Source organism: Acinetobacter sp. V2, assembly GCF_001188385.1.
GTDB classification, from domain to species: Bacteria; Pseudomonadota; Gammaproteobacteria; order Pseudomonadales; family Moraxellaceae; genus Acinetobacter; species Acinetobacter oleivorans.
This window is the reverse complement of sequence record NZ_JZFB01000006.1, coordinates 93,546-141,245: the sequence shown is the minus strand read 5'-3', so window position 1 is coordinate 141,245 and position 47,700 is coordinate 93,546. Positions and strand designations below refer to the sequence as shown.

42 protein-coding genes and 1 pseudogene are annotated in these 47,700 nt (G+C 37.4%); 27 read left to right on the top strand and 16 right to left on the bottom strand.

The genetic code is table 11. The features are described 5' to 3' along the window. A partial coding sequence (locus tag UC75_RS16500; protein ID WP_049838205.1) for an ABSDF2314 family large adhesin occupies positions 1–2,362 on the top strand: 2,362 nt, incomplete at its 5' end. 130 nt (positions 2,363–2,492) lie between these two features. Here the strand turns inward: UC75_RS16500 and UC75_RS16495 are convergent. From UC75_RS16495 to UC75_RS16480, 4 genes are read right to left on the bottom strand one after another with little or no spacing between them, the layout of a single operon-like run. After that, a complete protein-coding gene (locus tag UC75_RS16495; RefSeq protein ID WP_049838204.1) occupies positions 2,493–3,530 on the bottom strand; it encodes a peptidase MA family protein in 1,038 nt (345 codons plus the stop codon). Then, on the bottom strand, positions 3,530–5,071 hold the full coding sequence (locus tag UC75_RS16490) for a glycosyltransferase (RefSeq protein ID WP_049838203.1): 1,542 nt from the start codon (positions 5,069–5,071) through the stop codon (positions 3,530–3,532). Before UC75_RS16490 ends, UC75_RS16495 begins: the two co-directional genes overlap by 1 nt. A 48-nt stretch (positions 5,072–5,119) precedes the next feature. Further along, the gene (locus UC75_RS16485) at positions 5,120–5,869 is read right to left on the bottom strand and encodes a CatB-related O-acetyltransferase (protein ID WP_049838202.1); all 750 of its coding nucleotides are present in this window, start codon (positions 5,867–5,869) and stop codon (positions 5,120–5,122) included. Between the two features lie 44 nt (positions 5,870–5,913). Next, positions 5,914–7,572: a poly alpha-glucosyltransferase gene (locus UC75_RS16480; protein WP_049838201.1), complete on the bottom strand. Its 1,659-nt coding sequence runs from the start codon at positions 7,570–7,572 to the stop codon at positions 5,914–5,916. Positions 7,573–8,304: 732 nt separating this feature from the next. On the opposite strand from UC75_RS16480, the pseudogene UC75_RS19080 reads away from it, so the two are divergent. Both UC75_RS19080 and UC75_RS16470 read left to right on the top strand, forming a co-directional pair. Continuing rightward, positions 8,305–8,929, top strand: a pseudogene (locus UC75_RS19080) (hypothetical protein). Positions 8,930–9,553: 624 nt separating this feature from the next. Continuing rightward, complete coding sequence (locus UC75_RS16470) at positions 9,554–9,961, top strand: hypothetical protein (RefSeq protein ID WP_049838199.1); 408 nt, start codon at positions 9,554–9,556, stop codon at positions 9,959–9,961. A gap of 76 nt (positions 9,962–10,037) precedes the next feature. Here the strand turns inward: UC75_RS16470 and UC75_RS16465 are convergent, their stop codons facing one another. After that, positions 10,038–10,427: a hypothetical protein gene (locus UC75_RS16465; RefSeq protein WP_049838198.1), complete on the bottom strand. Its 390-nt coding sequence runs from the start codon at positions 10,425–10,427 to the stop codon at positions 10,038–10,040. A 598-nt stretch (positions 10,428–11,025) separates the two neighbouring features. Next, on the bottom strand, positions 11,026–11,613 hold the full coding sequence (locus tag UC75_RS16460) for a recombinase family protein (RefSeq protein ID WP_049838197.1): 588 nt from the start codon (positions 11,611–11,613) through the stop codon (positions 11,026–11,028). An 833-nt stretch (positions 11,614–12,446) separates the two neighbouring features. Between UC75_RS16460 and UC75_RS16455 the strand changes: the two genes are divergently transcribed. Then, entirely contained in the window at positions 12,447–13,031 is a 585-nt protein-coding gene (locus UC75_RS16455) for a recombinase family protein (protein WP_049838208.1), read from the top strand. Positions 13,032–13,277: 246 nt separating this feature from the next. Continuing rightward, positions 13,278–13,571 (top strand): hypothetical protein, encoded by a 294-nt coding sequence (locus UC75_RS16450; protein ID WP_031947468.1) that lies wholly within the window; start codon positions 13,278–13,280, stop codon positions 13,569–13,571. Between the two features lie 174 nt (positions 13,572–13,745). Here the strand turns inward: UC75_RS16450 and UC75_RS16445 are convergent, their stop codons facing one another. The 3 genes from UC75_RS16445 to UC75_RS16440 form a co-directional block, all read right to left on the bottom strand. Next, the gene (locus UC75_RS16445) at positions 13,746–15,029 is read right to left on the bottom strand and encodes a ribonucleotide-diphosphate reductase subunit beta (protein ID WP_005302967.1); all 1,284 of its coding nucleotides are present in this window, start codon (positions 15,027–15,029) and stop codon (positions 13,746–13,748) included. A 138-nt stretch (positions 15,030–15,167) separates the two neighbouring features. Then, on the bottom strand, positions 15,168–15,302 hold the full coding sequence (locus UC75_RS19075) for a preprotein translocase subunit YajC (protein WP_081399196.1): 135 nt from the start codon (positions 15,300–15,302) through the stop codon (positions 15,168–15,170). A gap of 54 nt (positions 15,303–15,356) precedes the next feature. Further along, complete coding sequence (locus tag UC75_RS16440) at positions 15,357–18,188, bottom strand: ribonucleoside-diphosphate reductase subunit alpha (protein WP_004794340.1); 2,832 nt, start codon at positions 18,186–18,188, stop codon at positions 15,357–15,359. Positions 18,189–18,541: 353 nt separating this feature from the next. On the opposite strand from UC75_RS16440, the gene UC75_RS16435 reads away from it, so the two are divergent. The 3 genes from UC75_RS16435 to bfmS are packed head-to-tail and all read left to right on the top strand — an operon-like array spanning position 18,542 to position 21,119. After that, a complete protein-coding gene (locus tag UC75_RS16435) occupies positions 18,542–18,724 on the top strand; it encodes a hypothetical protein (RefSeq protein WP_034679197.1) in 183 nt (60 codons plus the stop codon). Beyond that, complete coding sequence (gene bfmR, locus UC75_RS16430) at positions 18,721–19,437, top strand: response regulator transcription factor BfmR (RefSeq protein ID WP_003653488.1); 717 nt, start codon at positions 18,721–18,723, stop codon at positions 19,435–19,437. The genes UC75_RS16435 and bfmR overlap by 4 nt, the downstream gene beginning before the upstream one ends. 32 nt (positions 19,438–19,469) lie before the next feature. Then, on the top strand, positions 19,470–21,119 hold the full coding sequence (gene bfmS / locus UC75_RS16425; RefSeq protein WP_049838196.1) for a sensor histidine kinase BfmS: 1,650 nt from the start codon (positions 19,470–19,472) through the stop codon (positions 21,117–21,119). Between the two features lie 22 nt (positions 21,120–21,141). Here bfmS and UC75_RS16420 read toward each other — a convergent pair whose 3' ends face one another. After that, positions 21,142–21,495, bottom strand: coding sequence for a hypothetical protein (locus UC75_RS16420; RefSeq protein WP_002120022.1), 354 nt, complete (start codon positions 21,493–21,495; stop codon positions 21,142–21,144). Between the two features lie 91 nt (positions 21,496–21,586). Beyond that, a complete protein-coding gene (locus tag UC75_RS16415; RefSeq protein ID WP_049838195.1) occupies positions 21,587–23,005 on the bottom strand; it encodes a diguanylate cyclase in 1,419 nt (472 codons plus the stop codon). Positions 23,006–23,429: 424 nt separating this feature from the next. Here UC75_RS16415 and ndhC point away from each other — a divergent pair, with 424 nt between their 5' ends. The 15 genes from ndhC (at position 23,430) to UC75_RS16340 (ending at position 39,622) form a co-directional block, all read left to right on the top strand. Beyond that, a complete protein-coding gene (gene ndhC, locus UC75_RS16410; RefSeq protein ID WP_003653481.1) occupies positions 23,430–23,981 on the top strand; it encodes an NADH-quinone oxidoreductase subunit A in 552 nt (183 codons plus the stop codon). A 6-nt stretch (positions 23,982–23,987) separates the two neighbouring features. Then, complete coding sequence (locus tag UC75_RS16405; RefSeq protein ID WP_002050353.1) at positions 23,988–24,665, top strand: NuoB/complex I 20 kDa subunit family protein; 678 nt, start codon at positions 23,988–23,990, stop codon at positions 24,663–24,665. 84 nt (positions 24,666–24,749) lie between these two features. After that, complete coding sequence (gene nuoC / locus UC75_RS16400) at positions 24,750–26,537, top strand: NADH-quinone oxidoreductase subunit C/D (protein ID WP_004794331.1); 1,788 nt, start codon at positions 24,750–24,752, stop codon at positions 26,535–26,537. Between the two features lie 13 nt (positions 26,538–26,550). Next, a complete protein-coding gene (nuoE, locus tag UC75_RS16395; RefSeq protein WP_005302974.1) occupies positions 26,551–27,060 on the top strand; it encodes an NADH-quinone oxidoreductase subunit NuoE in 510 nt (169 codons plus the stop codon). Then, positions 27,057–28,388, top strand: a complete 1,332-nt coding sequence (gene nuoF / locus UC75_RS16390) for an NADH-quinone oxidoreductase subunit NuoF (protein ID WP_049838194.1) — start codon at positions 27,057–27,059, stop codon at positions 28,386–28,388. Before nuoE ends, nuoF begins: the two co-directional genes overlap by 4 nt. 11 nt (positions 28,389–28,399) lie before the next feature. Continuing rightward, on the top strand, positions 28,400–31,084 hold the full coding sequence (nuoG, locus tag UC75_RS16385; RefSeq protein ID WP_049838193.1) for an NADH-quinone oxidoreductase subunit NuoG: 2,685 nt from the start codon (positions 28,400–28,402) through the stop codon (positions 31,082–31,084). 3 nt (positions 31,085–31,087) lie between these two features. Next, positions 31,088–32,104 carry an NADH-quinone oxidoreductase subunit NuoH gene (nuoH, locus tag UC75_RS16380; protein WP_004703499.1) on the top strand — a complete coding sequence of 339 codons (1,017 nt, stop codon included), beginning with the start codon at positions 31,088–31,090 and terminating at the stop codon, positions 32,102–32,104. Between the two features lie 18 nt (positions 32,105–32,122). Next, a complete protein-coding gene (nuoI, locus tag UC75_RS16375) occupies positions 32,123–32,665 on the top strand; it encodes an NADH-quinone oxidoreductase subunit NuoI (protein WP_013198843.1) in 543 nt (180 codons plus the stop codon). After that, positions 32,665–33,183, top strand: coding sequence for an NADH-quinone oxidoreductase subunit J (gene nuoJ / locus UC75_RS16370; RefSeq protein ID WP_014205902.1), 519 nt, complete (start codon positions 32,665–32,667; stop codon positions 33,181–33,183). Before nuoI ends, nuoJ begins: the two co-directional genes overlap by 1 nt. Further along, the gene (nuoK, locus tag UC75_RS16365; RefSeq protein ID WP_003653467.1) at positions 33,183–33,491 is read left to right on the top strand and encodes an NADH-quinone oxidoreductase subunit NuoK; all 309 of its coding nucleotides are present in this window, start codon (positions 33,183–33,185) and stop codon (positions 33,489–33,491) included. The genes nuoJ and nuoK overlap by 1 nt, the downstream gene beginning before the upstream one ends. Beyond that, the gene (gene nuoL, locus UC75_RS16360; RefSeq protein ID WP_004794316.1) at positions 33,488–35,377 is read left to right on the top strand and encodes an NADH-quinone oxidoreductase subunit L; all 1,890 of its coding nucleotides are present in this window, start codon (positions 33,488–33,490) and stop codon (positions 35,375–35,377) included. The genes nuoK and nuoL overlap by 4 nt, the downstream gene beginning before the upstream one ends. Position 35,378: 1 nt before the next feature. Further along, on the top strand, positions 35,379–36,977 hold the full coding sequence (gene nuoM, locus UC75_RS16355; RefSeq protein ID WP_004794314.1) for an NADH-quinone oxidoreductase subunit M: 1,599 nt from the start codon (positions 35,379–35,381) through the stop codon (positions 36,975–36,977). A 2-nt stretch (positions 36,978–36,979) separates the two neighbouring features. Beyond that, positions 36,980–38,476, top strand: a complete 1,497-nt coding sequence (gene nuoN / locus UC75_RS16350; RefSeq protein WP_049838192.1) for an NADH-quinone oxidoreductase subunit NuoN — start codon at positions 36,980–36,982, stop codon at positions 38,474–38,476. A 100-nt stretch (positions 38,477–38,576) separates the two neighbouring features. After that, positions 38,577–39,212 (top strand): uracil phosphoribosyltransferase, encoded by a 636-nt coding sequence (gene upp / locus UC75_RS16345; RefSeq protein ID WP_004794310.1) that lies wholly within the window; start codon positions 38,577–38,579, stop codon positions 39,210–39,212. A gap of 116 nt (positions 39,213–39,328) precedes the next feature. Beyond that, a complete protein-coding gene (locus UC75_RS16340; RefSeq protein WP_004794308.1) occupies positions 39,329–39,622 on the top strand; it encodes a cold shock domain-containing protein in 294 nt (97 codons plus the stop codon). 198 nt (positions 39,623–39,820) lie between these two features. Here the strand turns inward: UC75_RS16340 and gigC are convergent, their stop codons facing one another. Continuing rightward, positions 39,821–40,705 (bottom strand): LysR family transcriptional regulator GigC, encoded by an 885-nt coding sequence (gene gigC, locus UC75_RS16335; RefSeq protein ID WP_004794306.1) that lies wholly within the window; start codon positions 40,703–40,705, stop codon positions 39,821–39,823. 86 nt (positions 40,706–40,791) lie between these two features. Here gigC and UC75_RS16330 point away from each other — a divergent pair, with 86 nt between their 5' ends. Next, positions 40,792–41,553: a ferredoxin--NADP reductase gene (locus UC75_RS16330; RefSeq protein WP_005302981.1), complete on the top strand. Its 762-nt coding sequence runs from the start codon at positions 40,792–40,794 to the stop codon at positions 41,551–41,553. A gap of 48 nt (positions 41,554–41,601) precedes the next feature. Here the strand turns inward: UC75_RS16330 and UC75_RS16325 are convergent, their stop codons facing one another. Further along, positions 41,602–42,021, bottom strand: coding sequence for a hypothetical protein (locus tag UC75_RS16325; protein ID WP_171056780.1), 420 nt, complete (start codon positions 42,019–42,021; stop codon positions 41,602–41,604). Between the two features lie 290 nt (positions 42,022–42,311). On the opposite strand from UC75_RS16325, the gene UC75_RS16320 reads away from it, so the two are divergent. The 3 genes from UC75_RS16320 to UC75_RS19070 all read left to right on the top strand — a co-directional run bounded on the left by UC75_RS16320 (position 42,312) and on the right by UC75_RS19070 (position 44,742). Further along, positions 42,312–42,545, top strand: coding sequence for a hypothetical protein (locus UC75_RS16320; protein WP_049838191.1), 234 nt, complete (start codon positions 42,312–42,314; stop codon positions 42,543–42,545). Between the two features lie 221 nt (positions 42,546–42,766). Further along, positions 42,767–44,443, top strand: a complete 1,677-nt coding sequence (locus UC75_RS16315) for a mechanosensitive ion channel (RefSeq protein WP_049838190.1) — start codon at positions 42,767–42,769, stop codon at positions 44,441–44,443. Positions 44,444–44,571: 128 nt separating this feature from the next. Next, positions 44,572–44,742: a hypothetical protein gene (locus tag UC75_RS19070; protein WP_004794296.1), complete on the top strand. Its 171-nt coding sequence runs from the start codon at positions 44,572–44,574 to the stop codon at positions 44,740–44,742. Position 44,743: 1 nt separating this feature from the next. Here UC75_RS19070 and UC75_RS16310 read toward each other — a convergent pair whose 3' ends face one another. The 3 genes from UC75_RS16310 to UC75_RS22110 form a co-directional block, all read right to left on the bottom strand. Continuing rightward, positions 44,744–45,943 (bottom strand): NAD(P)/FAD-dependent oxidoreductase, encoded by a 1,200-nt coding sequence (locus tag UC75_RS16310; protein ID WP_049838189.1) that lies wholly within the window; start codon positions 45,941–45,943, stop codon positions 44,744–44,746. A gap of 116 nt (positions 45,944–46,059) precedes the next feature. Continuing rightward, positions 46,060–46,941 carry a 1-aminocyclopropane-1-carboxylate deaminase/D-cysteine desulfhydrase gene (locus tag UC75_RS16305; protein WP_049838188.1) on the bottom strand — a complete coding sequence of 294 codons (882 nt, stop codon included), beginning with the start codon at positions 46,939–46,941 and terminating at the stop codon, positions 46,060–46,062. A gap of 64 nt (positions 46,942–47,005) precedes the next feature. Then, the coding region (locus UC75_RS22110; RefSeq protein WP_228137445.1) for an HlyD family secretion protein at positions 47,006–47,700 on the bottom strand (695 nt) is incomplete at its 5' end.

Genomic DNA, 47,700 nt, shown 5'->3' with positions numbered 1-47,700 from the left:
CCCAGGCTTGAATGATGGCGATGTTGTAACAGCAACAGCAACTGATCCTGCAGGTAACGAATCGGCACCGGCAACGGAAGTTGTAGATACTGTACCTCCAGTAATTGCTATTGATGAATTGGATGATGTTGATCCGATTACAGGTACGGCAGAACCAGGCTCAACAGTAACTGTAACTTTCCCAGATGGTAGTACTATTACTACTACTACAGAAGGTGATGGTACTTGGTCTGTAGCTAATCCTGGCACATTAGTAACTGGTGATGTTGTAACAGCAACAGCGACAGATGCAGCAGGTAATACTTCATTACCAGTCACATCTATAGTTCCAGTTTTCATTGATGCTATTGACGATATTGCTACGGTATTAAGTGAGGTTAATCCTGTAGTAACTCATCCTGATATTCCGGGTGGTGCATTAGTAACCTTCCCATCATTGTCATTCATCGGTCCAATTATTGATCTTAAAGGTCAAACACCAATTACAGTTACCGTACCTGAAGGTGGAATTGCATCGTTTGATGTGTCTTTTGGTGGAGTGTTAATAGGTGGTGGTATTGGTTCTTATGACCTTAATATTCTTCGTTATAACGAGAATACTGGTGGATACGAACAGTACAGCAAAATAGACAATGCTGGATCTATGCTTGGAATTGGTTTAGGCGTCATGGGTGGTGGAGCATCTATCAGTAATCTACCTGAAGGACAATATGCGCTTGTATTAACTCCAGGTGAGGGTGTTCAAGTAACTGGTATTGGTATCGCTTCAATTTCTGTTACCAATGAGGTACTGAGTGATTATGGTGATGTCGTTGCGAAAGGTAATGTGATTACAGCAAATAATCCTGAAAATCCAACGGACGTTGCTGATGTGATTCATGCTGGTGAAACAGCAACGGTTATCAGTGTTGCTAATGAAGATGGTGTGACAACTGCTCTACCACAAGACAGTGAAGCATTTACTCGTATTCAAGGTGAATATGGTGAGTTGTTTATTGATAAGAATGGTAATTATGAATATATCCGTGATTTCACCATTCCAAATAGTCTAGGTAAAGTAGATAGTTTCACTTACACCATTCAGGACAGTGACGGGCATCAAGATACAGCGACTTTAAATGTTCGCATTGATACAAATGATCTTGATATCACATGGCCAGAAGATCCAACTCAAGATGGTGTAGTAGAGTTGACGGCAACTGATAATACAGCAGCAGCTGCGATTACGTTAGTTCCATCAACCAATACAACTGTTGATACGGGTAGTATGGCTGCAAGTAGTACGAAACCGTTATTTGGTAATGCTACTTCAGTTGCTGGTAGTGATACGAGCGATGTGATTAATGTTGCTGCAAATACTGCCGCATCGCTTAATTTCTCTGTAACTACACAAGGTGGTATCCTCGATAGCTCTGCTAATGGTGATACTTTCAGTTATCAAGTGCAAAAACTTGTGAATGGTGTTTGGACAACTCAACCTGGAGCATCAGCTTCTGTTGTACATTCATCACCAATCTTAGGTGATGCTGGCGGTACTGTGTTGATCAGTGGCTCTTATCAGGTTTCTGCATCAGACACTGCTAGTCAATGGCGTGTCGTGTTTGGTAGCACAGAATCTAATATTCCTCTGATTGCTGGAACGAATACAACTACTGTAAACACTACTGTAAATGCTACTTTCACACATTATGACCAATTCGTTGGTAATGGTGCGACGGTAACTGCTACGGGTAACTTGTTAACAGATGATTCTGGTAATGGTGTAGATGTAACGGGTGGAGCAAGTACAAAAGTATTTGTAGAAACTTCACCTGGTACATATGTACAAGCGAATGGTCAAACAATCGCGGTTGAGGATGGTACATTCGTTGTTTCGGCAAATGGAACATATACGTTCACAGCAAATAGTTCTGCTACTTCTGGTGATGTCGCTACATTGAACTATAAACTGGTTGCTGCAACAGGTGATGAAAGTACACCTGCAACATTGACCGTGAATATTGGTAGTGAGACCATCAGTACTGCTAGCCATGACATTATTACCACTGGGGCTGGTGCAGATACAGTTGTCTATAACTTACTGAATGCTGCTGATGCAACAGGTGGCAATGGTAAGGATGAATGGACTGACTTTAATTTGGCGCAAGGTGATAAAGTTGATATTAGTTCATTGTTAAATGGTGCTAATGCAAGCAATATCTCTAATTATGTGTCTGTTACTTCTGACGGTGCAGGTAATACTTTGATTAGTATTGATCGAGATGGTACTGGAAATACCTATAACTCAACTGATCTCATTGTATTGAAAAATACAGATACGACACTAGATGAGTTATTGAATAATAATCAGTTGTTATTTTAATTGATTGTTGTTGATAGAAATCTGTAAATAGAAGAGAAGGCATAAGTGCCTTCTCTTTTTTTTATTTAAAAATAGTTTTTAAAAGCATTAGTCGCAGTAAATGGCTTATTTAATATTTTTGAAAGTAAAATTAACTAGATTTTTTATTTTTAATAACTTTTTTTAAGAGACTTTGAAATTTATTTTTCTCTATATTGCTTTCGTTGGTTTTTTCTAGAGTTATCAATAAAGTATCTAAAATTTTTTGGTTGAAATGAGCTGAATTTTGATCAATTTCTTTCCAATGATATAAATTCCAATTATTTAAAATAGAAATTTGTTGATCTTGTCTTCCAAGATTTTCAAGAAACTTTTTCATAAAGATAGTTCCTTTTAAATATTGATCTTGAAAAACAGGTTGTCCATCAGTGTATCTCTGTTGTATGAGAGAAGGTGGCAAAAATAATTTGCCATCAGATGTATCTACAAGTGTAGTAAGACGATTCCATAATTGAGATGTCCTATAAGTTCTTTGCAAGATATATTTGTCAAAATCTTCTTCATTTTTCGGCAAATTTCTTTGTCCATATGTACCAAACTTATCTTTTCTGATAATCCCTTCTGACCAAGCTGCCAAGCTTTCTGTCAGCCAAGGTTGCTTAAACATCGTATAACCATAGGTGTAAAGATGAAATAATTCATGTGCTATTAATGAAGAGTCAGTAGTTAGATTTGGAATACTATTGCTAATAAGAATAATTAGAGCACAAGCATTTTTTTTTAATGGATTATTGGAATGTCGATGGGGTTTATCATAAGCTAGTCCAAGTCCATCAAGCTTCTGTATTTGTATATCAATATATTGGACATTATTTTTATAGCGTGGACTATTCAAAGGATCTTGGTAACCCAAAACGGACCAAGATTTTCGTATGCTATTGGCTTGAATGGCAATATTTTCTACATAGTCTGGAACATGATTTAGATTTTTATCCTGCTGAAATATTAAAGCATTATCACCAGAAGTAGTGTAAAAGATACGAAGATTATTCATGCCATAATAGACTTGATCAAGTTGTTTAACAACTGGAGGGCTACTTGAATAACAATCAGTTTTTGCATGAATATAAGTAGATACACAAAATGTAGAGAATAATAAAACCAAAGTTTTTTTATGCATAAAAAACATTACTGAATAGCCTTGAAAAGCTCTTGCCATTTTAAGGCAAATTGTTTTTGATCTGTGAGTCGACTACATGCATATGCATTTTCACTAAGTTTAAGCCGTTTGTGTTCATCTTTTAATAAAGAAACTACTTTCTGTGCAAATAATTCTTCATCTTGAAAAGTAACTAAATAGCCATTTTCATCATGATTAATCATGTCTGATGGTCCGTAATCGATGTCATAACTCACGACAGGGCAGCCATGGCATAGGGCTTCTAAAACTGCCATACCGAAACCTTCAGATCGGCTAGAAAAAAGGAATAAGCTTGCCTTATTATATAAAGCATCAGTATCCTCATTATAGCCCATTAATTTAATATGGTTATTTAACTGATGTTCATCAATTTGACTTTGTAAGAAGTTATGCTCACTTCCAAAACCATAAATGTTTAAATAAGCATTGGGGATTACTTCTACAACTTTTTTGAAAATCCTAATTAAGCTATCTAAATTTTTCGCTTTATCATATCTAGCAATAGTTAAGCAAAACATTGGGTCTCTGTTTGAAAAATTAACATGGTCAATAGTTTTTTCATATATATGTGGAATAACAAATAATTTCTCTTCCATTCCAAAGCGCTGTTGAATATGTTGTTTTTGGCGTTCAGTTAAGATTACTAGTGCGTCTAATTCATTACTATATTTAAAATAGCTACGATAATGACGATTAATTGTAGAATTTTGAATATCATGACCATTTAGATGGGTAGCATGAATTGTCCCAATAAATCGCATGTTTTCTTGTTTTATCTCTCTAAGTGGTTCATAGAAATGAATTGCACGGTCAATAAGAATATACATCAGATCATTTTTATAAAGTTGAGAGATTTTTAGGAACCAATACTGAATGAGCTGAGACTCAGTATCAAAAACCTCATTAATAACACCTTGTTTGTTAAATAAAAAAATATTTGAAACAATGTTTTTATTCTTTTCGTTGAGTTGATAGTTTTTTATAATAACTGGATAACCTTCTGTATGATAATAAGTTTCAGTTATTATCATTTGATTCTCTGGGTTGATGACTTGAATACAACTAAGATAACCATAAGAGTCATAAATAATTCGTCCTGTTTTTACACCTTTTTTGAAAGTATTCACATAACTTAAGGTAGGAGAGTCATTTTGCCGTATTTCGTACAAATAGTTTTTATTATTTTTATCATGAAAACGTTGATTGTATGTGAAAGGAATTATAGTTTTTAAAATGTTACTGTTAAACATTTCTACCATAGGGCTATGAATTTTTTTATTAGCCATTTTTAGATGAGTTCCTTGAAAATCACCATATAAATTGAGATAGCCAATAGAAGGAGGAGCTAAGTTTGTAGCTATAAGGCTCCAATAATTTTCTGCAAGTGAGCGATCATATTCAGTAGTAATAATTGTGGGGCTAATACCTAATTGTTCATTTAGTATTTTTGCGCGCTTTAAAAGAGCAAAAACCAATCCATTTTTCTTTTGGTCAATTTTTGGAAATAGAAAAAAATATTGAGTTTTCATAATAAATAACCATTTTATAATTTATACAACATAAAAGATTTGTTTGCTTTAAGATGGTTTCAGTAAATCATTTTTTGTAAAAATTGGTGGGTGATATTCATTTAATTTTTCCATATAAATTCTTTTTTCTAAATTATTTATGAAATCAGATGGGGCTGTAAAATTTAGACCTTTTAAATCATTTTTATGAAATCTCCACCATTTTAAGTACATTAATTCTTTAATGACTGTATCTTCGAATCTTTTACGAATTAATTTGGCAGGATTACCACCCACAATAGTATATGGTTCTACATTCTTTGTAATAACACTATTAGAAGCAATTATTGCTCCATCACCAATTGTAATATTATTTTTTAAAACAACATCAGCTCCAATCCAAACATCATTTCCGATAGTAACATTACGCCGACTTCTATAATTATGGGTGACTAATGCTGGATCAGTATCATGATAGTCCTCACTATAAAAGTGAGGTGAAGTAGAAATCCACTCGGGGAAGTGGTGAGCACCCATAATTTTGATATTACTTGCTAGACTACAATAGCGGCCAATAGATACCCCATAGTTAAGATTAGAAGATGAGTATGAGAAGGCACCAATTGTACAAAGGCTTAGAACAGAATTATAAAAATTATTATGTCCTTCAAGTTTTAAATCATTATTTAGTGTAATAAGCTTATGTGGATTTTTTTTAAGGAAAAACATATTTATATTAAGTCGACTAAGACTCTTTTCAATTTTAAAAAACTCAACATTTGTAGTTTCATTTGATAAAGTAAATATTTCATTATTCATAAAAATACCTTTAATTACATTATTAAATAATTTTAGATTTGAAACTAATCTTTGAAGTGTAAATAATAAGCAATGTAACCTGATAAATTATGTTCTTGATCATCAATTCGAGCACGAAAACGATCATGTCTTACATAAAAAGAATTTAATATAGACTTGGGGTTTTTCATATACATGGCAACTTCTGGATAGAAGAAACCTGTGCGTTGAAATTCAGCACGTAACTGAATAAGAGATTTTAATTCTTCGAATTTAGAAGATTTAAATAGATTTTCATGACCTTGTATATTTAGACGATTTACCATTTTATAAGCAGACATCATCATCTCAAGGAAAGTAGCATATACTGTTTTACGATTTTTAATGAAGTCCATATGATTTAAATAGTTATTTATACCAAACTGATAGTATTTAACTTCTGGACATACTACTGTTAATTCATTTGTACAATAACTTAACCAATGATCATGATATTTTTCATATGAATTAGATATGAAGTTATCAAACATTAACTTAACAGTATTTAAAAGAACTTTATTATTATTTAACTGATAAAGCCTTAAGAGTGCTAGTGCAGCTTCACCATCATAATAAACAATTCTAAATTTTTCTTTAATAGACAAGGATGGGTATTCCAAAATATGAGTGGTTTTTCCTGTTTTATCAATCATTTGCAGAATTCCATTTGCTATTTTTTCTGCATATTCTAGATATTTTTTATTTTTAGTAATTTCCTGATATTTTGTTAACATTAAAATAATAGCTGCATTCGCACCAAGCTTGATCTCATAATTATTGTCATTTCCATCAATCATATGAGCTGTATCTTCATCTATTAATTTATAAAAATTTTTGATGCTATACTCAATAGCTAAGTGAATTTTAGACCAATATTGATTGTTTTCTTCAATCTCAAAAGTTTCTAAAAGTGAATAAATTGAAGTGCAATGCCGTATTGTATTGTAACTTTTAATTTCATTGTTAAATGCAGGGAAATAGCCGTAGATAAATTTCCCATCTTCTAAAATTTGACTGGTTAGGAAACTAGCATTTTTATTAATTATTTCTTTAATATGAGATTTATCATTTTTATCAATGAACCTAACCCCATTTTCACAACCTCCACTTTGAAGTTTAATGAATTTACCATTTTCGTAAAATACGCTTTCAGTTTCAAAAAGCCATACATCTTTAATTTTAATAATTTCTAATTCTTTTTGAATAGAAGAGTATTTTTTCTTGATTGCATTGTTTAAATTATTCTGGTCAATAAAATTTTTTTGATCATATGAAATTCCTCGTATGATTGCATTCCCATAAATCTCTTGTTCTAAAAAACATATATTGAAATCTTTATCAAAACTAATACCTTTTCTAAAATGATTATTATGCTTTTGATTAGATATATCATGGGTAACATCGGTCCAACTTTTCTTTTCTACCTGAGTTACAACATCAAGTTTTATATAGCCTAGATAACGTTTATCTCTAAGAAAAATTTTTTCTAAAAAGTTATTTATTTTTTTTTGCAGTTTTTGTATGTCAGAACTAGCAATTGAAAAAACTTTACACCGTTGATCTAGGCAACCATATGAGATAAAGACTATTTTTTTTTCAGAGTCAGTCTGATCATATAGTGATATCCATTCACTGATCTGATTTTTTAAATTACTTAAATCTAAATATTTTAATTGATGTAGCATATTGCGACCTAATTAAGTTAATCTTAGCTGGAAAACAATTAAATTGTTTTAATTCCTTTCTTAAAAAAATAATAGAGTGATATTTAATTCTGCTTGTTATTGTATTGGTTTTTTTGTGGTACTAGAAGTGATTTTAAGGCTTTAGTTATGTTTAAAATTATTCGAAATTTAATTCATATGTTTTAATTTTATTATAGTTTAAAACATAATTTAATGTACCCTATTCTATTTTTTTTGATAAAATAAATGAATTATATGTTTTATATAATTTTAATATTTCTATTTTTGTTGTGTTAATTAATCTTGATTGTTAATTTAATTGTCTAAAATTTATTTGAATTAAAAAGGTTAATTATGAAAAAAATAATTTCTTTATTGATGTTTTTAGCTGCTAATCATAGCTTTGCTGAAACAGTTAGTATTGATTTAACAAATGAAAATTTTATCGGAGATGATGCATATAAAGTTGTTACTTCGACTCAAGCACAATGTACACAATTGGACAATTCTGGAATCGGAAGAACAGTTTGGGTTGAAGTAAATTTAAATGGTTACTCATATAAAGAATGCATACGATATTATTCTGCCGGATTACTCGAAAATCAAACCAATAATAGAGCGATTGCGTATTTTTCTGGTGATGTAGCAATTGTAGGAGGGAAAGCACCTGCATCATATACTGACAAAAAACCACAGGACAAAGTTAATGAAGCAGTCGCTAAGTCCACAGAGTTGTATAATTTCCCATATATTTTTGTCGCTCGTCCAGGGATTTATGGATCGTCTGGTGTACATAATGGTGCTAGAAAGCCATTAGAATCTTTATTAATATCTGAAGCATTAAATAAAATTAAGCAAAGACATCAAATCCTTAATTATGTGTTAGTTGGGCATAGTGGTGGTGGTCATATTGTATCTGCCTTATTATCAAAAAGGACAGATATATTATGTGCTATCCCAAGTTCAGCCCCTTCATCACCAAAAATATTGGCAGAAGCATTGGGGAAAACACCTGATCCAAGACTATTTGAAACTGTAGATGCAATAACAGCACTTACACCGAAGCACCCAGCAAATAGAGTATTTGTTGTGGGGGATTTAAATGACAGTATTGTGCCTTGGGTTTCTCAAAAAGTACTTCATGACAAGTTGATTCAATTATCTTGGGCGTCAAATATCATAAATTTACAAGCGGCTGACAGGGATCATCATAATTTGGCTGAGAAAGCTACCAAGATCGCGGGGATGTGTGCAAGGGGATTGCCAACCTTGAATATTCTTGACCAAGCAGGAAATTTATAAACGTACTTTTTATTTGCATAGAACAATAAAAAGGTACTATGGCTATCATTCATAGGAATCACTTTTATGCGGATATTAAAAGATTAGCTTGCTTTGAATCTATAAAATGATCTATTTAATTGTTTATTGCTTAAATATAAGTTTTATAAACGAAATGAAAATTGAGATGAAAAGGAATATAGTTGAGAAAACTATAAATTCTGGACAATAAATTTTGAAAGCATTCTATCTTTAAATTTTTTATAATGTTTCAAATCTAAGTATTTAAAACATGATTTTAAAACAATTTTTTAGATAGAAGTGATCTTAGTGTATGTAAAATAAAGATAATTTTTAAATAAGAAATTTTATTTTTGAAATTAATTGATTTGTAATTGATACAAATGGGGTCTTATGTGAATATAATTTTGAGGATTTTTATTATGCAACTATCCTCGTATTTCAGGTTTGAGTGATATTCACTAAGTCCACAGCCTTTTAGGGTGTGGACTCTTCTTAATTAATAAAGAACTTAAATTTATATTGATTTTTTTTATTCTAATTTAAGAGTGTAAAATTAAATTTCACTTAAAGGTATTGGAGTATATCTATTGTTAATAATCCTACCTCTCTAAATTTTAATTTAAGATGGGATTTATAAAAATGGATGTTTATATATTTAACATGAGGATTAAAATTAATGAAGAATTTAATTCTAACTCAAATCGTATTTTCATTAACACTGATCTTTTCTGGTTGTGTGAATCAACCATATGGACATCAATCGGTTTATTCACCACCTTCTATTAATACAATTGCGAATCATAAATTGTACTTAATAGCAGAAAAATCAGCCCATCCTAGCTTTGGTACAGGTGAGGTTACAGCAGATAAAGCTACTCAATATGCAAATAATCATAAGAAGACAGTGATTTGTGATAAACATCATTACTATGCTGCGAGTAATACGATTAGTGAGTTGAAGCAGACAAAGATTACTTTAGTAAGTGGCGAAGAAGTTAATGTCCCTAAATCGTGTTGGGTCGAAGATGCGAACCCACAAAACTCAATTTATGTTTCCAAATCATCTGTGAGCCACGTTTTTTGATAATTAAGTACATAGTCGAGATTAAGCTCGAATAGCTTAATCTCGACTATAATTTATTTAAAAAATTTTTAAAATATTAGTTATTTAAATCAAAAGAATTGATTGAAACGATAGCCTGAAAATAATTTTTATATAATTCTATATTTAGATCTAGAAAACTATTTTTTTCAATTTCTATTAAATATATTTTATTATTATTTACTTCTTTTCGATTTGAAATGTATTCTATAGCAGAACCTATTTCATTAATTTTATAATTACTTGATTGGTTTAAATTTAATGAAACTAAAAAAGAGAGAAAACCTATTTCTTTCATTTTTTCTGCATAGAAAGTAGCATAAGTTTTAGTGCTTTTTATTGATCCTGTATCAAACATAATTATGCCTGGAAAGGGCCCAAGTCCTTTGGGAATATAAATCTCACCTGTTGCTGAGCCTAGTGAGGAATTCCAAAAAAGATCATTCATATTAATTGTTTATCAAAATTAAAAATAAATAAATTTTCATAATAATAGCTTGAAAGCATTAAACTATTTGATTCAAAACTCAAAATTATGAATTTTAAAAGATTAAACTCTTAAGCTAACATTTGAAATTTTTTAACACTATCAAGATTAACTTAAAAGTTTGATTAAGTTATTTCATAGAAAACAACTTTACTTTGTAAATATAATATAATCAATAGTAAATATATATAAATTATATATTTGCGTAAATTAATTTCATAAATAATTGAAAATAAAGTTTATTTTATGTTATATAACTAATTAATCCTGATTTTATAGAGACGAGTAAAAAGAAAGAAAGTAATTTAAAATTGTAAGGAAAAAGTAAATTAATATAGAGTCATTATAAATTGTCATTAATAAAAAATAAATTTAAAATATAATAATATTTTAAATATGTTTGTATATCAATACCTTGTTGAATTTTTAAAATTCAATATTTCCTATAATTTATATTGTGTAGAGGATTAACTTTTACTAGTGAAATATATTCCATTACGATTCCCTTTTATATCATTCCATATGCATTTAATGGGTTTTGAATTAAAATTTAAAATAATTACAACGTGTTACTTTTTGAAGCATTGTTTAAAATTCTTTGAATTACAGTTCTTGTAACTGAAAACTCTTTAGCGAGTGAATATACACTATAGCCTTTTTTGAACAACTCAATCACTCTATTTTTTTGTTCATTATTCAATATTTCAGGCCTACCTACTTTTCTTGTAGGTTTGTGATCTTTGAATTTTTTATTGTCAGATTTGAACAATTTTTCAAATTCAGCAGATAATTTTAGAAAATGAAGGAAGAAAATTTTCAAGTCACCATTAATTTCATTTTTAGAATAATCCAAGCATATTAGTCGGATTTTTTTTTGATCAATTTTATCAACTATACCTAAAATTTCTTCAAAACTATTACCCAAGCAATCCATGCTTTTTATCACTAAAATATCACCTTCTTCTAATGAATAACTTATTAAGTTAAGAAATTTATCTCTATAAATAATAGATTTATCAACAGATACTTCTTCTACTACTAATCTATTCTTTTGAATTTTATAACCATACTCACTAAAAAAAGAGATATATCTAGAAAATTCAAATTGCAAATTAGGCTCTATTCTAACATAGGCATATGTACGCATATTAAAAACACCAAAATTAAACAAAAACAAAACAAATCTTAGCATCTTATTTTTTTAAAAAAAACATGAACTAAATCACAAAAGTGTACTATACACTGTTTAAAACATATTAATTAAATGCATAGATTGAGCTTCACTGTACATCACATTTTTGATCATTATTATTATATTAGTTAATAATTTTATTGGTCTTTTCTGGGTGTTTTTTTTCATCTTTAATTACCTTGTTGCTTAAGTCTTTCTAAATTTAATATTAATCTAATATTAAAATCTAGTTTTATTTTTTTAATGAAATAATTTGAATATACATAACAAAACAAAATATCATGTGGGTAATTGGGAGATTTTTGATATTTTCTATATCTTTTTGATATGAAAGTATTTTTTGTATATATCTGTTTGGTTTTTAACTGTGTGTTTAAATTTATTAAAAATAAAAAACATGGTTTTAAAACACTTTTGTAAAATAATTTATGAAAATTATAAATTTATATTTTTTGTTAATGTTTAAAATATATATAGTTTTAATATTTGACTATATTTATAATTTTCTTATGCTGCTTTGTAAATTTTAAATATAAAAATTAAAGTAATTTTCAGATAATTATTTAATATTTATATAATATTTTAAAATATTATATTTTTGGTTGTTGTGATCATTGGAATTTTAAAATAGTAGAAATATGGAAATAATTACACTACTATAAAAGTATGAAATTAATAAACTAATCATATAACAATCAATAAGTGAAGATCTAAAAGTATATTTTTTTATTTTAATTTACTTTATTAGACATACTTCACATCACTCTAAGGGATTGAGGGGGATGGCTATGCGTATTTATGCATATATACGAATAAATTCAAATATTGATGATTTGCAAAAAGAAAAAGAATCTTTTATTTCTTTACTAGCAAGCTTTAATCATAAAGTTCATCCAAATAGAGTTATTCTTGAATTGGTATCAGTAGATAAAACTATTGCTATACGGAATATTTTTTTTAATCTAATTAATTATTCCTTGGAGGAGGGGGACTTTCTAATTGTTAAAGGTATTGATTGTTTAGGAAGTAGTTTTAAAGAAATATTATCTACAATTATTTTAATTGAAAAAAAGAAAATTAAATTAATTATATTGGATTATATAAATAGTGAGTTGAAAGAAGATATTAAAAATAATTTTATCCATTTCATCGAAATTGGTATTGGTTTTGAAAAACTTTTCATATGTGATCAAACTGCACAAAAAAACTATAGATTATCTAAAAAGGTAGGTAGACCTGAAAAATTAACGGATGATCAAAAACAGGATGTTATTAATAAATTTAAAAAAGGATTTAGTGTATATTCTTTAGCTAAGGATCTTGCAGTTTCAAGGACTGTAATACAAAGAATAATTGAAAGATCCAATGATTAATTATACAGTTAATATTGAAGTTAAATGATGGATTAAAATGATTTAGTTTTTGTTGCGAATTAAATTGTGTTTTAATTTTTAATTTAATGCTTATTAAATTAAAAATTAATTTTAAAATTAAATTCATATTGATATTTTTATTTTTTTATTCATATTGTTGTATGTGCTATATAAAATAATTTTAATTTATTAAAGGTTGTATTGTATAGCTACTTGGTTGATTTTTATGATCTGGTAAAATTAAATATGGATATGAATATTGATTTAGAGAAATGGAGGTGCTCTATATGTAATGGCTTTATTGTTGTTGATCATTCAAAAATTCAGAAAGAAGATTATGTGCAGTTTGTATATAGAAGAATAACTAATAATGATTCTTTTTATTTCATTTATAGAGTTGGCATGGTGGTAGACCGAAAAGAAAAATTATTAACTATTAAGTATAAGAGTAGGTTATATAAGGTGTTGGATAGTGGTACTTATCCTGTAAATGCTCCAGCTCTTATTGTCTATAATATGTTTTGGATTTGTGGTTGTTAGTGTCTAAATATTAAAAATACTTATTTTGTTAGTTGAAATTAGTATAAACTTTAAATCTCTATATTGTTGATTTCGTTATTTAATTTATCTGTTGTTTTTCTAATTTAATGAAATATATCTTAAATAAAAAACCGCTACAGATAGCGGTTTTTTTTATTTAGTAGATGCTTAAACTTACCAGCTTAACGCACCACCAGTTTGGTAGTCAGTTACGCGAGTTTCAAAGAAGTTCTTCTCTTTACGTAAGTCCATCATCTCAGACATCCATGCAAATGGGTTCGTTACACCAGCAAATTGCTCTGGTAAACCTAACTGAGATAAACGGCGGTTACAGATGAATTTCAAATATTCTTCCATCATGCTTGCGTTCATACCCAATACACCACGTGGCATTGTGTCACGCGCATATTCGATTTCAAGCATTGTGCCTTCAACAATCATTTGAACCACTTCTTGTTGGAACTCAGCGCTCCAAAGGTGAGGGTTCTCAATCTTGATTTGGTTAATCATGTCGATACCAAAGTTCAAGTGCATAGACTCATCACGCAAGATGTATTGGAATTGCTCAGCAACACCATTCATCTTGTTACGGCGACCCATACTCAAAATTTGAGTAAAGCCACAGTAGAAGAAGATCCCTTCAAGAACACAGTAGAATGCAATCAGGTTACGAAGTAAACGCTGATCGTTTTCAGGCGTGCCTGTGTGGAAATTAGGATCAGTTAAAGATTGAGTATATTTCAATCCCCACGCTGCTTTACGCGCAACAGATGGAACTTCACGGTACATGTTGAAGACTTCGCCTTCATCCATACCTAAAGATTCGATACAGTATTGGTAAGCGTGAGTGTGAATTGCTTCTTCAAATGCTTGACGCAAAATGTACTGACGGCATTCAGGGTTAGTAATGTGGCGGTAAATTGCCAATACTAAGTTGTTTGCAACCAAAGAGTCCGCAGTCGAGAAGAAACCTAAAGAACGCATAACAATCGTACGCTCGTCTTCAGTTAAGCCATTTTCAGACTTCCAAAGCGCGATGTCTAGGTTCATGTTTACTTCTTGCGGCATCCAGTGGTTTGCACACCCGTCAAGATACTTCTGCCAAGCCCACTCATATTTAAATGGAACAAGCTGGTTCAAGTCCGCACGACAGTTAATCATTGCTTTGTCATCAACTTGAACACGTTGTGCGCCCATTTCTAGCTCTTCAAGGCCAGGGGCAACATCTAAGTGTTCTAAGGCTGCAGAGGCTCTAGCCACCGTATCGGAGGCAACTGTTGGTCGCACGGAATGGGTTCCAGCGGATTGTGGAGCTGCCACGCTCTGCGATGATGACTGCGCAGCAGATACATTCTGCGAATCAGACGTTTTTTCCGGTTGGATGGGCGCAGACTTGTGTTCAGGTGCAGCCGGTTTTTGCGAATCATCTTCAAAATCGTCCCAACTAAGGATAGACATTTTTGTTCTCTCTTCGTTGTGTATATCTATATTTGACATCTCTTAAACGAAGATGTCCCTACTATACGCTTTTAATGTGTAAACAAAATTAAGTTTTATTGATGCATGACCAAATTTTGGGCCTCTGGTCTCTGCTCACTACAACTTATTTTGCTTACGCTGTTGCTTACGTATTGTGAAAAATGCGTAAATCAGCGGTATATAAAAGAAAAGAAAGGCAAAGATTAAAACTCCAACACCAAGCATATAGTTATGGCTGAGATGAAAAAGCATAATCTTTACCTCTTAAAATTGCTCTTTAGTGAAAAAGAGCAATTTTATTGAATGTTATTGGCAAGCTTCACAATCTGGGTTGTCGATTGAACAAGCCATTGGAACTGGAGCTGCTTGGGTAAAACCATCTTCTTCAACAGCTTCTGGTTTTTTCGCTTCTACAACAGGAGCAGCAACTGCCGCCGCTTCAACAGTCGCAGGTTTAACTGCGTTTAAAGCACCTGTGTTGATTGTAGATTTTTCAGCAGAAGTTGCGCCTAAAGCTCGGAGGTAATAAGTCGTCTTAAGACCACGTAACCATGCCATCTTGTAAGTGATGTCAAGTTTCTTACCATTAGCACCAGAGATGTAAAGGTTAAGAGACTGAGCTTGATCAATCCACTTTTGACGACGTGATGCAGCATCAACGATCCAACGTGTATCTACTTCAAATGCAGTAGCAAAGATTGCTTTTAATTCTTCAGGAATACGAGCAATTTTTTGTACTGAACCTTCAAAGTGTTTCAAGTCATTAACCATCACTGTGTCCCACAGACCACGATCTTTTAATGCACGAACGAGGTAAGGGTTAATTACAGTGAACTCACCAGACAAGTTAGATTTCACATATAAGTTCTGGAATGTTGGCTCAATAGACTGAGAAACGCCACAAATGTTAGAGATGGTTGCAGTAGGTGCAATCGCCATCACATTTGAGTTACGCATACCGTCTTTTTGAACTTTGGCACGTAAAGTGTCCCAGTCTAAACGTTGAGTACGGTCAACTTCGAACATGCGTTCTGGACGAGATTTTGCAACAATTTCTAAAGAGTCGATTGGAAGGATACCTTGATCCCACAATGAACCTTTGAATGTTGAGTAAGAACCACGTTCAACAGCCAAGTTGCTTGAAGTTTCAATCGCGTAGTAGCTAATTACTTCCATTGATTCATCAGCAAAATCAATAGCAGCATCTGAGCCGTAAGCGATGTTCATTTCATATAGAGCATCTTGGAAGCCCATGATACCCATACCCACTGGGCGGTGTTTCAAGTTCGAGTTTTTCGCTTGTGGTACAGCGTAGTAGTTAATGTCGATAACGTTATCGAGCATGCGTACTGCTGTTTTAATTGTGCGAGCTAACTTCTCACGGTCTAACACACCACCTTGAACGTGTTGTACAAGGTTGATTGAGCCCAAGTTACATACTGCAATTTCGTCTTGATTTGTATTCAAGGTAATTTCAGTACATAAGTTAGATGAGTGAACTACACCAACATGTTGTTGTGGTGAACGTAAGTTACATACATCTTTGAACGTAATCCACGGGTGACCAGTTTCAAATAACATAGAAAGCATTTTGCGCCATAAGTCTTTAGCACGTACTTTCTTGTGTAGCATGTTGGTTTCTTTCGCTACAGACTCATAGTAAGCATAACGCTCAGCAAATTCAGCACCAGTTAAGTCGTGCAAGTCTGGAGTTTCAGAAGGGGTAAATAGTGTCCATTCACCATCTTCAAATACACGTTGCATAAACAAGTCTGGAACCCAGTTTGCAGTGTTCATGTCGTGTGTACGGCGACGGTCATCACCAGTGTTTTTACGAAGTTCTAAAAACTCTTCGATGTCTAAGTGCCAAGTTTCTAAGTATGCACACACGGCACCTTTACGCTTACCACCTTGGTTTACTGCAACAGCTGTATCGTTCGCAACTTTTAGGAATGGAACTACACCCTGAGACTTACCGTTTGTACCCTTAATGTAAGAGTTCAATGCACGTACAGGTGTCCAGTCATTCCCTAAACCACCAGCCCATTTAGAAAGCATAGCGTTGTCACGCATTGCGCCATAAATGTCATAAAGGTCATCGCCAATTGTTGTTAAGTAACAACTAGAAAGCTGTGGACGTAATGTACCTGAGTTAAACAGAGTAGGCGTAGACGCCATGTAGTCGAAGCTAGACAATAAGTTATAGAACTCGATTGCACGTTCTTCTTTATCTTGCTCATTTAACGCAAGACCCATCGACACACGCATGAAGAATAATTGTGGTAATTCGAAGCGAACGCCGTTTGAGTGAATGAAGTAACGGTCAAATAAAGTCTGTAAACCTAAGTAGGTAAACTGATTAGAGCGTTCTGGCTGAATTGCTGCTGCCAGTTTCTCTAAATCGAAATCAAGCAAATCTGGTGAAAGCAAGTCAAGCTCTACACCTTTTTTCAAAAAGGCTTCGAGTGCATTGTTTTCAGGCGTATCTGTAGGTAAGCCTAAGAATGCTAAACCTGTGCTCACTAATTCACTAGAAAGCAAACGTGCAGTTACGTAAGTATAGTTTGGTTCTTGTTCAATACGAGTACGTGTTGCCATCATCATTGTAGTGGCAATGTCACTTTCTTTTACGCCGTTATATAAGTTCTTAACGGTTTCATCAACAATAGCCTGAACGTCAATACCTTCCAAACCTTCAGCTGCTTTCGCTACAGTTGCTTGCAATGCACTTAAATCAAGTGGCTGAAGCTGACCGTTAGCATCGGTAACTTGTAACGTAGGGTGGTGGTTTGAGTTCGTTTGCTGACGAGCAGTAGTACGTTGTTCGCGGTAAATCACGTAAGCGCGGGCAACTTTCTGTTCTCCGGTACGCATTAAAGCAAGTTCAACCTGATCTTGAATTTCTTCAATATGGATCGTACCGCCTGATGGTAAACGACGAGTGAAAGTATTTAATACCATTTCCGTCAGTTGGGTAATACGGTCGTGAATACGGCTTGAATCCGAACTCTGTTGACCTTCCACAGCAAGAAAAGCTTTACCAATCGCAACAGAAATTTTCTCTGCATCAAATGCAGCAACATCTCCAGTGCGTTTGATCACCTGAATTTGACCGGGAGTCGAAGTAATTACGCTCATGCCAGCATAGCTCCATTGTCACTTTTGTTATGTTTATAGACCGTTTGAACCGAGCAAAAAGTATGCCACGATGTTTGAGGGATAAACACAAGACTTAGTAGTTAAAGTTTATTTTGAACACAAGATACGGGATTTTTCATAGCAGATCAATCTTGACTTTTTAGTAATTTTTTATCTGTATGATTTGATGGGAGATAGCATAGCAAAGCTATTAAAAAACGCTTATAGATAAGTTTGTGGATAACTCAAAAAACAAGCACTTAAATACAATTAATGTAGGAGAAGAAATAATTTGTTTAATATTCATACATTGGAAATATGAATAGAATATGAAATTTCATAACAATAACTAAATGTTAAAAACACGAGAAAATTCAAAGGTTAATAAAATGCAACAAAACACGGTTGTCATGTATCAGTTTGGTGAACGCCTACTTGTTTACAATGTAAACGTGTGTATATTGCAAATGATAAACGAATGTATCTGCAAGATTTTTAAGATGCATGTAATGAGATTTATAGGGGCAATGATATGAGCCAAGAAGAAAAGTTACCAAAGATTCTGATCGTTGAAGATGACGAGCGTTTAGCACGATTAACTCAAGAGTATTTAATCCGCAACGGCTTGGAAGTTGGTGTAGAAACTGATGGTAACCGTGCAATTCGTCGTATTATTAGTGAACAACCAGACCTAGTGGTCTTGGATGTCATGTTGCCGGGTGCCGATGGCTTAACTGTTTGCCGTGAAGTTCGTCCACATTATCATCAACCGATTTTGATGTTAACTGCACGTACAGAAGATATGGATCAGGTACTTGGTCTAGAAATGGGTGCAGACGACTATGTTGCTAAACCAGTTCAACCACGTGTGCTATTAGCGCGTATTCGTGCACTATTACGTCGCACAGATAAAACTGTAGAAGACGAAGTTGCACAACGCATCGAATTTGATGACCTCGTAATTGATAATGGCGGCCGCTCTGTAACACTGCATGGTGAGCTTGTTGATTTCACTAGCGCAGAATATGACCTATTATGGTTGCTTGCATCAAATGCTGGCCGTATCTTATCGCGTGAAGATATCTTCGAACGTTTACGCGGTATTGAATACGATGGTCAGGACCGTTCAATCGATGTCCGTATCTCACGTATTCGTCCAAAAATTGGTGATGATCCTGAAAATCCAAAACGTATTAAAACAGTGCGTAGTAAAGGTTACTTGTTCGTTAAAGAAACCAATGGGTTATAAGATCTGAATAAACTTCCTATAAGGTTGGTCGAGTGTTTAAACACAGCATATTCCTGCGAATCTATGCGGGACTGGTAATTCTTGTTGTTTTGGTTGCCGTTTTTGGTTATTTGCTTGTACAAATTATCAATTATCAACGTGCTCAAGAATACCGTGAATCTTTAACTGATGGTATTTCTTATGTCATTAGTGAGGGAGTCGCTCGACAACCGGGGAAGCAACAGAAAATAGACTGGGTTTCAGATGCATCAGATTTATTGGAACTTCCAATTTATTACACTGATGCGAGCAAGGTCGAATTATCTCGTACTGAGAAAAAACGGATCGAAGCTCAAAAGTCTGTTGTCCGTTACGATGCCAGTAATAGTATTGCATATATCATTATTGGTTTACGTGACGATCCTCAGCACTTTTTATCGATAAAAGTAGACAAAATTAGTGAGCGCCAAATGAAGGCTCTCCCTATTTTTGTACTTGATTATCTAATGTTTTATCCGGGGCAAGAACAAGAATATCTTGCTAAGATTCAAAAACATTTTTCATATCCAATTAATATCTACAATATTCAAGATATTAATCTAGACTCTGAGCAAATTGGTCGTTTGCGTCAAGATCAAAGTGTCATGTTGTACAAAGATAGTGCAACAATGCGTGGCACAACCATTTCAATCGTATCTCCAATACCAAATCATCCTACACAAGTTCTGGTTCTTGGACCGGTTCCAATGTTTAACTGGATGCCTTTACAGCTTTCTGCCGGAATTACCTTATTTAGCCTATTCTTACTGAGTTTAGGTGTTTATGGTCTCATCTTGCCGTTAGAACGTAAAATTCGCCAAGTACGTTATGCATTAAACCGCATGAAGTCAGGTGATTTGTCATTGCGTGTTCCTATTGAAGGAAGTGACGAAATGGCAAACTTGGCATCAAGTTATAACAATATGTCTGATCATATTCAGCGTTTGATTGAGGCTCAGCGTGAGTTGATGAGAGCTGTATCTCATGAACTTAGAACGCCGGTTGCCCGTATCCGTTTTGGTACAGAGATGTTGGCAGAGGAAGACGATTACAACCATCGTATGCATCAGGTCGATATGATTGATAAAGATATTGAGGCGCTTAATACCTTAATTGATGAAATCATGACTTATGCAAAGCTAGAGCAGGGTACACCTTCATTAGATTTTGCTGAAATTGCGCTATTTGATGTGTTGGATCAGGTTGCGGTAGAAACTGAAGCTTTAAAAACGCAAAAAGAAATTGAGCTTGTTGCTCCTCCTGTTTATTTGAAAGTCGATGCGGAGCGCCGTTATTTACATCGAGTGGTTCAAAATTTGGTGGGTAATGCTGTTCGTTATTGTGATAACAAAGTTCGTATTACCGGTGGTGTTCACAGCGATGGCATGGCCTTTGTTTGTGTTGAAGATGATGGTGCCGGAATTCCTGAGCAAGATCGTCAAAGAGTATTTGAAGCCTTTGCGCGTTTAGATGACAGTCGTACGCGTGCGTCAGGTGGTTATGGTTTAGGGTTGTCAATTGTAAGTCGTATTGCTTACTGGTTCGGTGGTGAAATTAAAGTAGATGAAAGCCCTACCTTAGGTGGAGCTCGCTTTATCATGACATGGCCTGCAAAACGCTTTAAACAACCTCCTTTGAAAACCAATAAAAAAGCACCTTCATAAAGGTGCTTTTTTATTGCATTACTTATAATTGAGTTGCATCTGGTTCCAAAATGGGTTTTCCGCTTCTTAAGCTGGTTAACGCATCGGAATTAAAGTCGATCAGTAATGAATTGTTTTTTGCATCAATCTGGTATTTTTGAATGAGAGGTTGATCTCCATTAAGCGTTTCTATTTTATATTCATCTGCAATATGCAAAATACCTTCTAGGTTTGTTGTTGTTGATGCAAAATCCTGTCTAAATATTTCATAGACATCTCGCAAGTCAAAAATTGCATTGTTCGCATCTGGATGTTTGTGAATATAGCTTTCTATATGTCGCACAAGTAACTGAGCAAACAAGTAGTAGTTTGGTTTGTGCGTATATTCTAGAGTCATGCATTTTTCTCCTTATTATCTGTTATTAGCATACATGGCAAAACACAGGTTATTGTATAAAATTCATTACACTAGATGATTAAATGAAAACCTATAAAGATATAAAGACCCGATTACGCCCCTGGCGTTTTGCTTGATATAAAGCGTCATCTGCTTCTTTAAATAAATTTTCAATCGCTCTATGTGATGAAGGGGAATATAAACTTATACCAATACTGACTTGTATGAAAATTGGTAATTTCCCATAAATATAAATCGGTTGCTGACTAATTTTAATTCGTATTTGCTCTGCAAGGTCAAAGGCACTCTCTTTTGTAGTATCGGCAATGAAAATTGCAAATTCTTCACCACCAAATCGCCCTAATAAATCATGAGGATGCAAAATATTTTGAATAGTGGTGACGCAGGTTTGTAGGGCGCGGTCTCCTATTTGATGGCCATAGTTGTCGTTAACTTGTTTGAAATGATCTACATCCAGCATAAAAAAGGCTGAGGTTTTATTTTCCTTGTGCACTTTTTCTTGAAGTAGTCTGACTGACTGTAAAAATTGGCGTCGAGTAAGACTTGAGGTTAACTCATCATGCGCAATCGCGTGTTGAAGCTTTTGAATTAATTCTGAGTGTAAAACGCTAATACTGGAAACCGTAAGAGGGGCAATCGTCATCATGATTAACCCAATACGGATTGAAATCGTATTGCTGAAATAGTCATTCGGATAGAGTAAAAGATAATGTCCAGAGACATGATAAATAATGTAGGCACTAGTAAGACTTGTAATGAGTGCAACAACAATAGGTTTGTAGCGAATTGCACACCAAATCAGTGCAGCAATTGGGTAGAGGAGTGAGCCGGGACCAGAGTCATAATAACTGGCTGCAATAGAAACGAGGACAGCTCCGAAAGGTAAAAGGTCGGTTACTTGTAAGCCGCGATTTCTTGAAAAATAATGTTTTACCTGACTATATTGAGGTAGGTTTAATATGATCGGTAAAAGAAGCAAAGCATTTTGCAATTCTGAAGTGAACCAGTAACCAAATTCATCCCACAAGCCACCCAGCATAAATTTAGTATTAAACATGGGCACGAAAGTTGCTGCAAACAATGCGCCTGCTACGCTTCCTACTCCGCATAAAGCAAATAAAAAAAGGTAAGAATAACCTCGGTAGGCTGCTTTAATATGCTGATTAAAAAACATATAGAGTGCAAACGTAGTAACAACATAAAGAAAATTTGACGTTGTTAAAACGAGTGTAAGAGCAAATGGAGTACCCTGAAGCAGATCGGCAATGACATAGCCGCTATAAGCACCTAAAAATGAGCTTAATCGACGTGTGCTTGGAAAGCGAATGAGTAAACCAAGCAAAACAGAGTTAGCAGGCCAGAAGAATGCGAGAAAGCTTAAAGGACGAGATGCGATGCCAATAAAACAACATACTGCAATAATGAAGCTAAACAGGAGAAAAATTTTTAAAGAGGAGAAAAATGAAAATTCACGAAGTGAGTATGGCATCAGCTGCCCTTAATGATAAATACTCTTATCCAAGAGTAATAAAATATTATGCATGACTAAACATTCATCATAATTCAGAGGAGAAGCTGAATACAATAAAAAACAAACTAATATTATAAAAAAGTAAGTTATTAAAACTTAATAGTCGATGAACTGTGTAAATATTCTAAAATTAAAAAATGAAAAAAATCATCATAAACAAAAAAACTATTAAATAAACCGATTATGTGCGGTGAAACCCCCCTTACAACCCATAGAAGAATAGTTTTGTTTAGAAAATCATCCGAAAGACTAAGACGCTTCAACTAGCATGCGAAATTAGAAATCAGGTACAATTGGCGGGATTAATTTTGTGTTTGGTGTATTTGAAGGCCAATACATACATTCTTTGTTAAATAATAGGCCTGCCAGGAGTTATCCCCGCATGAGTGCCATTACTCCATACGACTGGGCGATTATCGCCTTCGTGATCGGCGTTACATTTCTTTGCGTCTTTATGCTCACAGTTCCCTTACTCCTCGGGGGGAAATCGTGGGGGCGTGCTAAGCAAGAGCAGTTTGAATCGGGTGTCGTGAGTGCTGGTGGCGCTCGCATTCGCCTGTCTGCAAAGTTCTATTTAGTTGCAATTTTCTTTGTTGTCTTCGACTTAGAGGCACTTTACCTCTATGCATGGTCTACTTCTGTGCGTGAAGTAGGGTGGTTGGGATATACCACTGTCGTGATCTTTGTCGTTGATTTATTGATTGCGCTTGTTTATGCCTTCTCTGTAGGTGCTTTAAGTTGGTCACCAGCAGATCGCCGTAAATCAGCAGGTGAGGCGATTAAAATCGGTTCACCAACAATGAACATTGCTGAAATTACACGCTTTAACTCTATTGAAGAGCTCGTAACTGACCCTACAGGCCAGATTCCAGCTCAATCATCAGGTCGTGTTAAGTCAAAAACTACACCTGCATTGTCATCTGAAAAGGAGTAAGTCGGGATGAAATATACTCTGACCCGCGCGAATCCGGATGCTGATCAATACCCATTGCAAGAACGTCAAATCGTGACAGATCCACTAGAAGAGGAAGTGAATAAAAATGTATTCATGACTCGTTTAGAGGATGTCTTGCATACAGCAGTAAACTGGGGGCGTAAAAACTCCTTGTGGCCATTTAACTTTGGTACCTCTTGTTGTTACGTTGAATATGCAACGACCTTAACAGGTGTGCATGACTTGTCACGTTTCGGCGCAGAGGTTATCCGTGCTTCACCTCGTCAAGCTGACTTGATGATTGTTGCAGGAACCTGTTTCGTAAAAATGGCACCAGTTATTCAGCGTCTATATGAACAGATGTTAGAGCCTAAATGGGTCATCTCGATGGGTGCTTGTGCAAACTCTGGAGGTATGTACGACATCTATTCAGTAGTTCAAGGTGTAGACAAAATTATTCCTGTTGACGTGTACGTCCCAGGTTGTCCGCCTCGTCCTGAAGCATTAATTCAAGCTTTAATGCTTTTACAAGACCAGATTCAATTAGAGCGACGCCCGCTTTCTGCCGTGATCGGTGATGATCTTCAGCCAGTGTATAAGCCAAAGATGATGCCAGAACGTGACCGTAAGAATGCGCAGCGTATTGCCGTTAAAAACTTACGCTCTATGGATGAGATTAAATAATTTTTTGACGGTGTTTTGACATATCTAACCGATATGTTCATCGAGAAAATTGACAGAATTTGTATTAAATAGGAAGCCAAGCCAATGGCTGAAACTGACATTGCTATGCCAGAGTCAACACCAGTTGATTCACGCCCAGCATTTGCAATCGTAGAAGAACTCAAAACCAAATTTGGTGAGAACTTTTACGTGCAGGCGACTTTTGAAGAGTTTCCAACAGTCTGGGTTGAGCGCGCACGCGTGCAAGAAGTCCTTATGTTCCTACGTAAAGTGGAACGTCCATATGTAATGCTGTTTGACTTGTCTGCGATGGATGAGCGTTTACGTGTTCATCGTGATGGTTTGCCAGCATCTGACTTCACTGTGTTCTATCATTTATTATCGCTTGAGCGTAATAGTGACATTCGTATCAAGGTTGCCTTGAACGAAAATGATCTTAACCTTCCGACAGCGACTAATATCTGGCCAAATGCCAACTGGTATGAACGTGAAGCTTACGATATGTTCGGTATCAATTTCGAAGGGCATCCAATGCTCCGTCGTATCTTGTTGCCAACGTACTGGGAAGGTCACCCGCTTCGTAAAGAATATTCAGCACGTGCGACAGAATATACGCCGTACATGCAAGACAAAGCGAAACAAGACTTTGAACAAGAGCACTTACGTTTTGTGCCAGAAGACTGGGGTCTTAAGCGTGGTAACGCTGACGAAGACTTTATGTTCTTGAACTTGGGTCCTAACCATCCATCTGCACATGGTGCGTTCCGTGTTGTATTGCAGTTAGATGGCGAAGAAGTGAAGGACTGTGTTCCTGATATCGGTTATCACCACCGTGGTGTGGAAAAGATGGCTGAACGTCAAACATGGCATTCTTTCATTCCTTATACTGACCGTGTCGACTACTTAGGTGGTTGTGCTCAAAACATGCCGTATGTAATGGCTGTAGAGCAAATGGCAGGTATTAAAGTTCCTGAACGTGCGCAAGTGATTCGTGTCATGTTGAACGAATTGTTCCGTATTAATAACCACTTGTTGTTCTGTGGTACGGCAATTCAGGATGCCGGTGGTATGACACCAGTATTCTATATGTTCGCAGACCGTCAAAAAGTTTACGACATTGTTGAAGCAATCACGGGTTACCGTATGCATCCAGCATGGTTCCGTATTGGTGGTACAGCACACGATCTTCCAAACAACTGGCAAAAACTTGTTAAAGAATTGCTAGAGTGGATGCCTAAGCGCTTAAACGAATACTACACAGCGGCATTGAAAAACTCTGTGTTTATTGGTCGTACGCGTAACGTTGCACAATACGATGCTAAATCTGCACTCGCATGGGGTGTAACTGGTACTGGTTTACGTGCGACAGGTATTGATTTTGACGTTCGTAAATATCGTCCATACAGTGGCTATGAAAACTTCGATTTTGATGTGCCAGTTGAGTATGAAGGCGATGCATATGCACGTGTACTCGTTCACTTCCGTGAAATTACTGAGTCGTTAAAAATTATTCAACAGTGTTTGGATAACATGCCTTCTGGTCCATATAAAGCGGATCATCCATTGGCTGTTCCACCACCGAAAGATAAGACATTACAAGATATTGAAACCTTGATTACGCACTTCTTGAGCGTTTCATGGGGTCCTGTCATGCCAGCGGGCGAGTCATCATTTATGACTGAAGTGGTTAAAGGCGCAAGTACTTACTACTTGACTTCAGATAAAGCGACGATGAGTTATCGTACTCGTATTCGTACACCGACGTTTACTCACTTACAGCAAATGCCTTCAGTGATTAACGGAAGTTTGGTATCTGACTTAATCATTTATCTGGCGACCATTGACGTGGTTATGGCTGACGTGGATCGCTAAGAGGTAACACATAATGATGATTTTGACTGATAAAAAGCCACGTGTGAATGTTGAAGGAATTTTGACTGCGGAAGAAATTCACGATATCGAACATCACATTGGTCACTATCCATACCCTCGAGCAGCCTCTTTGGATGCATTGAAGTGTGTACAGCGCCGTAATGGTTGGGTAGATGACGCTCAAATGAATGCCATCGCACAGTTATTGTCGATGAGTGTTGCTGATTTGGAAGGTGTTGCAACATTTTACAACCGTATCTATCGCCATCCGGTAGGTCGTCACGTAATTTTGCTTTGTGACTCAATTGCTTGCTTCTTGATGGGTGCAGAAACACTTGCTGAAGCATTCCAGCGCGAACTAGGAATTCAGTATGGTCAGACGACACCAGATGGTCGTTTTACGCTGCTTCCAATTTGCTGCCTCGGCAACTGCGACAAAGGCCCAACTTTAATGATTGATGAAGATACTCACGGTTTAGTTGAAGTGACATCGGTCAAACAGTTATTGGAGAAGTATGTATGAATACTGAACCAAAACCAATTTATGGCGACGGTAATCCAGAAACTCATCCACTAACTTGGCGTTTAAGCAAACGTGACGAAGTTCGTGGTGCTGATGATTACGAAGCACTTGAAGGTTATGCCGGCTTTAAAAAAGCGTTAGGCATGAAACCTGCTGAAGTGTTAGACGTGATTAAAGCTGCAACCGTAAAAGGTCGTGGTGGTGCGGGTTTCCCAGCGGGTATTAAATGGTCATTAATGGCACCAAATGATGGTGGTCCACGTTATTTGATCTGTAATGCCGATGAAATGGAACCGGGTACCTTTAAAGACCGTTTGTTGATGGAAAAACTTCCACATCAATTGATCGAAGGGATGTTAATTGCGGGTTATACCTTAGAGGCGACTCATGGTTATATCTTTATCCGTGGTGAATACATCGAGGCTGCTCAATATCTAAATGAAGCGTTAGAACAGATTCGTGCTAAAGGTTATTTAGGCGAAAATATTTTAGGTTCTGGCTGGAATTTTGAGTTGCATGTACATACGGGTGCAGGGCGTTATATCTGTGGTGAAGAAACTGCATTGATTAACTCGCTTGAAGGTCGTCGTGCTAACCCTCGTACTAAGCCACCGTTCCCGCAAGTTGCAGGAGCATGGGGCCGTCCAACAATTGTGAACAACGTTGAAACTTATAACAACTTGCCAGCAATTATGCTTCGTGGTCCAGAGTGGTATATCGGTTTATCAGCAGGTAAATCAAAAGACCCAGGCACTAAAATTTATGGTGCGTCAGGTAAAGTGAAATTCCCAGGTCTTTGGGAATTACCATTTGGTACAACTGCACGTGAAGTGATTGAAGATCATGCTGGTGGTATGCGAGAAGGCTTAAAGCTTAAAGCATGGTTACCGGGCGGTGCTTCAACTGACTTTTTACCAGCAGATACCATTGATTTACCAATGGATGCAGACACGATTATGAAAGCAGGTTCTCGTTTGGGAACATGTTTATTGATGGTTGTAGATGAAACCCAATGCATGGTATCGCTCACTCGTAACTTAGAAGAGTTCTTTGCGCGTGAATCATGTGGTTTCTGTACACCATGTCGTGATGGTTTGCCATGGGCTGTTAAAGCGCTTAAAGCACTTGAAGCAGGCGAAGGTAAGAAAGAAGATATCGACCATTTACAAGAATTGACTCGTAAATTATGGATCGGTAAAACTTTCTGTGCCCACGCACCAGGTGCGATGGAGCCGCTTATGGGCGCACTCAAACATTTCCGTGGTGAGTTTGAAGCGAAAGTGACGACTCGTCCTGTCGTGCAAACCAGCAACGTAGAACAAGCTTAAGGAATTCGACTATGGCTACAATTCATGTCGATGGAAAATCGTATGAAGTCAACGGCTCGGAAAACTTGCTACAAGCATGTTTGAGTCTGGGCATCGACATCCCATATTTTTGTTGGCATCCATCCTTAGGTTCGGTTGGTTCTTGCCGTCAATGTGCTGTTACGCAATATGCGAATCCAGAAGATACGCGTGGTCGTTTGGTCATGTCTTGCATGACACCAGCATCTGACAATACCTATATCTCAATTGAAGACAAAGAAGCAACGGATTTCCGTGCCTCTATTGTTGAATTTTTGATGACGAATCACCCGCACGACTGTCCAGTCTGTGAAGAGGGTGGTCACTGTCATTTACAAGATATGACTGTAATGACGGGTCATGACCGTCGTCGTTACCGCTTCACAAAACGTACGCATTACAACCAAGAACTCGGCTCATTCATTGCGCATGAAATGAACCGTTGTATTGCTTGTTACCGTTGTGTTCGTTACTACAAAGACTATGCGGGCGGTACAGACTTTGGTGTGTATGCCAATGCATCTCGTGTTTACTTTGGTCGCCCAGAATCAGGTACTTTAGAATCTGAATTCTCGGGTAACTTGACTGAAGTATGTCCAACAGGTGTATTCACTGATAAGACTCATTCAGAGCGTTATAACCGTAAATGGGACATGCAGTATGCACCAAGCGTGTGTCAAGGCTGTTCTTCTGGTTGTAACATTTCTCCGGGTGAACGTTATGGTGAAATCCGTCGCGTAGAAAACCGTTTTAATGGTTCGGTTAACCAGTACTTCCTTTGTGATAAAGGTCGTTTTGGCACAGGTTATGTAAACCGTGCAGACCGTCCACGTCAGCCTCAGTTCCGTAACGGTGAAACTGTTGCAACTGTTTCTGTTGATCAAGCTTTAGATCAAACGATTGCAAAACTTCAAGGCAAAAAAGTCTTGGGTATTGGTTCTCCTCGCGCAAGCTTGGAATCGAACTACGCATTACGTGAGCTTGTAGGTCAGGCAAATTACTCAACTGGTGTTGCACAAAAAGAGCAAAAACTTGTTGAACTTGCAGCATCTATCATGCAAACCGAGGGTATTTACAACCCGAACATGCGTGAAATTGAAAGCTACGATGCTGTTCTGATTTTAGGTGAAGACCTGACTCAAACTGCTCCACGTATGGCATTGTCTGTTCGCCAAGCTGCGAAAAACAAAGCTCGTGAAATGGCTGCGAAAACACGTACTCCAGATTGGTTGGCTGAACCTGTACAACGTATTGGTCAAGAAGCAAAATCTCCGATCTATATCTTGGCTGCAACTCAAACTCGTCTTGCCGACGTTGCAACTGGTGAAGTTGTTGCTTCTCCAAATGATATTGCACGTTTAGGCTTTGCTGTAGCAGCAGCAGTGAAAGGTGATGTATTAATTGGTCTGGATGACGATGCAAAAGCATTCGCTCAAACCATTGCTGACACTTTAAAAATAGCAAACAAACCATTAATCATTGCGGGCACAAGTTTGCAAGATGCTTCTATTATGGAAGCTGCGGCTGAGTTGACTCAGAATTTAGGTTCTAAAGCTGGTTTAAGTCTTGTGGTTCCTGAAGTGAACTCTATGGGCTTGGCATTGTTTGGTGGCTTAAGCCTTGAACAAGCATTTGCTCAAGACTACGACACACTTGTTATTGTTGAAAATGACTTGTTCCGTCGTTTACCTGCTGCTCAAGTAAAAGCTGCACTAGATAAAGCTGAAACAGTAATCGTGCTTGATCACAGTGAAACTGAAACTGTGAAACAGGCTGATATTGTTCTTTCAGCAGCAAGCTTTGCAGAAGGTGACGGTACTGTTGTAAGCCAAGAAGGTCGTGCACAACGCTTCTATCAAGTTTACGATCCAAGTTACTACAAGCCTGAATATGCAATTAAAGAATCATGGCGCTGGTTACATGCGATTGAAACTGGCATTAAAGGTAAGGCTGTAGATTGGACATTGCTTGATGATGTGATCGAAAGCATCGTGAAAAATGTACCAGTACTTGAAGCAATTCAAGATGTGGCACCTGATGCTGGTTACCGTGTACATGGTTTGAAAATTGCACGTGAACCACGTCGTTATTCAGGCCGTACAGCAATGCGTGCGCCGTTATCAGTTCATGAACCGAAACAGCCTACCGATCCAGATTCAGCATTAACATTCTCAATGGAAGGTTATGTTGGTCCGCAAAAAGCATCATCATTAGTACCGTTTGCATGGGCTCCGGGCTGGAACTCTCCACAATCTTGGAACAAATACCAAGATGAAGTAGGTGGTCACTTAAAAGGTGGTGATTCAGGTGTTCGTTTATTCGATCGCTTGGCAAAACGCCCTGCACGTAGCTATGTAGCTCCAGTAGCGGTAGTTGCAAACCCTGAAAGTTTCCGCTTAGTACCAATGCATCATATTTTTGGTTCTGGTGAATTCACTATTAAAACACCTGCAATGGAAACTCGTATTCCAGAAGCTATGTTTGCAGTGGGCGAACAAGATGCAACTCGTTTGAACCTTCAAGAAGGTCAACGCATTACTGTAAAAGCAGGCGAAACCAGTGTGAGCTTGCCTGTACAAGTAATTGAATATTTACCTACAGGTTATATTGGTTACCCAGTTGGTTTAGCACCAATGGTTTCACTAGCTGAGCCTGTTTCAGTGGCTTTAGGAGTGTAATTCATGAATCAAGAAATTATACGTCAAACGCCACTTTGGGCTGAGAACTGGCCAATCGCCTACGCTGTAGTTCAAGCAGTTGTGATTTTGCTTGTTGTTGTTTTAGTTGCAGCGTTGATGTCTTTTATTGAACGTCGTTTACTTGCTTGGTGGCAAGACCGTTATGGTCCGAACCGTGTTGGTCCTGGTGGTATGTTCCAGATCGTTGCCGACATGCTTAAGATCATGTTCAAAGAAGACTGGACACCAAAATTTGCTGACAAACTTACATTCCGGTTAGCACCAGCTGTTGCAATGGCAACAGCGGTTCTTTCATTCATGGTAATCCCGGTGAGTCCTTCACTGGGTGTTGCCGACATGAGTATCGGTTTGTTGTTCTTCATGGCAATGGCTGGTATTGCAGTCTATGCAGTATTGTTTGGTGGTTGGGCTTCAAATAACAAATACTCATTGCTTGGTGGTTTACGTTCAGCTGCTCAAACCATTTCTTATGAAGTGTTCTTGGGTATCTCATTGATGGGTGTGGTTGCAATTGCAGGCTCATTTAACCTTCGTGAAATTGTTGAAGCACAACGCGATGTTTGGTTCGTTATTCCACAATTCTTAGGTTTCTTGATTTTTGTGGTTGCTGGTGTTGCGGTAACTCACCGTCATCCATTTGACCAACCAGAAGCAGAACAAGAATTGGCTGAAGGTTACCATGTTGAATATGGTGGTATGAAATGGGGTATGTTCTTCGTTGCTGAATATGTCAACGTGGTACTTATTTCTGCATTGATCGTAACTTTATTCTTCGGTGGTTGGTTAGCACCATTCAATTTAGAAATTCCATTTGTTCCGCCAGTATTCTGGTTTGTGATTAAAACAGCATTCTTTGTAATGATGTTTGTTTTGGCTCGTGGTTCTTTAATGCGTCCACGTTATGACCAAGTCATGAACTTTGGTTGGAAAATTTGTTTGCCATTGGCGTTGGTCAACTTGTTAGTGACTGGTGCTGTGATTCTGATGAATCAGGCCTAGGACAGCAGGGAGTACAAAATGTATAAATTTCTAGCTGGATTCGGATCGATTGTACGTTCGTTGTTTATGGTATTTACCCATGTAACGCGTAAACGTGACACGATTTTATATCCAGAAGTACCGGCTGAACAGATTGTGCCGCCACGCTTTCGTGGTCGTATTGTGTTAACGCGTGACCCAGATGGGGAAGAGCGTTGTGTGGCATGTAACTTATGTGCGGTTGCGTGTCCAGTTGGTTGTATCTCACTACAAAAAGCAGAAACAGAAGATGGACGTTGGTATCCGGAATTTTTCCGTATCAACTTTTCACGTTGTATTTTCTGCGGTATGTGTGAAGAAGCTTGTCCAACAACTGCAATTCAGCTCACACCAGACTTCGAGTTAGGCGAATACGTACGTCAAGACCTTGTTTATGAGAAAGAAAACTTACTCATTTCAGGTCCGGGAAAATACCCAGACTACAACTTCTACCGTGTAACGGGTATGGCGATTAACGGTAAAGAGAAAGGTCAAGCACAAAAAGAAAGTGCACCAATCGATGTACGGAGTCTATTACCATGATGTGGCCGTTTTATTTGATGGCACTCGTGGCCATCGTTTCTACGGTTCGTGTAGTGACTAACACGAACCCTGTACACGCTTTGCTTAGTCTAATTGTTTCATTGCTTGCTGTTGCTGGTATTTTCATGATCGTGGGGGCGCCTTTTGCAGGTGCTCTTGAAATCATCGTCTATGCCGGAGCAATTATGGTTCTGTTCGTATTCGTTGTGATGATGCTTAACTTAGGGCAACACACCGTTGAACAAGAACGTAAATGGCTTTCTTCAGATGCTTGGGCATATCCAGCACTCATGAGTTTCTTGCTCGGCTTGCTTTTAGTTTGGATGCTTGGTGGTGAATACACCACTATTTCAGCACCGCTTGGGGCACAAGTGATTGGACCAAAAGTCGTTGGTCAAGCACTCTTTACTCACTATTTATTATTGGTTGAAGTTGCCGCGATGTTATTGCTAGCAGCCCTTGTTGCAGCATACCACTTAGGTAAACGTGAACCAGGTGCAGAAGAGGAAAAAGAATAATGGGCCAGATTCCTTTAGAACATGGTTTGATTGTTGCAACCATCCTTTTTGCACTCGGTTTTTACGGTGTAATGGTGCGACGCAACCTATTATTTATGTTAATGAGCCTTGAGGTCATGATGAATGCTGCTGCATTGGCATTTGTTCTTGCGGGTAGCGTATGGGCACAACCAGATGGACAAGTGATGTTCATTCTGATTTTGACCCTTGCAGCAGCAGAGGCATGTATCGGTCTTGCGATTGTCCTTCAGTTCTATCATCGCTTCCATCATTTGGATGTGGATGCTGCTAGTGAGATGCGCGGATGAGTTATTTATATCTAACAGTATTATTTCCGCTAATCGGTTTTATTTTATTGGCGGCGGGACGAGACAAACTCTCTGAAAATGTTGCAGCAATTATTGGTGTAGGTTCTGTAGGTTTATCTGCATTATTTGCATTGATTGCTGGAATGGCATTTACCACAAGTGGTCAGCAAGTTTTTGTTCAAAATCTGTGGACATGGTTCAATGTTGGTGGTTTTGCACCAGGCATTAGCTTACATTTAGATGGCTTATCTTTACTCATGATGGGCATGGTGACAGGTGTTGGTTTCTTAATCCATATCTTTGCATCATGGTACATGCGCGGTGAAGAAGGTTATGCGCGTTTCTTCTCTTATTTCAACCTGTTTGTTGCCAGCATGCTTGTGCTTGTATTGGGTGACAACTTAGCGTTGTTATTCTTAGGTTGGGAAGGCGTAGGTCTTTGCTCTTATTTGCTTATCGGTTTCTATTATGCAAACCCTGCAAATGGTTGGGCTGCGATCAAAGCATTTACAGTTACCCGCGTAGGTGACGTATTCTTACTTATCGCTTTATTCTTGCTTTACCAACAATTTGGTACGCTGAATACTCAGTACATCGTTGAACACGCAGCAGAAGTAATGACGAAGAGCTCGTCACTTACAATCTGGACTGCATTAATGTTGTTCTTGGGTGCTGCTGGTAAATCTGCTCAAATTCCATTGCAAACATGGTTAGCAGATGCAATGGCAGGTCCAACACCTGTTTCTGCATTAATCCATGCTGCAACAATGGTAACGGCTGGTGTGTACTTATGTTGCCGTCTATTTAGCGTATTTGAACTTGCTCCTGAAGTGATGCAATTCATTTCGGTAACTGGCGCGGTAACTTTGTTAGTTGCAGGTTTTGCTGCACTCGTTCAAACAGACATCAAACGTATCTTGGCTTACTCAACAATGAGTCAGTTGGGTTATATGTTTATGGCTGTAGGTGCGGAAGCGTATCAAGCTGGCTTATTCCACATGTTGGCTCACGCATTCTTTAAGGCATTATTATTCTTGTCTTCTGGTGCGGTGATTCTGGCTTACCACCACGAGCAAAACATTTTCAAAATGGGTGGCTTGTTCAAACGTAACAAATTCCTATTTGCTTGTTTCGCAATTGGTGGCGGTGCATTAGCAGCGATTCCATTCTTGACCATTGGCTTCTTCTCTAAAGATGCGATTCTTGGTGAAGTTTGGGTACAAGGTCAATCAGTTGCTCTATATCACACCTTATATTGGGTGGGTGTAGCAGGTGCATTCCTGACTTCAATCTATACATTCCGTTTAATCTGGGTTGTATTCTTTGGTCAAGAAAACACGCCTTACCATGAAATTAAAGGTGCAACTTACTGGGCTCCATTGGGCATTTTAGCTGTACTGTCTACTTTTGTTGGTGCCGTATTAAAAGCACCTGTAGCTGGTATTCTTAATACTGCAAAAATTCCTGAATTCCATGTGGCTGAACAATTTGTTGAAGGCATGCATGGGGCAGAGCATTTAGCAGTAGGAATTGCGCTAGTTGGTCTAGTTGTTGGTATAGCATTATTTACATTTGCTTATGGTGCAGTGAAATCATTCGCTCAAACAAGTTTGGGTTCAGGTTTGGCACATATTTGCCGTACCGCTTTTGGTTTTGATGCATTATATGACATCGTTTTTGTTAAACCTTATTTATTCTTCGCCAAAATCTTTGGCCGTGACCCGATTGACAGTTTGTGGTTAGTTCTTCCTGCACTTGTTAAAGGCGGAAACAGTTTTACAAGCTCACGTCAAACCGGTTCATTGCGTGAATACGCATCAAGTATGTCACTCGGTGTAGTGGTGTTATTGATGATCTTGATCGTTATTCAGGTAGTGGGGAAATAAAATGGAAAACAATTTAATTTTACCCGCGCTGATCCTTGTTCCGTTCATTGCTGGTTTTATTTGCTGGTTAGTCGATAAGCTCGACAAAACCTTGCCACGCTGGATTGCCTTGATTGGTATGCTCATTACTTTGGGCTTAGGTCTTGCACTTTGGCAAAATGGAACTTATAGCTATGAGATGGGTTCAAAGATCCCAACTTGGTCTGCTGAGTTCTATTTACCGTGGATTCAATCACTCGGTATCGGCATTCACTTAGCTGTGGATGGCTTATCTTTACTCATGGTGCTATTAACAGCGTTACTTGGTGTACTTGCTGTTGGTTGTTCATGGGGCGAAATTCAAAAGAACGTTGGTTTCTTCCACTTAAACCTTTTATGGAGTTTAGGTGGCGTTATCGGTGTATTCTTAGCGATTGACCTGTTCCTGTTCTTCTTCTTCTGGGAGATGATGCTTGTACCAATCTACTTCCTGATTGCGTTATGGGGTCATAAAGGTTCAAACGGTCGTTCACGTGTTTACGCAGCTACTAAGTTCTTCCTTTACACGCAAATCGCTGGTTTAGTGATGTTAATCGGTATTCTTGGTCTTGTAGTTTATGGCTACATGATGACCGGAATGATCGGTTTTGATTACAACTATTTATTAGCTGTAGCTAATCACTTACCGCCTGGCTTAGCGTACGGTTTCATGATCTGTTTCTTCATCGGTTTTGCGGTGAAGTTACCAGTGTTCCCATTACACGGTTGGTTACCAGATGCGCATGCTCAAGCACCTACAGCAGGTTCTGTAGACTTAGCTGGTATCTTGATTAAAACAGCTGCGTATGGTTTGCTTCGTTTTGTTATTCCATTCTTCCCGACAGCTTCTGCTCAGTTTGCAGACATTGCGATTATTTTCGGTTTGATTGGTATTTTCTACGGCGCATGGTGTGCTTATCAGCAAACTGACATGAAACGTTTACTTGCGTATACGTCGATTTCACACATGGGCTTTATTTTACTTGCGATCTACGCAGGTAACATTTTGACCTTCCAAGGTCTAATGATCATGATGTTGGCACATGGTTTGTCATCAGCTGCATTGTTCATTATGTCTGGTCAAATCTACGAACGTTTACATACACGTGACTTGCGTTTAATGGGTGGTCTTCGTGGCCAGCTTCAGTACTTGCCATTTTTCTTGATGTTCTTCGTTGCTGCTCTTGTTGGTGTGCCAGGTTTAGGTAACTTTATTGGTGAATTCCTGATTTTGATGGGTTCATTTAATAAATATCCTGTATTCACGATTCTTGCTTCTATCAGCCTTGTATTCGCAGGCTTATACGGCTTGATTTTGATTCACCGCGCTTTGTTTGGTGAACCAAATCCTGAACAAAAGCAACACTACACTAGTCCACTAAAAGACTTATCTGCTCGTGAAGTTGGTATTTTGATGATTTGTGCGATTGGTCTCGTTTGGCTTGGTATCTACCCACAAACATTCTTGGATGTATCTCATTCAAGCATGCAGTGGTTCGTCAATAGTTATGTGCCAGTTCAAGAAGTCGTTGACACTGTTCAGCAAACAGCTACTCAACTTGACCATGTGGAGATCCAATAATCATGAACTTCACAGTATCATTCGCTACGCTTATGCCTTTAGCTCCGGTGATGATTGTTGCTTTGACAACAGTTGTCGTCATGCTGTTAATTTCAATTAAGCGTAATCATAATTTAATCGCAACAGCTTCTGTTGTTGGTTTAAACCTCGCTGCACTTTATATTTTATTTGCGGTATTTGGCGGTAAGTTTGTACCGGCAAATGTGATGGGCATGTTTATGGTTGATCCATTTACCATGTTCTATCAATTTATGATTTTGATTGCGGCTTTGGCTTGTTGTACTTTGTCTCACGCTTACATCGAAACCTATAAAGATAACCGCGAAGAACTCTATCTTTTGTTACTTGCTTCAGTAGCAGGTGCAATGTTGATGGTTGCAAGTTCTCACTATGCATCGTTCTTTATTAGCCTTGAGCTAATGTCGATCCCTGTATACGGCTTACTTGCTTATACTTATCAACGTAGTAGTTCACTTGAAGCTGGTATTAAATATCTTGTACTTTCAGCGACAGCTTCTGCAATGTTGTTGATGGGTATGGCATATATCTATGCATATACTGGTTCACTTTCATTCTATGATTCTGTACAGGCTTTATTTGGCGCAATTAAACAGCCAATGGTGTTATTAGGTTTAGCACTCATTATCTTTGCTGTTGCGTTTAAATTATCGCTTGCGCCGTTCCATAAATGGACACCAGATGTATATGCAGGTGCACCAGCGCCAATGGCAACTTTCTTGGCGACTGCTGCTAAAGTTGCAACCATTGGTTTGTTCGTGCGCTATATGCTTGCTTCAGGCGCAATTATGGTGGACTCGTTAGTTACTATTTTGACAATCATTGCAGTATTGTCGATTTTAGTTGGTAACTTACTCGCTGTTCGTCAAGTTAACTTAAAACGTATTCTCGGTTATTCATCTATTGCTCATTTTGGTTATTTGTTAATTGCTTTAATTAGCATGACTTATGCGAGCTTGGGTAGCGTAACTGTATATGTGGTGTCTTACGTATTAACAACTATCGGTGCTTTTGGTGCTGTAGCGTTAATGTCTAGCCCATATAACAACGTAGATGAAGCACAAAGTCTTGCAGACTACCGTGGTTTGTTCTGGCGTCGTCCAGTACTTACAGCAACTTTAACAGTCATGATGTTATCTTTGGCTGGTATTCCATTAACAGCAGGCTTCATTGGTAAGTTCTTGGTTGTAATGGCTGCTGTAACAACTCAACACTGGTTCTTGGCTGCAATGATTATTGTGGGTAGTGGTATTGGTTTGTACTATTACTTACGTGTGATGGTTGTAATGTATATGACACCACCAGAAACTCCTCGTATTGATGCAGATGCTCATTGGGGTCAAAAAGTAGGTGGTTTAATGGTATTAGCTGCTGCTGCATTAGTTATTATTTTGGGTGTATATCCAGATCCAATGATTAATTTAGCATTAAAAGCAGAAATTTTATCTCCATTACATTTCATGCTTTCACAACAACACTAATTCTAGTGTACAAAAAAGCCTCCAAATCTGGAGGCTTTTTTTTATTGAGCATTAAAAAAAGATTATAATAAATACGTTTTTATATTTTTAGGTAACATCTGTGGCCATTCAAGAAATTCGTCACCCACTTATTCGTCATAAATTAGGTTTGTTGCGTCGTTCTGACATCAGTACTAAGAATTTCCGTGAGCTTGCTCAGGAAGTGACTATGTTGTTGACGTATGAAGCAACAAAAGATTTACCAGTGGTGGATTGTGAAATTGCTGGATGGGCTGGAACTGTTACTACACAGCGTATTGCTGGTAAAAAAATAACGATTGTACCGATTTTACGTGCAGGAATTGGTATGCTGGATGGTGTACTTAATCTGATTCCAAGTGCAAAAGTAAGTGTTTTAGGTCTTGAACGTAATGAAGAAACACTAGAAGTTCGCACTTATTATAAAAAACTAGTTCCAGATGTCGCTAATCGTCTTGCAATGATTATCGACCCAATGTTGGCAACAGGTAATTCATTAGTTGCTGCCATTGACGTATTAAAGGCGAGTGGCTGTAAAGATATACGTGTTATGGTATTAGTTGCTGCTCCAGAAGGTGTTGCTAAAGTTGAAGCAGCTCATCCAGATGTACAGATTTATACAGCATCTATTGATAATGGCTTAAATGAACAAGGTTATATTGTTCCTGGTCTAGGTGATGCGGGCGATAAAATTTTTGGTAGTGTCCAAAAAGACTAATTTTTGAAATAACGATAAAAGAGACTTAATCAAACCGTAAAGTTTTGAGGGCGGATTGAAAGTCTCTTTTTAATTTTCTGCTGTAATAACAGTATTGAAAAAGTAAGGTAAAGATCATGAAGCAAGAATTTTATACCGGAAAGGTTAAACAATATGATCCTGATAAGGGATTTGGCTTTATTTCGACTACTGAAGGAGATATTTTCTTTCATATTTCTGATTTCCCTGCATCCGAAGGTGAGCCAAAAAGAAATGAAAAAGTGAGATTTCTTGCGGCAGATAATCAGGGGAAATTTAAGGCTATCAAGATCGAGCGTATCGATCCTAATCCAGCTAAAACAAAAAAGAATAAAATCGCTGATCATAATAAAGCGATTACGTCAGAGTTGTTATCACATTTTCGACGTTAATAGAGACTCTCAATCTTCAAGGCTAGCTTGTTGTCGAGTTTAGCCGTGACGGACAGAGATGATTATTGATAACGTTTCGAACAAGTAAGTAATGCAAAATTAAGGGAGGTGGTAGCTTCCCTTAATTGTCTTAACTAATAAATAATAAAATGGTGAGCCATGTGAGAATGACTCAAAATGGCACTAGAAGATCAGGTCTTAAACTTGATCTTCACAAAATTGCAAGAATGCCTTGAGGCCAGGACCTTGGTATTTCTGACGATGTACCAACATGTAAAGTGGGCGAGTAAGTTGCCAGAAAGGTGTTTCTAAAATCACTAATTGTCCTTTTTCAATTAAAGGCTCAATAGCGAGTTTAGAGATACAAGACATTCCTAAACCACCAGCAACAATTTTCAAGATTGCTTCATTGTGACCTAGGGTTAGGCGAATATTGGCATCTGGCAGATCTTGCAAAATAGCATTATCAAACACTTCACGAGTTCCCGAACCTTCCTCACGTAAAATCCATTCAACTTGATAAAAATCATTTGCTGTTAAAGGTCGATTTAAACGTGCTAGAGGGTGATTAGGGGAGCAGCATACTGCAAGCTCATCATCTCGCCAGTGAATACATTGAAGTTGAGGCAGGTGACATGAGCCTTCAATTAATGCCAAATCAAGCTGAAACTGATTGACTGCTTCAATCATTTGGCGTGTGTTGCCTACCTGTAATTGTAGGTGGGCTTTGGGATGATACTGTAAAAAGTTCGCCATTAAATCTGGCATGAGATAATCACTGATCGTTAGAGTTGCCCCAATACGTAAATCAATGCTTTGTAACTCACCTTTTGCAGCTTGCTCAAAAGCTTCACAGCGACCTAATATTTCTAGCGCTTGAGGCAATAAAAACCGACCAAGATCATTGAGTTGTAGTCGTTTACCTAAACGATCAAATAGAGGGGCACCAAGACCATCCTCTAAATCGGCTAAAGCCATACTTGCTGCACTTTGCGTCAGTCTGACCGCATCACTGGCTTTGGTGACAGTTCCTTCTTGAGCGACTGCTACAAAAACAGCCAACTGGCGTAATGTCATGCGCATGTTTAAAAAGCCTTAACGTTTAAAAGTATTCATTATTTCGGCTGTCATGCTAACATGAGCGCACTATTTCATGCCACGTTGAAATCATGTCAATTGAAAAATTTAGCGTAGAAAAAGTTTTATCTGTACACCGCTGGACGCCAACTCTTTTTAGTTTCACCATGACTCGCCCTGCACATTTTAAATTTACGGCTGGGCAATTTGCGCGTATTGGATTGAAAGTTGGAGAAGAACTTGTTGTTCGTGCCTATTCGGTGGTGTCGTCTCCATTTGATGAAACGCTAGAATTTTTCTCGATTGTAGTACCTGACGGTGCATTTACTTCAAATCTTCAACATTTGAAGGTAGGTGATGAGCTTTACTTAGAAAAAATACCTTATGGTTATCTTACTTTAGCTCGCTATCAACAGCCTTTACCGCATGATTTATGGTTATTGGCAACGGGTACGGGTTTGGCGCCGTTTTTGTCGATGCTACAAGACTTCGATACATGGTCTAAATATCAAAAGATTAATTTGGTCTACAGTGTCCGTACCGCAGCTGAATTAGCTTATGTCGATCGTATTCAAGAAATTGCTGAAACTTTTGGTGAAGGACACATCGGTTTTAAATTTATTTCAATTATCACTCGTGATCCATCAGCACAGTTACATGATCGTTTGCCAGTTTTAATTGAGAATGGTGAATTAGAAAAAGTTGCTGGTATAGAACTGAGCCCTGCAACAAGCCATGTCATGCTTTGTGGAAATCCAGAAATGGTGGATGACACGAAAGATGCTTTAAAGCGCCGTGGTTTGACGATGAATCGTCGAGGTGAGGGAAATATTGCAGTAGAAAATTACTGGTAACAAACGACAATTAAAAGAACTTTAAAATTATTTTTATGGATATGTTTATTAATGGACAAACATATCCATAAATTCACGAATTTCGGAAATTGCACTGTCTACATCGCTTGAAAGCCAAGTCGGTTCAAAAAGGCCAGCATAATGTTCCAAACGATCTTGAGGAACAACTAAGCGAACAGGGCAGTCTTCTTCAAGTAAACGCCAAGGTAAAATTGGAACTTCATTGTCCAGAAAAATATTGATATTACGAATATCAACAATCATGGCGTTAATGCAGTCAGGAAATGGCATCACTGAAAACTCTTCAGTACGGCGACGAAAGTACTCCAGATCACCCCATTTGAGTTCATAACTTGGTTTATTAAATTCAATAATACCAATCAGATGTTCATCTCTCGTCTGGTGTATATAACATTGATGTGTGACGTCAGTGTCGAGATCAAGAGTTACGTTTTGCTGACGATACATCATAAAATAGAGCAGCTTTAAAACAAGGGGGCTTATTATAGCCTATTTTATAAAAAGTAAGCGCTAAAACATATTGTATTACAAATGGGGAATAGACGAAGTTTGTGAATAACGAGAAATTATTTTTAAACGTCTAAATTAATGTGTGCAAATTTTATACTATTTTTATTAATTTAAAAGTAGAGTTTTGCAACTACAGACACCTTCGAATAATGCTTTTTCACACAATGCAACAAAGCAAATTGCTATGATGAATATAAAGTTAATGATAATAGAAGAGGGGAAAGAAGATGCATGACTTTTCAAAACCACCTCATGTGACGAGTCCTGAAGAAACTGCGAAAAAAAGAAGATTGCCAGTTTACATTTTAATTATTGTTGGGCTTTTTCTTATTGCGCTTATTGTCTATATGGTTGCTGACCACAACCAGACTCCTAAACAAGAAGGAGCATTTCAAAATGAGACCACACCACATGTAATTAAGGGTAGTTCTGATTTGAATTTAAAGACCTACACAGGGTAATAAGAGAATCAGTTTAACTTGATATCAAGCCTTTAGGTGTAAACCTGAAGGCTTTTTTGCAACCTTTTGCATCAATTTGTTGTATTTGTGCAGAAGTGTGTTGATTAGAAAATATTCAAAACATAATGTGAGATAGACCGCATTCATCGTCATTTTTTACAACGAATGGTGTTTCCTAGAGATAACACTGAAAAGAACATAACAATTGAGGACATAACAATATGAATGAATTTTTTGATGGGCCTCGCGGCGCTCAATTTGATGCGATGTATTACTGGGATCAGTTTCATCCTATCCTAGCTGCAGTAGTGATCTTATTGGTTGGTTGGATAATTGCTTTATTAGTAGCAGCAGGTGTGAAAAAGCTGCTACAAAAAGTAAATACCAATGCCAAACTATCTTCAGCTACTGGCAGAGCGCCAAATATTGAAGGTCTGATCTCCAAGGTTGTATTCTGGTTTATTCTGATTTTAGCTGTTGTCGCGGCTCTAAATGTGCTCAACATTAGTGGAGTGAGTGGCCCATTCAGCAACATGGTAAATCAGGTACTGGTCTACATTCCAAATATTATTGCTGCTGTGGTGGTGGGTTTTATTGGTTGGATCGTTGCTCGACTGGTGCGGGCAGGCATTACCAATGTTTTATCCAGAACCCAACTCGATGATAAGTTAAGCAGTGAAGTGGGTGTAGGTGGAATTAGCCAGAATATTGGTGAAATTCTTTACTGGCTTGTATTGTTACTTTTCCTTCCAATTGTTTTGTCAATATTAGGACTTACAGGCTTACTCATTCCAGTTCAAAATATGGTAAATGATGCCGTAGCTTTCTTACCAAATATCTTTATTGCTGGCGTTATCGTTTTTGTTGGTTATATCTTGGCAAAAATTGTACGCGGTATTGTTGAAGGTCTAGTAAATAGCTTAGGTGTTCAGGCTCAAGCTGAAAAAATTGGTCTTTTCAAAAGCTCTAATGTAGGCAAATTCTTAGGTTCATTTGTTTTTGCCATCATCATCATTACTACATTAATTGTAGCGTTCGAAGCGTTAGGTATTGAGACAATTTCTCAACCTGCGACAGCAATGCTAAATGAAATCTTGCAAGCAATTCCAAACATTATTGCGGCTGGTTTAATTTTACTGGTTGCTTATATTGTTTCTCGTTTTGTTGGCCGCTTAGTAGCTGAACTCATTGCAGGTACAGGTGTTGATGAAATTCCTGCAAAATTAGATGTACAACGCTTTTTAGGTCAAACTAAAGTTTCTAATGCAGTTGGCTGGCTAATTGTATTCTTTACTATGCTGTTTGCAGTATCTGAAGCAGCGGACCGTCTTGGTTTCGATCAAATCAGTGGTCTAATTGCAATGTTTATCCATTTCGGTGCAAACATTCTATTGGGTGCTGTAATTTTAGTAATTGGTTTCTGGCTAGCGAATATTGTAGCGAATGTAGTTCAACGTGGTGAATATAATAGTTCGCGTTGGTTAGCTAGTTTAGTTCGTGTTTTAATTATTGGTCTGGTACTTGCGCTTGGTTTAAGAGCGATGGGTATTGCAGATTCAATTGTTAATCTTGCATTTGGTTTGACTCTAGGCGCGGTTGCCGTGGCTTTCGCTCTTGCATTCGGTTTAGGTGGTCGTCAACCAGCAGAACGACTTTTAACTGATTTACTTGATAAAGCGAAAAAAGAAGCGAATCAACCAAATCCTCTTTATCAACCACCTTCTAGTACGAGTAGTTCAGCTCCAGCTACAACTACGTCAACAACTCCATCTACACCAACAACGCCACCATCAACAGCTCCATCTGATGCAAAACCAGCAGATTCTGTACAGGTGAATCCAGCACAACCGCCAGTGAATAAACCGTTTGGTTCTACAGGCGAAAATGATGAAATTTAAGGGAATTAAATTAAATTTCAGATAAACAGTACAAAAAATCTTTGATTTTTGTGATAAGTTCGACCACTCTATATTGAGTGGTCGTTCTTTTTTGGCCGTTATAAAAACAAATAAGTGAGGAAAATACGATGAAGAAACCAGGTCGTTTTTTAGCACCGATTGTCATTGCCGGAATTACGGTAGGGTTTTTAGCAAGTGCTTATAAATTTGTATTTAGTAAGTCGGAAAGCTCAAAACAGACTACTTCTCAGCCACAAGATTCATCGAACGCATCAAGTAGTTCGAAAAACTCAAATTAGCTTATACATATTGGGCAGCAGCATAGGCAGAAGACCAAGCCCATTGGAAGTTATAACCTCCTAAATGGCCGGTCACATCGAGCACTTCTCCCACAAAAAACAGTCCTTTCTGCTTTTTGCTTTCCATGGTCTTAGAAGATACTTCAGTTGTATCAATTCCACCTAAGGTCACTTCGGCAGTACGATATCCTTCTGTTCCAGACGGTTTAACTGCAAAGCCATGTAGCTGCTCGGCAATATGATCTAGCTGTGCATCACTGATATTGCCAATCGCTGTTTCGCTCTGTTCTGACCATATGAGTTGTTGTAACTCTTGGATAATACTTTTGGCAGTAAACTCATTAAGAAGGGTGCGTAATAAAACTTTTGGCTGTGCTTTCTTTTTATCTTTTAAATAGGTCTCTAAATCTTGGCTAGGGAAGAAGTCAATTTTAAAACTTTCTCCTGAGTTCCAATAGTTTGAAAGTTGCAAAGAACTTGGCCCACTCAAGCCACGGTGGGTAAATAATAACGCTTCAGTAAAGCTGTTTTTTGAGTTGCTTAACGTCACATCCAAAGCATTACCACTTAAGCGTGTGGTCACTTCTTTAATGTGATCTGAAAAAGTAAATGGAACTAAACCTGCACGAGTTGGAAAAACTTGATGGCCAAATTTTTGTGCTAGTTCATAGCCAAAACCAGAACCACCCAAAGTCGGAATGGATAAGCCGCCTGTAGCAATAACTAAAGAATCACAAGTGTAATGTCCTTGATTGGTGTTTAGTGAAAACCCACCTTGTTCTAAGGGTGTAATTTGGCCAACTTCGCAATGGGTTTGAATATCCACATTTTTGGTTTTATTACACTCACTAACCAACATCTCTAAAATTTCTTTAGCGCCGTTTAGCGTAAATAATTGTCCGTGTTTACGTTCTTCATAGGCAATTTTGTAGTCACATACCAAACCGATAAAGTCCCAGTTGCTATAGCGTGACAGGGCAGAAATAACGAAGTGCGGATTATGAGAAATATAGTTATCAGGTTCGACATACAGATTGGTAAAGTTACACTTACCACCACCTGACATTAAAATCTTTTTACCAATTTTATTGGCTTTTTCTAAAATTAAAACCGAGCGTCCGCGTTTAGCAGCATGTGCAGCCAACATGAGTCCAGAAGCACCTGCACCTAAGACAATGACATCAACATGGCTGTTAGACATAAGAGGTTCTCGATTAATCTTGAAAATTAAAAAGGGGCATATACTATCATGCCGAGCCTTAGTCGTGCTAAGACATTTACTGCTCTGGTGAATAAGGCTCCCTAAATATTTATGAGTCAGTAGCTTGGTTTATTTCTTATATCTGCTTGTAAGCCACCAGAATGAATTGCCAGAATGCGAGTTCCTTCAGGGAAGTAGTTGTTTTTGATAAGGTCAAACAGACCGAACATCATTTTTCCCGTATAGATCGGTTCAAGGGGTACAGCGTATTGTTCTTCGAAATTTTCTATAAATGCCAGTAAATCAGATGAAGTTTTCGCATAACCACCGCAGCAATAAGCATCTGTCAGCGACCAATTCTGTTTTTTAGTCCACTGCATAATATCTTGTTGTAGAAAGTCGCCTTTTAATGCTGAAAATCCTAGAACCTTTTGAGGGGGTGCGCTTCTTTCAATGAGCCCTGAAATCGTGCCTCCAGTTCCAACCGCACAGCAAATTACATCATAGTTTTGTAAATCGCTTTGACTGAGAATTTCCTGACATCCTTGTACTGCTAGCTCATTAGAACCACCTTCAGGAATAATGAAAGTTTCAGGAAATTGATTGTGTAATTGTTGAAGGTAGTTTGCGTCATCCCTCAAGCGATATTCAGTGCGTGAGACAAAATGTAGATGCATTCCTAAACTTTGAGCTTTTGCCAAGGTTGGGTTAAGAGGCTGGATGGCTAATTCTTCACCACGAATAATGCCTACACTTTTAAAGCCAAAAAGATGAGCTGCATACGCAGTTGCAGCAATATGGTTTGAATAAGCCCCACCAAAAGTTAAAACACGTGATAACTCTTGTTGTTTTGCGGCAAGCAAATTGTATTTTAATTTGAAAAATTTATTACCTGAGATTTGGGGATGAATTAAATCTAGCCTCTTAATGTCGAGATGCAGGGGATGGGGTAGTTGAATATGTTGATAAGGAACTGATTGAGCAATGTGATCAAACATTAGAAATTGAGAAAATAATGATTGATCACATTGTAACTTTTTCAAGAGAACTTTAAAAAGCTGTTTACGAATTTGTATCGACAGAAGTAACCACTGACATGCCAGGACGTAAATGCTCCATTCCTTCTTGATTTGGATCAATAGTAATGCGTACGGCAATTCGTTGAACAACTTTGGTAAAGTTACCTGTCGCATTGTCAGGTTTTAATACACTGAACTCGGAACCCGCAGCAGGTGAGATCTGCTCAACATGCCCTGTAAATTTTTTGTGTTTCATCGCATCGACTGTAAACCATGCCTTCTGACCAATTCGCATATTGGCAATTTGGGTTTCTTTGAAATTGGCAATTACCCAAGTTTGCTGTGGAATGAGGTAGAGTAACTGAGAACCTGCTGCTACATATTGCCCAACACGAGGGTTAACTTCACCAAGTTGGCCATCCATCGGAGCAACAATAACGCTATAGTCTTTGGTGGTTTGTGCTTGGTCTAACTGTGCTTTAGCACTTGAAACTTGTGCTTCTAAACCCGCTTCTGCAACTTGTGCTGTTTTTAGTGCTTCATTTGCAACTAAAACATTGGCTTCTGCTTGCTTCAGTGCTGCAAGGTTATTTTCAGCATCTGCTGCGGCTTTATCTTGCTCAGATTTAGAAGCTGCGCCACTATTTCCTAACTGTTGATAGCGTCTAAGCTGGGCTAAAGAAAGTTCGTATTGAGCTTTGGCTTGATCCACTTTAGCTTGTGCCGCCACAATGTCAG

What these genes read in the sequence shown, in the direction of transcription:
- UC75_RS16495 (WP_049838204.1), bottom strand. Translation starts at nt 3,530, where the DNA reads ATGTTTTTTATGCATAAAAAAACTTTGGTTTTATTATTCTCTACATTT.
- UC75_RS16490 (WP_049838203.1), bottom strand. Translation starts at nt 5,071, where the DNA reads ATGAAAACTCAATATTTTTTTCTATTTCCAAAAATTGACCAAAAGAAA.
- UC75_RS16485 (WP_049838202.1), bottom strand. Translation starts at nt 5,869, where the DNA reads ATGAATAATGAAATATTTACTTTATCAAATGAAACTACAAATGTTGAG.
- UC75_RS16480 (WP_049838201.1), bottom strand. Translation starts at nt 7,572, where the DNA reads ATGCTACATCAATTAAAATATTTAGATTTAAGTAATTTAAAAAATCAG.
- UC75_RS16470 (WP_049838199.1), top strand. Translation starts at nt 9,554, where the DNA reads ATGAAGAATTTAATTCTAACTCAAATCGTATTTTCATTAACACTGATC.
- UC75_RS16465 (WP_049838198.1), bottom strand. Translation starts at nt 10,427, where the DNA reads ATGAATGATCTTTTTTGGAATTCCTCACTAGGCTCAGCAACAGGTGAG.
- UC75_RS16460 (WP_049838197.1), bottom strand. Translation starts at nt 11,613, where the DNA reads ATGCGTACATATGCCTATGTTAGAATAGAGCCTAATTTGCAATTTGAA.
- UC75_RS16455 (WP_049838208.1), top strand. Translation starts at nt 12,447, where the DNA reads ATGCGTATTTATGCATATATACGAATAAATTCAAATATTGATGATTTG.
- UC75_RS16450 (WP_031947468.1), top strand. Translation starts at nt 13,278, where the DNA reads ATGGATATGAATATTGATTTAGAGAAATGGAGGTGCTCTATATGTAAT.
- UC75_RS16445 (WP_005302967.1), bottom strand. Translation starts at nt 15,029, where the DNA reads ATGTCTATCCTTAGTTGGGACGATTTTGAAGATGATTCGCAAAAACCG.
- UC75_RS19075 (WP_081399196.1), bottom strand. Translation starts at nt 15,302, where the DNA reads ATGCTTTTTCATCTCAGCCATAACTATATGCTTGGTGTTGGAGTTTTA.
- UC75_RS16440 (WP_004794340.1), bottom strand. Translation starts at nt 18,188, where the DNA reads ATGAGCGTAATTACTTCGACTCCCGGTCAAATTCAGGTGATCAAACGC.
- UC75_RS16435 (WP_034679197.1), top strand. Translation starts at nt 18,542, where the DNA reads ATGTTAAAAACACGAGAAAATTCAAAGGTTAATAAAATGCAACAAAAC.
- bfmR (WP_003653488.1), top strand. Translation starts at nt 18,721, where the DNA reads ATGAGCCAAGAAGAAAAGTTACCAAAGATTCTGATCGTTGAAGATGAC.
- UC75_RS16420 (WP_002120022.1), bottom strand. Translation starts at nt 21,495, where the DNA reads ATGACTCTAGAATATACGCACAAACCAAACTACTACTTGTTTGCTCAG.
- UC75_RS16415 (WP_049838195.1), bottom strand. Translation starts at nt 23,005, where the DNA reads ATGCCATACTCACTTCGTGAATTTTCATTTTTCTCCTCTTTAAAAATT.
- ndhC (WP_003653481.1), top strand. Translation starts at nt 23,430, where the DNA reads ATGAGTGCCATTACTCCATACGACTGGGCGATTATCGCCTTCGTGATC.
- UC75_RS16405 (WP_002050353.1), top strand. Translation starts at nt 23,988, where the DNA reads ATGAAATATACTCTGACCCGCGCGAATCCGGATGCTGATCAATACCCA.
- nuoC (WP_004794331.1), top strand. Translation starts at nt 24,750, where the DNA reads ATGGCTGAAACTGACATTGCTATGCCAGAGTCAACACCAGTTGATTCA.
- nuoE (WP_005302974.1), top strand. Translation starts at nt 26,551, where the DNA reads ATGATGATTTTGACTGATAAAAAGCCACGTGTGAATGTTGAAGGAATT.
- nuoF (WP_049838194.1), top strand. Translation starts at nt 27,057, where the DNA reads ATGAATACTGAACCAAAACCAATTTATGGCGACGGTAATCCAGAAACT.
- nuoG (WP_049838193.1), top strand. Translation starts at nt 28,400, where the DNA reads ATGGCTACAATTCATGTCGATGGAAAATCGTATGAAGTCAACGGCTCG.
- nuoH (WP_004703499.1), top strand. Translation starts at nt 31,088, where the DNA reads ATGAATCAAGAAATTATACGTCAAACGCCACTTTGGGCTGAGAACTGG.
- nuoI (WP_013198843.1), top strand. Translation starts at nt 32,123, where the DNA reads ATGTATAAATTTCTAGCTGGATTCGGATCGATTGTACGTTCGTTGTTT.
- nuoJ (WP_014205902.1), top strand. Translation starts at nt 32,665, where the DNA reads ATGTGGCCGTTTTATTTGATGGCACTCGTGGCCATCGTTTCTACGGTT.
- nuoK (WP_003653467.1), top strand. Translation starts at nt 33,183, where the DNA reads ATGGGCCAGATTCCTTTAGAACATGGTTTGATTGTTGCAACCATCCTT.
- nuoL (WP_004794316.1), top strand. Translation starts at nt 33,488, where the DNA reads ATGAGTTATTTATATCTAACAGTATTATTTCCGCTAATCGGTTTTATT.
- nuoM (WP_004794314.1), top strand. Translation starts at nt 35,379, where the DNA reads ATGGAAAACAATTTAATTTTACCCGCGCTGATCCTTGTTCCGTTCATT.
- nuoN (WP_049838192.1), top strand. Translation starts at nt 36,980, where the DNA reads ATGAACTTCACAGTATCATTCGCTACGCTTATGCCTTTAGCTCCGGTG.
- UC75_RS16340 (WP_004794308.1), top strand. Translation starts at nt 39,329, where the DNA reads ATGAAGCAAGAATTTTATACCGGAAAGGTTAAACAATATGATCCTGAT.
- gigC (WP_004794306.1), bottom strand. Translation starts at nt 40,705, where the DNA reads ATGCGCATGACATTACGCCAGTTGGCTGTTTTTGTAGCAGTCGCTCAA.
- UC75_RS16330 (WP_005302981.1), top strand. Translation starts at nt 40,792, where the DNA reads ATGTCAATTGAAAAATTTAGCGTAGAAAAAGTTTTATCTGTACACCGC.
- UC75_RS16325 (WP_171056780.1), bottom strand. Translation starts at nt 42,021, where the DNA reads ATGTATCGTCAGCAAAACGTAACTCTTGATCTCGACACTGACGTCACA.
- UC75_RS16320 (WP_049838191.1), top strand. Translation starts at nt 42,312, where the DNA reads ATGCATGACTTTTCAAAACCACCTCATGTGACGAGTCCTGAAGAAACT.
- UC75_RS16315 (WP_049838190.1), top strand. Translation starts at nt 42,767, where the DNA reads ATGAATGAATTTTTTGATGGGCCTCGCGGCGCTCAATTTGATGCGATG.
- UC75_RS19070 (WP_004794296.1), top strand. Translation starts at nt 44,572, where the DNA reads ATGAAGAAACCAGGTCGTTTTTTAGCACCGATTGTCATTGCCGGAATT.
- UC75_RS16310 (WP_049838189.1), bottom strand. Translation starts at nt 45,943, where the DNA reads ATGTCTAACAGCCATGTTGATGTCATTGTCTTAGGTGCAGGTGCTTCT.
- UC75_RS16305 (WP_049838188.1), bottom strand. Translation starts at nt 46,941, where the DNA reads ATGTTTGATCACATTGCTCAATCAGTTCCTTATCAACATATTCAACTA.